The organism is Arenimonas sp. GDDSR-1, assembly GCF_025980345.1.
Lineage (GTDB): Bacteria > Pseudomonadota > Gammaproteobacteria > Xanthomonadales > Xanthomonadaceae > Arenimonas.
In genome coordinates this window covers 1-41,693 of the sequence record NZ_JAPDUI010000009.1, presented here as the reverse complement: position 1 = coordinate 41,693, position 41,693 = coordinate 1, and the positions used below count along the sequence as shown (strand labels likewise).

Annotated in this window: 40 protein-coding genes, 1 other RNA gene and 2 pseudogenes; 14 read left to right on the top strand and 29 right to left on the bottom strand. The window is 62.8% G+C overall.

Annotated features, from left to right (window positions below):
- Window positions 1-164: 164 nt before the first annotated feature.
- Both Q0W88_RS03080 and Q0W88_RS03075 read right to left on the bottom strand, forming a co-directional pair.
- A complete protein-coding gene (locus Q0W88_RS03080; protein WP_297799889.1) occupies window positions 165-1,304 on the bottom strand; it encodes a glycosyltransferase family 4 protein in 1,140 nt (379 codons plus the stop codon).
- Window positions 1,297-2,151, bottom strand: coding sequence for a glycosyltransferase family 2 protein (locus Q0W88_RS03075; RefSeq protein ID WP_297799887.1), 855 nt, complete (start codon window positions 2,149-2,151; stop codon window positions 1,297-1,299). The genes Q0W88_RS03080 and Q0W88_RS03075 overlap by 8 nt, the downstream gene beginning before the upstream one ends.
- A 210-nt stretch (window positions 2,152-2,361) precedes the next feature.
- On the opposite strand from Q0W88_RS03075, the gene pilB reads away from it, so the two are divergent.
- The 4 genes from pilB to coaE are packed head-to-tail and all read left to right on the top strand — an operon-like array spanning window position 2,362 to window position 6,829.
- Complete coding sequence (gene pilB / locus Q0W88_RS03070; RefSeq protein ID WP_297799884.1) at window positions 2,362-4,083, top strand: type IV-A pilus assembly ATPase PilB; 1,722 nt, start codon at window positions 2,362-2,364, stop codon at window positions 4,081-4,083.
- A gap of 3 nt (window positions 4,084-4,086) precedes the next feature.
- Complete coding sequence (locus Q0W88_RS03065) at window positions 4,087-5,349, top strand: type II secretion system F family protein (protein ID WP_297799882.1); 1,263 nt, start codon at window positions 4,087-4,089, stop codon at window positions 5,347-5,349.
- The gene (locus tag Q0W88_RS03060; protein WP_297799880.1) at window positions 5,349-6,215 is read left to right on the top strand and encodes an A24 family peptidase; all 867 of its coding nucleotides are present in this window, start codon (window positions 5,349-5,351) and stop codon (window positions 6,213-6,215) included. The genes Q0W88_RS03065 and Q0W88_RS03060 overlap by 1 nt, the downstream gene beginning before the upstream one ends.
- A complete protein-coding gene (gene coaE / locus Q0W88_RS03055) occupies window positions 6,215-6,829 on the top strand; it encodes a dephospho-CoA kinase (protein WP_297799877.1) in 615 nt (204 codons plus the stop codon). Before Q0W88_RS03060 ends, coaE begins: the two co-directional genes overlap by 1 nt.
- Window positions 6,830-6,871: 42 nt before the next feature.
- Here coaE and Q0W88_RS03050 read toward each other — a convergent pair whose 3' ends face one another.
- The 3 genes from Q0W88_RS03050 to Q0W88_RS03040 form a co-directional block, all read right to left on the bottom strand.
- The gene (locus Q0W88_RS03050; protein ID WP_297799875.1) at window positions 6,872-7,834 is read right to left on the bottom strand and encodes a Nudix family hydrolase; all 963 of its coding nucleotides are present in this window, start codon (window positions 7,832-7,834) and stop codon (window positions 6,872-6,874) included.
- Window positions 7,834-10,542, bottom strand: a complete 2,709-nt coding sequence (gene secA / locus Q0W88_RS03045; protein WP_297799872.1) for a preprotein translocase subunit SecA — start codon at window positions 10,540-10,542, stop codon at window positions 7,834-7,836. Before secA ends, Q0W88_RS03050 begins: the two co-directional genes overlap by 1 nt.
- Window positions 10,543-10,664: 122 nt before the next feature.
- Window positions 10,665-11,573, bottom strand: coding sequence for a M23 family metallopeptidase (locus Q0W88_RS03040; protein ID WP_297799870.1), 909 nt, complete (start codon window positions 11,571-11,573; stop codon window positions 10,665-10,667).
- Here Q0W88_RS03040 and Q0W88_RS03035 point away from each other — a divergent pair.
- Window positions 11,560-11,934, top strand: a complete 375-nt coding sequence (locus Q0W88_RS03035; RefSeq protein WP_297799868.1) for a DciA family protein — start codon at window positions 11,560-11,562, stop codon at window positions 11,932-11,934. The genes Q0W88_RS03040 and Q0W88_RS03035 overlap by 14 nt on opposite strands.
- A gap of 82 nt (window positions 11,935-12,016) precedes the next feature.
- Here the strand turns inward: Q0W88_RS03035 and lpxC are convergent, their stop codons facing one another.
- The 15 genes from lpxC to mraZ all read right to left on the bottom strand — a co-directional run bounded on the left by lpxC (window position 12,017) and on the right by mraZ (window position 28,445).
- Entirely contained in the window at window positions 12,017-12,928 is a 912-nt protein-coding gene (gene lpxC / locus Q0W88_RS03030; protein WP_297799866.1) for a UDP-3-O-acyl-N-acetylglucosamine deacetylase, read from the bottom strand.
- 209 nt (window positions 12,929-13,137) lie between these two features.
- Window positions 13,138-14,346, bottom strand: coding sequence for a cell division protein FtsZ (gene ftsZ / locus Q0W88_RS03025; protein ID WP_297799864.1), 1,209 nt, complete (start codon window positions 14,344-14,346; stop codon window positions 13,138-13,140).
- A 30-nt stretch (window positions 14,347-14,376) separates the two neighbouring features.
- Entirely contained in the window at window positions 14,377-15,618 is a 1,242-nt protein-coding gene (ftsA, locus tag Q0W88_RS03020) for a cell division protein FtsA (RefSeq protein WP_297799862.1), read from the bottom strand.
- Between the two features lies 1 nt (window position 15,619).
- Complete coding sequence (locus tag Q0W88_RS03015) at window positions 15,620-16,363, bottom strand: cell division protein FtsQ/DivIB (RefSeq protein WP_297799860.1); 744 nt, start codon at window positions 16,361-16,363, stop codon at window positions 15,620-15,622.
- On the bottom strand, window positions 16,363-17,301 hold the full coding sequence (locus Q0W88_RS03010; protein WP_297799858.1) for a D-alanine--D-alanine ligase: 939 nt from the start codon (window positions 17,299-17,301) through the stop codon (window positions 16,363-16,365). Before Q0W88_RS03010 ends, Q0W88_RS03015 begins: the two co-directional genes overlap by 1 nt.
- Window positions 17,298-18,731, bottom strand: coding sequence for a UDP-N-acetylmuramate--L-alanine ligase (gene murC / locus Q0W88_RS03005; protein WP_297799857.1), 1,434 nt, complete (start codon window positions 18,729-18,731; stop codon window positions 17,298-17,300). The genes Q0W88_RS03010 and murC overlap by 4 nt, the downstream gene beginning before the upstream one ends.
- Window positions 18,728-19,810, bottom strand: a complete 1,083-nt coding sequence (gene murG, locus Q0W88_RS03000) for an undecaprenyldiphospho-muramoylpentapeptide beta-N-acetylglucosaminyltransferase (protein ID WP_297799856.1) — start codon at window positions 19,808-19,810, stop codon at window positions 18,728-18,730. The genes murC and murG overlap by 4 nt, the downstream gene beginning before the upstream one ends.
- Window positions 19,807-21,090, bottom strand: coding sequence for a putative lipid II flippase FtsW (gene ftsW / locus Q0W88_RS02995; RefSeq protein WP_297799854.1), 1,284 nt, complete (start codon window positions 21,088-21,090; stop codon window positions 19,807-19,809). The genes murG and ftsW overlap by 4 nt, the downstream gene beginning before the upstream one ends.
- Window positions 21,090-22,172, bottom strand: coding sequence for a phospho-N-acetylmuramoyl-pentapeptide-transferase (mraY, locus tag Q0W88_RS02990; RefSeq protein WP_297799853.1), 1,083 nt, complete (start codon window positions 22,170-22,172; stop codon window positions 21,090-21,092). The genes ftsW and mraY overlap by 1 nt, the downstream gene beginning before the upstream one ends.
- Window positions 22,162-23,547 carry a UDP-N-acetylmuramoyl-tripeptide--D-alanyl-D-alanine ligase gene (murF, locus tag Q0W88_RS02985; protein ID WP_297799852.1) on the bottom strand — a complete coding sequence of 462 codons (1,386 nt, stop codon included), beginning with the start codon at window positions 23,545-23,547 and terminating at the stop codon, window positions 22,162-22,164. The genes mraY and murF overlap by 11 nt, the downstream gene beginning before the upstream one ends.
- On the bottom strand, window positions 23,544-25,019 hold the full coding sequence (locus Q0W88_RS02980) for a UDP-N-acetylmuramoyl-L-alanyl-D-glutamate--2,6-diaminopimelate ligase (protein WP_297799850.1): 1,476 nt from the start codon (window positions 25,017-25,019) through the stop codon (window positions 23,544-23,546). Before Q0W88_RS02980 ends, murF begins: the two co-directional genes overlap by 4 nt.
- Entirely contained in the window at window positions 25,016-26,782 is a 1,767-nt protein-coding gene (locus tag Q0W88_RS02975; RefSeq protein ID WP_297799848.1) for a penicillin-binding protein 2, read from the bottom strand. The genes Q0W88_RS02980 and Q0W88_RS02975 overlap by 4 nt, the downstream gene beginning before the upstream one ends.
- Window positions 26,779-27,033 (bottom strand): cell division protein FtsL, encoded by a 255-nt coding sequence (ftsL, locus tag Q0W88_RS02970; RefSeq protein ID WP_343212525.1) that lies wholly within the window; start codon window positions 27,031-27,033, stop codon window positions 26,779-26,781. Before ftsL ends, Q0W88_RS02975 begins: the two co-directional genes overlap by 4 nt.
- An 11-nt stretch (window positions 27,034-27,044) precedes the next feature.
- Window positions 27,045-27,995, bottom strand: coding sequence for a 16S rRNA (cytosine(1402)-N(4))-methyltransferase RsmH (gene rsmH, locus Q0W88_RS02965; RefSeq protein ID WP_297799843.1), 951 nt, complete (start codon window positions 27,993-27,995; stop codon window positions 27,045-27,047).
- A gap of 3 nt (window positions 27,996-27,998) precedes the next feature.
- Window positions 27,999-28,445 (bottom strand): division/cell wall cluster transcriptional repressor MraZ, encoded by a 447-nt coding sequence (mraZ, locus tag Q0W88_RS02960; RefSeq protein WP_297799841.1) that lies wholly within the window; start codon window positions 28,443-28,445, stop codon window positions 27,999-28,001.
- A 161-nt stretch (window positions 28,446-28,606) separates the two neighbouring features.
- Here mraZ and Q0W88_RS02955 point away from each other — a divergent pair, with 161 nt between their 5' ends.
- From Q0W88_RS02955 to Q0W88_RS02945, 3 genes and pseudogenes are all read left to right on the top strand, one after another.
- On the top strand, window positions 28,607-28,777 hold the full coding sequence (locus Q0W88_RS02955) for a hypothetical protein (RefSeq protein WP_297799838.1): 171 nt from the start codon (window positions 28,607-28,609) through the stop codon (window positions 28,775-28,777).
- A gap of 23 nt (window positions 28,778-28,800) precedes the next feature.
- Window positions 28,801-29,622 carry a DUF6159 family protein gene (locus tag Q0W88_RS02950; RefSeq protein WP_297799836.1) on the top strand — a complete coding sequence of 274 codons (822 nt, stop codon included), beginning with the start codon at window positions 28,801-28,803 and terminating at the stop codon, window positions 29,620-29,622.
- Window positions 29,619-29,945: pseudogene (locus tag Q0W88_RS02945) on the top strand (DUF5329 domain-containing protein); the annotation flags it as partial. The gene Q0W88_RS02950 and the pseudogene Q0W88_RS02945, both read left to right, overlap by 4 nt.
- Window positions 29,946-29,977: 32 nt before the next feature.
- Here the strand turns inward: Q0W88_RS02945 and rnpB are convergent.
- Window positions 29,978-30,326, bottom strand: an RNA gene (gene rnpB, locus Q0W88_RS02940) — RNase P RNA component class A.
- 92 nt (window positions 30,327-30,418) lie between these two features.
- On the opposite strand from rnpB, the gene Q0W88_RS02935 reads away from it, so the two are divergent.
- Window positions 30,419-30,892 (top strand): hypothetical protein, encoded by a 474-nt coding sequence (locus Q0W88_RS02935; RefSeq protein WP_297799834.1) that lies wholly within the window; start codon window positions 30,419-30,421, stop codon window positions 30,890-30,892.
- Here Q0W88_RS02935 and rsmI read toward each other — a convergent pair whose 3' ends face one another.
- A complete protein-coding gene (gene rsmI / locus Q0W88_RS02930; RefSeq protein ID WP_297799832.1) occupies window positions 30,893-31,723 on the bottom strand; it encodes a 16S rRNA (cytidine(1402)-2'-O)-methyltransferase in 831 nt (276 codons plus the stop codon).
- A 59-nt stretch (window positions 31,724-31,782) separates the two neighbouring features.
- Here rsmI and Q0W88_RS02925 point away from each other — a divergent pair, with 59 nt between their 5' ends.
- The 4 genes from Q0W88_RS02925 to yjjJ all read left to right on the top strand — a co-directional run bounded on the left by Q0W88_RS02925 (window position 31,783) and on the right by yjjJ (window position 36,139).
- The gene (locus Q0W88_RS02925; RefSeq protein WP_297799830.1) at window positions 31,783-32,973 is read left to right on the top strand and encodes a penicillin-binding protein activator; all 1,191 of its coding nucleotides are present in this window, start codon (window positions 31,783-31,785) and stop codon (window positions 32,971-32,973) included.
- The gene (locus Q0W88_RS02920; RefSeq protein ID WP_297799829.1) at window positions 32,963-33,349 is read left to right on the top strand and encodes a YraN family protein; all 387 of its coding nucleotides are present in this window, start codon (window positions 32,963-32,965) and stop codon (window positions 33,347-33,349) included. Before Q0W88_RS02925 ends, Q0W88_RS02920 begins: the two co-directional genes overlap by 11 nt.
- The gene (locus Q0W88_RS02915) at window positions 33,349-34,722 is read left to right on the top strand and encodes an FAD-linked oxidase C-terminal domain-containing protein (protein WP_297799827.1); all 1,374 of its coding nucleotides are present in this window, start codon (window positions 33,349-33,351) and stop codon (window positions 34,720-34,722) included. Before Q0W88_RS02920 ends, Q0W88_RS02915 begins: the two co-directional genes overlap by 1 nt.
- Window positions 34,723-34,819: 97 nt before the next feature.
- Window positions 34,820-36,139 carry a type II toxin-antitoxin system HipA family toxin YjjJ gene (gene yjjJ / locus Q0W88_RS02910; protein WP_297799824.1) on the top strand — a complete coding sequence of 440 codons (1,320 nt, stop codon included), beginning with the start codon at window positions 34,820-34,822 and terminating at the stop codon, window positions 36,137-36,139.
- Here the strand turns inward: yjjJ and Q0W88_RS02905 are convergent.
- The 7 genes and pseudogenes from Q0W88_RS02905 to glyA form a co-directional block, all read right to left on the bottom strand.
- Window positions 36,136-36,627: a phosphatidylglycerophosphatase A gene (locus tag Q0W88_RS02905; RefSeq protein WP_297799822.1), complete on the bottom strand. Its 492-nt coding sequence runs from the start codon at window positions 36,625-36,627 to the stop codon at window positions 36,136-36,138. The genes yjjJ and Q0W88_RS02905 overlap by 4 nt on opposite strands.
- On the bottom strand, window positions 36,617-37,594 hold the full coding sequence (thiL, locus tag Q0W88_RS02900; RefSeq protein ID WP_297799819.1) for a thiamine-phosphate kinase: 978 nt from the start codon (window positions 37,592-37,594) through the stop codon (window positions 36,617-36,619). Before thiL ends, Q0W88_RS02905 begins: the two co-directional genes overlap by 11 nt.
- Window positions 37,591-38,079 (bottom strand): transcription antitermination factor NusB, encoded by a 489-nt coding sequence (gene nusB / locus Q0W88_RS02895; protein ID WP_297799891.1) that lies wholly within the window; start codon window positions 38,077-38,079, stop codon window positions 37,591-37,593. Before nusB ends, thiL begins: the two co-directional genes overlap by 4 nt.
- Window positions 38,080-38,148: 69 nt before the next feature.
- Window positions 38,149-38,538: pseudogene (locus Q0W88_RS02890) on the bottom strand (GNAT family N-acetyltransferase); the annotation flags it as partial.
- A complete protein-coding gene (gene nrdR / locus Q0W88_RS02885) occupies window positions 38,535-39,041 on the bottom strand; it encodes a transcriptional regulator NrdR (protein WP_297799818.1) in 507 nt (168 codons plus the stop codon). The pseudogene Q0W88_RS02890 and the gene nrdR, both read right to left, overlap by 4 nt.
- Window positions 39,041-39,538, bottom strand: coding sequence for a hypothetical protein (locus Q0W88_RS02880; protein ID WP_297799815.1), 498 nt, complete (start codon window positions 39,536-39,538; stop codon window positions 39,041-39,043). Before Q0W88_RS02880 ends, nrdR begins: the two co-directional genes overlap by 1 nt.
- A 10-nt stretch (window positions 39,539-39,548) precedes the next feature.
- Entirely contained in the window at window positions 39,549-40,799 is a 1,251-nt protein-coding gene (gene glyA, locus Q0W88_RS02875) for a serine hydroxymethyltransferase (protein WP_297799813.1), read from the bottom strand.
- A 144-nt stretch (window positions 40,800-40,943) separates the two neighbouring features.
- On the opposite strand from glyA, the gene Q0W88_RS02870 reads away from it, so the two are divergent.
- A partial coding sequence (locus Q0W88_RS02870; protein WP_297799811.1) for an ATP-binding cassette domain-containing protein occupies window positions 40,944-41,693 on the top strand: 750 nt, incomplete at its 3' end.

Here is a 41,693-nt window from a genome sequence, read left to right as displayed (position 1 = left end):
GTCCGTTGGATGTTGGGAAACAGCAATCGTGCTTTGGTCCCCGTAGACGACCCCAGGGCATTTTCCGACAAGATACTGGAAGCTCTTGAGTCCACACATGAAAACATCACTACGCCACAGGACTGGCATCAGGGCGCTGAAAAACTGGACAGTCTGCTTCGAAATTAAAGCGGTAAAATTGCTCTCTCCAAGTCCCGACCAAACCTGATCCAGCCGAACTTTGCCATGATTCCATCTTGTTGCTGGATGTTTCGAGGCTGATTCAAAACACTAAGAACCGCTAACGAAAAGCCAGGATAATCACCCGGAGTCAGCAGTTGGCCTGTATGCCCTTGATCAACAGCATCCGCCACTCCGCCGGCATCGAAGGCCACCGTCGGCAGGCCGTTTGCCGCCGCCTCGATGGCCACCATGCCGAAGCCCTCGACATCATCCGTGCTATCCAGCACCGGGAACACATGCACATCCGCGGCCTGGTAGGCGGCCGTCAGCGTGGCATCGTCCACGCGCCCGAGAAATCGCACTGACTCTTCCAATCCGGATTTGGACAAATAGGCGTGGATATCCGCCAAGGCACTTCGTCTGTCCTTGCGCAGCGCCTGTTGCGGCTCGCTTCCGATCACCACAAGCTTGGCATCGGGATGCCGTGCAAGCACCGCGGGCCAGGCCTTCTGAAGAAACGGCAACAGCCCTTTGCGCGCGGTAATCCGGCCCACCGACAACAGCAAGGGGCAACTGCCGAAACCGAACTTGATTCGGAATGCCGCAGCCTTTTCCGGATCGGGCTCCGGAATATCGGTTCCGGGGTGCACCACCGATATCCGGTCCGCCGGCACGCCCACCGACTCTGCCAGGCGCTGCGTGTTTCCGCTATTGGAAATGACCGCATCGCAACGACGGATAAACGGCAGCCACAACCAGCGGTAAATCCGGCTGTCGGCAATCAGATCGAGGCCGTGCACGTACACCGCGGCGCGAGCGCCTGAAAGCCGCGCCGCAAGCCAGGCATACGGCGCGGTCAGGCCACTGCCGGCCAAACAGATCGCGGGCCTCCGGGTCAGTGCGAGATAGATTGCCATGCATTTGGCATAAATCAGAAACACGGGCATATTAGCGACCGGCGCTTCGTATACCCGCGTGCCCTCCGGCGCGAAACTGCGGCAGCCCTTCGGGCCGATCAACAGGGTCCGGTGGCTTTCGGCGAGGCCTTCCAGCATCCGCTGATTGAGCTTTTCCATGCCGCCGACCAATGGCGGGAAATTACGGGTAATGAGCAGAACGGTTTTCCGGCGCACTTCACTCATGTTTCTTGTACATCAACGCCGTAATCTGTTCGGAAACGAGACCGATCAGGAAGATGATGACCGCGGCACTGAACAGCAGAACGCTCATGTTGGTGAACCGGCCTTCGGTGAAAAAGGTATAGGCGTAATACGCCATGCCGGTCAGAAAGAACAGCAGGGCCGTGGGCGCGAACAGCTTCACCGGCGAGTACAGGGTGGCGATCTTGAAGATGATCAGCAGGAAACGGATGCCGTCCTTGAGCGGGCGGATGTGGCTGTTGGTGCCGATCCGCTGCAGCACCTGCACCGGCACGTAGGCCACCGGATAGGCGCTGCGGAAGAAGGCCATGGTACAGGTGGTCGGGTAGGAAAAGCCGTTGGGCAGCAGGTGCAGGAATTCGCGGAATTTATCGGCGCGCACGGCGCGGAAGCCGGAGGTCAGGTCAAGGATGCGGTGCCCGGTCATCCAGCTGGCCAAGCGGTTGTAAAACCCATTGGCCAGACCACGGCCAAGGCTGGCCTGGCCGCCCTTGACCCGGGCGCCTACGGCCATGTCATGGCCGGCGTGCAGCGCCGCCAGCAGATGCGCTACTTCCTCCGGCCGGTGCTGGCCATCGGCATCCATGAACACGATCACTTCGCCATGCGCGGCACGGGCGCCGCGTTTGATGCTGGCGCCGTTGCCGAGCGAATAGGGGTTGGACAGCACCTGAACACCGGCCGCCAGCGCCACGGCGGCGGTTTCATCGGTGGAACCGTCATCCACCACCAGAATTTCGGCCCCGGGGTGGGCCGCCCGCAGTGCCGGCAGGAACCGGCGCAGACCTTCGGCTTCGTTTTTGGCCGGCAGAACGATGGAAAGGTGCATGGATTCCCTGAATTCGGACTGGTTCTAGAGTACAACAAAGCTCTGCCGCGTTGGCACCCGGGGCCGGTGGCCTGCCCGGCGTTAAGCAACAGGGCACGGAACCGGGTCCGGGATCGGGTTATTTCCCAAAAATGCGCGCTAAATCCCTTTTGCCATAGGGTTTTTTGCGGTAAGCTTCGGGTGGGGAATCATAAAAACCAGATCTGAAATATGAATGCAGCCGCTGCTAATTTGGTAGGAATTACCGGAATCACCCGGCGCTTGGTGCAGGATGGCGCCTTGGGCGAAGCCGAAGCCCGCACGGCCCAAACCGAAGCCGCCAAAGACAAACGCCCCATCCAGAAGTATCTGGTCGAGAAGAAGCTGGTCAGCAGCATTCAGCTGGCCAGCGCGTTTTCCCTCGAATTCGGCCTACCCCTGTTCGATCTGGCGGCGATGGACCTGAGCCAGTCCCTGGCGTCCCTGATTCCCGAGGAACTGGCCAGCAAACAGCAGGTGCTGCCACTGCAACGGCACGGCGGCAAGCTATTCGTGGCCATTGCCGACCCGACCAACAGCGATGCCTTGGATGCGGTGAAATTTGCCAGCAACTCCATCGTGGAGCCGGTGGTGGTGGCCGAAGACGCCCTGCGCAAGGCGCTTGAACTGGCCTATAACAATCCGGCCGATACCCTCGATGACAGCGGTGATGACGAGCTGGTCAATCTCGAAGCCATTGGCGGCGACGAAGACCTCGGCGACGACAAAGCCGACAACCGCGCCGACGACACGCCGGTGGTCAAGTTCGTCAATAAACAGCTGACCGACGCCATCCGCCGCGGCGCCTCCGACATCCACTTCGAGCCCTACGAAACCGAATCCCGGGTCCGTTTCCGCACCGACGGCATCCTGCGCGTGGTCGCCAAGGCCCCGATCGGACTGCACCCGCGCATCGCCGCGCGCCTGAAAGTCATGGCCGCGCTCGACATCGCCGAACGGCGGGTCCCGCAGGACGGCCGGATCAAGCTCAATCTGTCCAAAACCAAGCAGATGGACTTCCGCGTCAGCACCCTGCCGACCCTGTTCGGCGAAAAGATCGTGCTGCGCCTGCTCGACAACTCGGCCGCCAAGCTCGGCATCGAAAAGCTCGGCTACGAGCCCGATCAGATGCAGATCTATCTGGAGGCCCTGGCCAAACCCTACGGCATGATCCTGGTCACCGGTCCGACCGGTTCCGGTAAGACGGTGTCCCTGTATACCGGCCTGAACATCCTGAACACGCCCGAAGTCAACATCTCGACGGCCGAAGATCCGGTCGAAATCCGCGTGCCCGGCATCAATCAGGTGCAGGTCAGCAATAAAAAGGGCATGACCTTCGCCGCGGCACTGCGCTCCTTCCTGCGTCAGGATCCGAACATCATCATGGTCGGCGAAATCCGCGATCTGGAAACCGCCGAAATCGCCATCAAGGCCGCGCAGACCGGACACCTGGTGCTGTCGACCCTGCACACCAATGACGCCCCGCAGACCATCTCGCGCCTGATGAACATGGGCATCGCGCCCTACAACATCACCTCGTCGGTGACCTTGGTCATCGCCCAGCGCTTGGCGCGGCGCCTGCACGACTGCAAAAAGCCGATGAAAACGCCGCTGCCGCCGGCCGCCCTGCTGAAAGAGGGCTTCACCCAGGAAGAAATCGATGAAGGCATCACCTTGTATGATCCGATCGGCTGCGATGAATGCACCGAAGGCTACAAAGGCCGAACCGGCATCTATCAGGTCATGCCGATGACCGAAAAAATCCAGGAAATCATCCTGGCCGGCGGCAACGCACTGGATATCGGCCGCGCCGCGCAGGAATCCGGCGTACGCGATCTGCGCCGTTCCGCCCTCATCAAAGCCAAAGCAGGCCTGACCAGCCTGGCCGAAATCAACCGAGTGAGCAAGGACTAACCCATGGCCGCCTCCCGTACCGCCGCCGCAAAAAGCGCGAAGACCAACGCCCGCAACGACGATATCCTGAAACAGTACAGCTGGTCAGGGGTCGATAAACGCGGCATCAAGATGAAAGGCGAGGAATCGGCCAAGTCCGAAACCGCGCTGAAACTCGATCTGCGCAAGCGCGGCATCAGCAATCCGGAGGTCAAGGCCAAGGCCAAGCCGCTGTTCGGCGCCGCCGGCAAGACCATCAGCCCGCAGGACATCGCCGTGTTCTCGCGCCAGCTGGCGACCATGATGCAATCCGGCATCCCGATGGTGCAGGCTTTCGGCATCGTGTCCGGCGGCCAGAAAAACATTCGCATGCAGAACCTGCTGGAAAACATCGGTTCCGACATCGCCAGCGGTACCGCGCTCTCGGAAGCCCTGTCCAAGCATCCGCTGTATTTCGACAAGCTGTACCAGAACCTGGTGTTCGCCGGCGAAAACGCCGGTGTGCTCGATACCGTGCTCGACACCATCGCCAATTACAAGGAAAGCATCGAAACCCTGAAAGGCAAGATCAAGAAGGCCCTGTTTTATCCTTCCGTGGTCATCGCGGTCGCGATTCTGGTGACCGCGATTCTGCTGATTTTCGTGGTGCCGACCTTCCAGAACCTGTTCAAAGGCTTCGGCGCCGATCTGCCCGCTTTCACCCAGCTGATCATCGCGGCCTCCGACTTCCTGATCAAATGGTGGTGGGTGATTCTGGGGGTGATTGTCGGCGGCGTATTCCTGACCATCAGCAGCCTGAAACGTTCACGCGCCTTCGCCGAATTCGTCGACCGTCTCCTGCTCAAGATCCCGGTCATCGGCCAGATCATGCACAACTCGGCCATCGCCCGTTTCTCGCGCACCCTGGCGGTGACCTTCAAGGCCGGCGTACCGCTGGTCGATGCGCTGGCCACGGTGGCCGGCGCCACCGGCAACATCGTCTATGAAAATGCGGTGATGCGCATCAAGGACGACGTCGCCACCGGCTACCCGCTGAACGTGGCGATGAAACAGGTCGGCGTGTTCCCGCACATGGTCATGCAGATGACCGCCATCGGCGAGGAAGCCGGTGCCCTCGATACCATGTTGTTCAAGGTCGCCGAGTTCTACGAGCAGGAAGTGAACAATGCCGTGGATGCGCTGTCCAGCCTGATCGAGCCGATGGTGATGATCGTCATCGGCGGCGTGGTCGGTTCGATGGTCATCGGCATGTATCTGCCGGTGTTCAAGCTGGCGGCGGCCATTTGATGCTGGCGGTGCTGCAGGCCAATCCGGTCCTGCTCATTGCCTTGACCTTCGGATTCGGCCTGCTGGTCGGCAGCTTCCTGAATGTGGCGATTCTGCGCTTTCCGGCCCGCCTGGAATGGGGCTGGCGTCAGGAAGCGCGTGAAATTCTCGCGCTGCCGGAAGTCTACGAACCCAAACCCCCGGGCCTGGTGTTCAGCCGTTCGGCCTGCCCGCAGTGCGGACACGCGCTGTCAGCCTGGGAAAACATTCCGCTGCTCAGCTTTCTGTTGCTGCGCGGCAAGTGCCGCTCCTGCCGCACCCCGATCTCCTGGCAGTATCCGGCCGTCGAGCTGATTACCGGCATTCTGTTCGCGCTGTGCGTCTGGCGCTTCGGCATTTCGCTGCAACTGCTGTTCGCCCTGCCGTTCACCGCCGCGCTGGTGGTGCTGTCCGGCATCGATCTGCGCACAACCCTGTTGCCCGACCAGATTACCCTGCCCCTGCTGTGGCTCGGGCTGATTGCCAGCCTGATTACCCTGTTCGTCGACCCGGTCTCGGCCATCCTCGGCGCGGCGGCCGGTTACCTCAGCCTGTGGTCGGTGACACGCCTGTTCAAACTGCTGACCGGCAAGGACGGCATGGGCGAAGGCGATTTCAAACTGCTGGCGGTCATCGGCGCCTGGTGCGGCATCAAGGCGGTGTTGCCGGTGCTGCTGCTGTCGTCCCTGGTCGGCGCGGTCATCGGCGGTCTCTGGCTGGCCACGGCCGGCAAGCACCGCGATACCCAGATTCCTTTCGGCCAGTATCTGGCCATCGCCGGCTGGATCCAGTTCATTTCCGGTGCCGATCTGCTCGGCCTTTACCTGAGCTGGGCCACGGGACGCTGATGCCGCTTCGGGTCGCCGTCAGTGGCGGCATCGCCGCCGGAAAATCGGCGGTCTGCCGGATTCTGCAGCAGGGCGGTGCCGGCATCATCGATGCCGACGACATCGCGCGCGAATTGGTCGCGCCGGGCAAGCCGGCCTTGGCGGAAATCGCGGCACAGCTCGGCTCGCAATTCATTCAACCCGATGGCATGCTCGACCGCGTGGCGCTTCGCGCTTGCGTGTTCGCCGATCCCGACGCCAAAGCGCGCCTGGAAGCCATCCTGCATCCGCGCATCCAACAGAGCCTGCAGCAGCGCAGCGAGGCCTCGGACAGCGCCATCGTTGCCGTGGCCATCCCCCTGCTCAGCCCGCAGAGCCGGGCGCGCGCTTACGGCTGGCTGGACCGGGTGCTGATCGTGGAAGCACCGCCGGTGCTTCAGATTGCGCGGATCCGTGCGCGCGACGGCTCATCGCAGGAACTGGCAGCGGCCATGGTCGCCGCGCAGCTCGACAGTGCCGGCCGCCTGCCGATGGCCGACGATGTCCTGATCAATGACAGCGATCTGAGCAGTCTGGAGCATTGGACGCAGCGCCTGCTGGCCCGCTATCGGCAGCTGGCGACGGCACGGAAATGAAAAAGGCGGCCGAGGCCGCCTTATATCTTCGCGATGCCGGCCTCAGGCCAGGCTCGGCCAGAACGCACGGATACCGGCCACGCCCTGCGCGCCATGCTGGCGGGCCGTAGCCACATCCTGCGGACCCAGACCGCCGATGGCGAAGATCGGCAAGGACACTTCAGCCCGCATCTCCTGCCAGGCTTTCCAACCCATCGGTGCCAACTCCGGATGGCTGGCGGTCTTGTTGACCGAGCCAAGCACCACGAAATCCAGACCCAGCGCCTGGGCATGCTTGAGCTGCTCGAGATTATGGCAGGAGGCCGCCACCGGCAGGCGCGCGGCCAGCGGACGCGACTGCAAAGCCATCAGCTGTTCGCTGGTCAGGTGCAGACCGACATCGAAATCGTGCGCCAGACCGAGTTGACCGTTGATCAGCAACTGGGCCTTGTGTTTCTTGCACAGGGCCACGGTCAGGGTCAGCAGCGCCTTCAGGGGTTTTTCCTGCCAGGTTTTGGCCCGCAGCTGCACCAGACGATGACCGGAAGCCAGAGCCGTATCCAGTTCACGCAGGAAACGCGTGGTGTCGGTGGTCGGTTCCGGGGTGATCAGGTAATGCGGCGGCTTCTGCAGCACGGCCACCACCGGCAGATCGGCCGGCGGCATCGGATAGGAGCGCAGTTTGCTGTTCGGCACCCAGGCCAGCGCCTGGTTTTCAAGACCGCGCGGCTGGCCGCTGTATTTGGTGACTTTGAACACGTCGAGCATGATGCTCTTGCTGCCGGTATGCTGCGGCACCGACATCAGCGGTTCGGTGGCCAGCACATCGATGCCGAGCTCTTCCTTGAGTTCGCGCTTGAGCGCTTCCTCCGGGGTTTCGTTGCGTTCGATTTTTCCGCCCGGAAATTCCCAGGCGCCCGCCAGATCACGTCCGCTGATGCGGCGCGCCAGCAGCACGCGGCCGCTGGCATCGGTCAGTACGCCGGCGGCGACCGGCACTACGCGGGGAGTTACGGCTCTTCGCATCATCCGATCTGCCCATGACATTGTTTGAATTTCTTGCCGCTGCCGCACGGACAGGGATCATTGCGGCCGACTTTCGGGCCGGCGGCCTTGATCACGCCCATATCGGCCAGTTCCTCATCGGCGCCGGACGAGCCGGCCGACGGATGCTGGAAGTTCATCTGGCTGGCCTGCTGCTCGTGGCGGCGGCGGTCGGCTTCTTCCATCGCGGTCACTTCGTCCTCGTCGCGCACGCGCACGCGCGCCAGCATCGAGGTCACATCGAATTTGACCTTGTCGAGCATTTCCGAGAACAGCTCGAAACTCTCGCGCTTGTATTCCTGCTTCGGCTGCTTCTGCGCGTAGCTGCGCAGATGGATGCCCTGGCGCAGGTAGTCCATGCGCGCCAGATGCTCTTTCCAGGTCTGGTCGAGCACGTTCAGCATCAGCAGCTTTTCGATCTGGCGCGCCATTTCCGGACCGACCTGGGCTTCCTTGTCGGTGAAATGCGCGTCAACCGCTTTTTGAACGGCTTCGGCGATGGCGGCATCATCGATTTCATCGGACGCCGCCAGCATGGCCTGCAGATCAACGCGGACCGAGAAATTCTCGAGCACGAACTGTTCCAGACCCGGCAGGTTCCACTGCTCGTGGATGGAATCGCGCGGCACGAATTTGCGGACCTGCTCTTCGACCACATCCTCGCGGATGGCCAGCACGGTTTCCGACACGTCATCGGCTTCCAGCAGTTCGTTGCGCTGCTGGTAGATGACCTTGCGCTGGTCGTTGGCGACGTCATCGTATTCCAGCAGGTTCTTGCGCATGTCGAAGTTGTGCGCCTCGACCTTGCGCTGGGCGTTCTGGATCTGGCGCGAAACCAGGCCGGACTCGATGACCTCGTCTTCCTTCATGCCCATCCTGCGCATGGCGGTCTGCACCCAGTCGGCGGCGAAGATGCGCATCAGGTTGTCTTCCAGCGACAGGTAGAAACGGGACGAACCCGGATCGCCCTGGCGGCCGGAACGGCCGCGCAGCTGGTTGTCGATGCGGCGCGATTCATGGCGTTCGGTACCGATGATGTGCAGGCCGCCGGAGGCGACCACCTGCTCGTGGCGGACCTGCCAGGCCGACTTCACGGCTTCACGTTCGGCATCGCCGGCATCACTGCCGAGCGCATGCAGTTCGGCTTCCAGGCTGCCGCCGAGCACGATGTCGGTACCGCGGCCGGCCATGTTGGTGGCGATGGTGACCGCCTTGGCGGCACCGGCATTGGCGACGATGTGCGCTTCGCGTTCATGCTGCTTGGCGTTCAGCACTTCGTGCGGCACGCCGGCTTTTTTCAGCTCGCCGGACAGCAGTTCGGAAGTTTCGATCGAGGTGGTGCCGACCAGAACCGGTTGGCCGGCCTCGTAACAGCGGCGGATATCTTCGACCACGGCCTTGAACTTGGCCTCGCGGGTCAGGTAGACCAGATCCGGATCGTCCTTGCGGATCATCGGACGGTGGGTCGGAATGACCACCACTTCCAGCCCGTAGATGTTCTGGAACTCGTAGGCTTCGGTATCGGCGGTGCCGGTCATGCCGGCCAGCTTGCCGTACATGCGGAAATAGTTCTGGAAGGTGATCGAGGCCAGGGTCTGGTTCTCGCGCTGGATCGGCACGCCCTCCTTGGCTTCGACCGCCTGGTGCAGGCCGTCGGACCAGCGGCGGCCCTGCAGGGTGCGGCCGGTGAATTCATCGACGATGATGACTTCGCCGTCGCGCACGATGTAATCGACGTCGCGCTGGTACAGGGCATGCGCGCGCAGTGCGGCATTCAGGTGATGGACCACGGCCAGGTTGTGGCCGGAGTACAGGCCGTCGTCTTCGGCGATGATGCCGGCTTCGCGCAGCAGTTCTTCGGCACGCTCCATGCCGGCTTCCGACAGATGGGTCTGCTTGGATTTCTCATCGACCCAGAAATCGCCTTCGCCGTCTTCCTTGTCCTGCTTGACGAACTTCGGCACGATGCGGTTGATTTTGACGTACAGCTCGGGCGATTCGTCGGCCGGGCCGGAGATGATCAGCGGCGTGCGGGCCTCGTCGATCAGGATCGAGTCGACTTCATCGACGATCGCGAAATTCAGGCCGCGCTGGAAACGCTCTTCCTTGCTGCTGGCCATGTTGTCGCGCAGGTAGTCGAAGCCGTATTCGTTGTTGGTGCCGTAGGTGATGTCGGCGGCATAGGCCTCTTTCTTCTCATGATGCGGCATGCCCGGAACCACCACGCCGACGCTCAGGCCGAGGAAATTGTAGAGTTTGCCCATGGTCGCGGCATCGCGGCGGGCCAGATAATCGTTGACCGTCACCACATGCACGCCCTTGCCGGACAGCGCATTCAGATAGACCGGCAGGGTGGCCACCAGGGTTTTGCCTTCGCCGGTGCGCATTTCGGCGATGCGGCCGGAGTGCAGCACCATACCGCCGATCAGCTGGACATCGTAATGACGCAGGCCGAGGGTGCGGATGGAGGCTTCACGGCAGACCGCGAAGGCCTCGGGCAGGAGCTGGTCGAGGGTTTCCCCGTTTGCGACACGCTGCTTGAATTCATCGGTTTTCGCCTTCAATGCCGCGTCATCGAGCGCTTTCAGACCGTCTTCCATCTGATTGATGCGGGCGATGTTCTTCTGGTACTGGCGCAGCACCCGCTCGTTGCGGCTGCCGAAAAGTTTGGTAAGCAATTGATTGAACATGGTTAAGCCGATGATGGTGGTTCCTGCTTGCGCAGGATTGAGCCCTGGAGGCGCCAAAAAAAGCGGCCACCCGGGGATAGCCGCATATTTTAACCTGTGGGCGGAATTTGGTATATCAAGTCTTAACCGCGGGATTTATCCAGGAATGCGCGCGGATTGACCGGACGGCCGTCCTTGTGCACTTCGAAATGCACGTGCGGTCCGGTCGAGCGACCGGTCGAACCGGCCTTGGCCACCACCTGGCCGGCGCGGACGACATCGCCTTCCTTCACCGTGAACGCCGAATTGTGGGCATAGACCGTGACATAGCCGTTCTGGTGGTCGATTTCGACGACATTGCCGAAACCGGTCTTCCAGCCGGCGAATTTGACCAGACCATTGCCGGCCGAGCGCACCGGATCGCCGATGTTGGCTTCGAAATCGATGCCGTTGTGATGGGCGCGGCCGCCGAGCACCGGATGCATGCGGTAACCGAAGTCGGAGGTCACGTAACTGTCGGTCGGGCGCGTGGTCGGCTGCGATTTCAGCTCCAGTTCCTGTTCGAACAGCATCGATTCCAGCACCGACAGCTGCTGGGCCGAGCTTTCGAATTCGGCCTGGACCTGCTTCAGATTACTTTTCAGATCGGCCGCGGACACATCCTCGGCGGCCTCATCACCGCCGGCGCCGGGGGTTTTTTCGAAATCGAATTCGCCGCCGGCCAGTTTGCTGTCGCGGGTCAGACGGATGCCCAGGGCATTCAACCGGTTGGCCTGGGCTTGCAGTTCGGCCAGACGCAGGGCCATGGCATTCATGTCGCGCTGGTTTTCCGCCTTGATTTCGGCGAGCTGGCGATCCTGCTCGGCCACGCGCTGCTGCAGATGGCTGAGCTGCAGACCGCCGACGGCTCGGCTGGCCGCCATGCCCATCGCAAACACCAGCGCCAGCGCCGCCAGCACGGCGCCGCCGAACGCGAAAGCGGTACGGCGGTCGTGCAGGTTGAATTTCTTGGGGGCTCGCAGGTGTTTTGAAACGAGTATGATGTTCAGCATTGCAGGACAATCTCTGGAATTCTTCATGGGCGCAGACAAGCCCGCAAAACCCGAGCAATCGGCGCTGACAGCGCTCAAAAGCTCCGGCCTCGAGGCCCTGATCGCGCGTGCCGGTGATTTGGCGGAGGCGGATCGGACGCTGCGTCGGAATCTACCGCCGGCCCTGGCCCGGCAGTGCCGGCTGGTGTCCTGGGACGACAATAGACTGGTTTTTCATGCCGCCGGTCCGGTTTGGAAAAACAAACTCCGCTTGCACAGCCAAGAGGTCTTGGCGGCGGCGCAGTTGCTTGGGCTTCATGCCCGGGAAATCCGGATCAAGGTTGCGCTCGATTTCACACCGAACACCGACCCGATGACATGAGCCATTGTCGGGGAAAAGCGGCAACAAAGGGTTAATAGACGGTTAAAATCAGGTTAAATGATTGAATTATTTCAGATTCAATTCAGCTAACCAGCACCGGATTGGCGTACGAAATAGGCGCAGCCTCTTCGTCGAACACCACTTCTTCCCAGGCGCTCGGATCGGCAATCAAAGCCCTAAGCAGTTGATTATTAAGGCCATGACCGGATTTATAGGCGTAATAAGCCCCGATCAGACTGTGCCCCATTAAATAGAGGTCGCCGATGGCGTCCAGAATCTTGTGTTTGACGAATTCGTCATCAAAACGCAGGCCATCCTCGTTCACCACCCGGTAATCATCGAGCACGATGGCGTTGTCGAGGCTGCCGCCCAGCGCCAGATTGCGGTCACGCATGTACTCGATGTCCTTCATGAAGCCGAAGGTGCGGGCCCGGCTGACCTCTTTTACGAACGAGGTGGTCGAGAAGTCGATTTCGGCGTTGGCCGCCGATTTCTTGAAGGCCGGGTGTTTGAAATCGATGGTAAACCCGACCTTGAAGCCCTCATAGGGTTCAAAGCGGGCCCATTTGTCGCCGTCGGTGACCTGCAGGGTCTTTTTGATGCGGATGAAGCGCTTGTGCGCGTTCTGCTCTTCGATGCCGGCGGACTGGATCAGGAACACGAACGGACCGGCCGAACCGTCCATGATCGGCACTTCCTCGGAGGACAGGTCGATGTAGGCGTTGTCGATGCCCAGCCCGGCCAGTGCGGCCAGCAGGTGTTCGGTGGTTTTGATCTTGACGTTGTTTTCATCGACCAGCACGGTACACAGCTGGGTCTGGCCGACCAGATGGGCCTGGGCCTTGACCTCGACCGGGGTCGGCAGATCGATGCGGCGGAACACGATGCCGGTATTGACCGCGGCCGGACGCAGGGTCATGAACACTTTTTCGCCACTGTGCAGACCCACGCCGGTGGCGCGGATGACGTTTTTCAAGGTGCGTTGTTTGATCATGAGGTGATTTTAAGGGGCGCTCGGTGTATGAAACATAAATAATGGCGCTTTTGACGGCAGCGGCCCGTTGAATTATCAGGAGTTTCCGTTTTTGATTGTAAGTCAAAAGCCGGCATTTGGGCAAAGAAAGGGCCCGGCGGATGGCCGCCGGGCCGAAAAGACCCGAAACCGCAAGGACAACGGTTCAGGGATGAACGCTGGGTTCCGCTTCAGTCGGCCTGGCGACGCAGGAATGAAGGGATATCCAGATAGCTTTGACCGCTGCTGCTGTTGGCCAGATCGTTCAGGGCCGTGGCCGGAGCGGCGGATGCCGTCGGCTCGGTCCGGCCGGAGCGGCGCAGCGTGCTGGAAATGCCGGGCGGATCGACCGGTTCGAACGGCGCCGGGCCGTGGGTTCCGGTGGCGGCCTGACGCCAATCGGGTTCGACCAGAACCGGGCGGGCGGCTTTGGCACGCGCTTGGTTGAGTCCGGTGGCGACCACGGTGACGCGCACTTCGTCGCCCATGTTCGGATCGAGAACGGTGCCGACGATGACGGTCGCGTCTTCGGAGGCGAAGCTTTCAATGGTCGTACCGACTTCATCGAATTCGCGCATGGTGAAGTTCGGACCTGCGGTGATGTTGACCAGCACGCCGTTGGCCCCGTGCAGATTGACCTCATCCAGCAGCGGATTGTTGACCGCGGCCTGGGCGGCGGCCTGGGCGCGGTCGTCGCCGCGGGCGGTGCCGGATCCCATCATGGCCAGACCCATTTCGCTCATCACCGTGCGCACATCGGCGAAGTCGACGTTGATGATGCCCGGCCGGGTGATCAGTTCTGAAATGCCCTGCACCGCGCCCATCAGCACTTCATTGGCGGCTTTGAAAGCGCTGATCATGGTGGCGTCGCGGCCGAGTACGGTGATCAGTTTTTCATTGGGTACGGTGATCAGCGAGTCGCAGTGTTTGGCCAGTTCCTCGATGCCCTGCAAGGCGGTCTGCATGCGGCGGCGGCCTTCGAACGGGAACGGTTTGGTGATGACCGCCACGGTCAGGATGCCGAGTTCCTTGGCAATCTGCGCGACCACCGGCGCGGCGCCGGTACCGGTACCGCCGCCCATGCCGGCGGTGATGAACACCATGTCGGCGCCTTCAAGCGCGCGCACGATGGCGTCGCGGTCTTCCAGTGCGGCCTGACGGCCGACTTCGGGATTGGCGCCGGCACCGAGGCCTTTGGTGACATTGGTGCCGAGCTGCAGATGGGTCTTGGCCCCGCATTGTTTGATGGCCTGGGAGTCGGTGTTGGCCATGATGAACTCGACGCCTTCCACGCCCGAGTTGACCATGTGCGCCACGGCATTGCCGCCGCCGCCGCCGACCCCGACCACTTTGATGACTGCATTGGGAGCAGCCTGTTCCACTAATTCGAAATACGCCATGATGATGTCCTCTTTGGTTTTATGTGTGTTTTACAACTCGCCTTTTACGAACTTGCTGATCTTTCCGAACCAACCGCCGACTGCACTTGGACTGCGGAAACCCGGACGGCGCGGGTTGTCGCTCAAACGTCCCCACTGCATCAGACCGACTGCCGTGGCAAAGGTGGGATTGCCGACCACTTCACCCAATCCCTGGATGTTCTGCGGAATGCCCTCGCGGACCGGCATGTGCAGCATTTCCTCGGCCAGCTCGACCACGCCTTCCATGCGCGCGGCACCGCCGGTCAGCACCATGCCGGCGCGCACGAACTCCTCGAATCCGGAGCGGCGCAGTTCGGCATGCACCATTTCAAAAATTTCCTCGTAACGGCTCTGTACCGCCTCGGCCAGCGACTGCCGGGCCATGCGCCGCGGCGCACGGCCGCCGACGCCGGGGACCTGGATCGATTCATCGGCGCGGGTCAGCTGCGCCAGCGCACAGGCATAGCGGACCTTGAGCTGTTCGGCATCGGGCGTGGAAGTACGCAGCAGATGCGCGATGTCGTTGGTGACCTGATCGCCGCCGATCGGCAGCGAAGCCGCATGCCGGATGTAGCCGCCGGCATACACGGCGATGTCGGTGGTACCGGCGCCCATGTCGACCAGCACCACGCCGGATTCCTTTTCATCCATGCTCAGCACGGCATGCGAAGACGCCAGCGAGGACAGCACCAGGCCGTCGACCTGCAGGCCGCAGCGGCTGATGCACTTTTCGATGTTGGAGGCGGCCGAGGTCGCGGCGGTGATCAGCAGCGCATGCAGCTCCAGGCGCACCGCCGACATGCCGACCGGATTGCGCACGCCTTCCTGGAAATTGTCGAGGATGTACTCCTGCGGGATGGCATGGATGATGCGCTGGTCGGAGGAAATCGCCACCACTTTGGCGGCCTGCAGCGCCTGCTCGAGGTCGTAATACTGCACTTCGCCGCCGGCCACCGGCGAGATGCCGGACGAGCGGCGGCATTCGGTGTGCGAGCCGGAAATGGCGGCATACACCGAACGGATCTCGCAGCCGGCCATCACTTCCGCCTCCTCGATGGCGCCCTTGATCGATTCCACGGTCGATTCGATATCGACCACCACGCCGCGGCGCATGCCGCGCGAATCGTGGGTGCCCAGCCCGATGACTTCGATCTCATCGGAATCGGGCGAGTATTCGCCGACCAGCGCGGTCACCTTGGAGGTGCCGATGTCCAGTCCGACAATCAGGGATTTATCGCTTTTGCGGCTCATGTCAGGCGGGTTCCTGTGGGTTCGTTATCGGTTCGGCCGGCGCCGGCGCGGGCACCGCCCGCCAGGTCAACGCGAATCCGTTGGTGTAGCGCAGGTCGGCATGCACCAGGCGGCGCGGCTCTTCCCGTTTGATTTTCGGCAGCAGCGCGACGAAGCGCGCAAGGCGGCCATCGGCATCATTGCGGCCGATATCGAGCACCAGTCCGTCGGACAGCACCACGCGCCAGGCGTTGCGCTCGCTGATGCTGAGTTCGGCGATGCCCAGGCCGACCGACTGGAACAGCGGCTGCGCCTTGGCATAGAACGCGACCATGTCCTGCGCCTGCAGCGGATGGCCGTTGAATGCCGGCAGTTTGGGCAGCCTGGTCTTCGGCATGGTGAATACCGAACCCTGTTCGGCCAGCATCTGTTTGCCGTTCCAGACCGCCAGCGGGCGGTATTCATGGATCTGCACGATCAGCGTATCCGGCCACTGTTTGCGGACTTCGACCCGCTCGACCCAATGCAGGGCCTGCAGTCGGGCATTGATGGCATTCAGGTCGACGGCGAAAAAGCCCTGCTTGAGATATGGCGCCGCCGCGATGCGGACCTGTTCCTGGCTGACGAACGCGAACGGCGCGCTGACCTGCAGACGCTTCATCGGCCAGTGTTGGCCGCCGACCCAGCCGTTGAGCACGGCCACCACCGGCGTGGCCAGAATGGCCAGCACCAGCAGTCCGAGCAGCAGGCGGCGGAAGGTCGGCATCAGCGCGCGTCTCCCAGACTGGATTCGAGAACCAGCCAGCACAGGGTTTCGAAATCGATGCCGATCTGCTGCGCCGCTTTCGGCACCAGCGAGTGCGAGGTCATGCCGGGCGCGGTGTTGACTTCCAGCAGATAGAAACGGCCATCGGCATCGCGCATGACATCGACGCGGCCCCAGCCGCTGCAGCCGGCAGCGCGGAATGCGGCCAGCGCCAGCGCACCGATGGCCAGTTCATCCGCGCCCTCGAGTCCGGGGCACAGATACTGGGTATCCTCGGCCACGTATTTCGCGTGATAGTCGTAGTACTCGCCGGCCGGCACGATGCGGATCGAAGGCAGGACGCGCTCGCCGAGTATGGCCACGGTATATTCCTGACCGACGATCATCTGCTCCATCAGCAGTTCGCCCGGATAGCGTTTGGCCAGATCGACCGCGGCGGCCAGATCGGCTTCGGCGAACACCCGGCTGACGCCGACGCTGGAGCCTTCGCAGGACGGCTTGACGATGACCGGCAACCCGAGATCGCGGGCCGCGGCGGCGACATCGGCGCCGGGCGCCAGACGCGCATAACGCGGAGTCGACAGACCCAGCGACAGCCAGATCTGTTTGGTACGGATTTTGTCCATGCTCAATGAGGAGCCGAGCACATCGGAGCCGGTAAACGGCACGCCGAAGGCCTCCAGCAGCCCCTGCAGGACGCCGTCTTCGCCGCCGCCCTTGTTGCCGTGCAGAATGTTGAATACCCGGTCGACTTTCCTGTCGACCAGCAGCGTGACCAGTGCCGGAATGCCGTCGACCGCGAAGGCATCGATGCCCTGGCCCTGCAGCGCGGCCAACACGTTACTGCCGGAATCCAGCGAAACCTCGCGCTCGGAACTGCTGCCGCCCATCAGTACGGCCACCCGGCCGAAACGTTTGGGGTCGTGTACGGTCTTCATGCTTTGTGCTCCAACTGCAGGCCGCTTGCGGCCAATTCATTCGCTACCGCGCCGATGTCGCCGGCGCCCATCACCAACAGCAGATCGCCGTCCTGCAACACGTCGCCCAGGATCTGCGGCAGCGCTTTGGCCGGACCGGCCACCACCGGATCGAGTCGGCCGCGGGCACGGATGGCGCGTGCCAGGGACTTGGCGTCGGCACCGAGGATCGGCGCTTCGCCGGCGGCATAGACCTCGGTCAGCACCACCGCATCGGCTTCGGAAAGCACGGCGGTGAATTCATCGAACAGATCGCGGGTGCGTGAATAGCGGTGCGGCTGGAAAGCCACCACCAGACGTTTGTCCGGCCAGCCGCCGCGGGCGGCCGCGAACACCGCCGCCAGCTCGCTCGGATGGTGGCCGTAATCATCGACCAGCAGGGCGCTGCCCTGTTTGAGGGCCAGCTCGCCTTTGATGTTGAAACGGCGGCCGACACCCTGGAATTCGCTCAAGGCTTTGGCAATGGCTTCCGGCGCCACACCGAGCTGCCAGGCGATGGCGGCGGCGGCCAGGGCATTGAGCACGTTGTGTTTGCCCGGCATGTTCAAGGCCACGGCCTGGTTCACGCCATCGGGCAGATGCAGCGTGAAGTGCATCTGGCCGCCGATCTGGCGGACCTCGGTGGCGCGCACTTCGGCCGCTTCGCGGAAGCCGTAGGTCAGGCAATGCCGCGGCATTTCATCGGCCAGGGCGCGCACTTCATCGTCCTCGATGCACAGCACGGCCAATCCATAGAATGGCAGCCGGTGCAGGAATTCCGAGAAGGCCTGCTTCACGCGGTTGAAATCGCCGCCGTAGTTTTCCAGATGGTCGGCTTCGATGTTGGTGACCACGGCCACCAGCGGATTGAGGCGCAGGAAACTGCCGTCGCTTTCATCGGCTTCGGCCACCAGCCATTGCCCGGAACCGAGCTGGGCATTGGCACCCGCAGAAAGCAGCTGGCCACCGATGACGAAGGTCGGATCCATGCCGCCTTCGCGCAGCACGCTGGCGGTCAGCGAAGTGGTGGTGGTCTTGCCGTGCGTGCCGGCGATGGCGATGCCGCGCTTGAAGCGCATCAATTCGGCCAGCATTTCGGCGCGCGGAACGATCGGAATGCGTTTCTCGCGGGCGGCGCGGTGCTCGGGGTTGTCGGACTTGATGGCGCTGGAAACCACCACCACATCGGCACCCTCGATCTGTTCGGCGGCGTGGCCTTTGTACACGGTCGCGCCCATGTCCTGCAGGCGTTTTGTCGCACGGCTCTCGCTTTGATCGGAACCGCTGACCTGATAGCCAAGCGTGACCATCACTTCGGCGATGCCGCTCATGCCCGAGCCGCCGATGCCGATGAAATGCACGCGCGGAAAGGCGCGGGCCAGATCACCGTCTTTCATTAAACGCCGCTTCATGCCGCCATCTCCCGAACAATCAAATCCGCAACATCGTTGGCCGCCTGCGGATAAGCCGCGGCACGCGCGGCTTCGGCCATGACCAGACGGCGCCGGGGATCGGCCGCCAGCATGGCCAGCGCATGCGTGATGTTTTTCGCCAGCAATTCATCCTGGCGGAACCACTGGCCGCCGCCCTGCTGCTGGAGGTATTCGGCATTGCGGGCCTGATGGTCATCCACCGCGGTCGGCAGCGGAATCAGGAGTCCGGCCACGCCGGCCGCGCAGATTTCGGCCACGGTCAATGCGCCGGCGCGGCCGATGACCACATCGGCCCAAGCGTAGGCCTGCGCCATGTCGGTGATGAAGGGCTCGATGTCGGCATCGACACCAGCTGCCGCATACGCGGCACGTGCCTGCTCCAGCATTTTTTCGCCGCACTGGTGACGGATGGCGAAGCGGTGCGCGGACTGCAAACCGGCGAATACGCCCGGCAGGGTTTCATTGATGGCACGGGCGCCTTGGCTGCCGCCGAGAATCAGCACGCGCAGTGCGCCTTCGCGGCCGGCGAAGCGCTCAGCCGGCGTTGGCAGTGCGCTGATTTCCGGACGGACCGGATTGCCGACCACCTGATTGGCAATGCCCGGAAAGCTGTCGGGAAAGCCGGTCATCACCTGATCGGCAATCCGTGCCAATAACCGGTTGGTCAGCCCCGGCGCACGGTTCTGTTCATGCACCAGCAAGGGCCGGCCCTGCAACCAGGCGGCCAGACCGCCCGGGCCGGCGGTATAACCGCCGAAGCTGACCACCGCCGCCGGTTTGTGCCGGCGAATCAAGGCCGCGGCCTTGCGCACGGCGGTGAACACGCGCCATGGCGCCGCCAACAGACTGCGCAGGTTTTTACCGCGCAGACCCTTGATCGCCAGGGTTTCAATGGCAATGCCGTGCGCAGGAACCAAACGGGTTTCCATGCCGCCCTCGGAACCGAGCCAGAGCACCGGGATGCCGCGCACGCGCAGCGCTTCGGCCACGGCCAGACCGGGGAAAATATGACCCCCGGTGCCTCCGGCCATGATCATCACGGGCGACTTCGCACTCATACCGAAGCTCCTGCCGTCGGTTCGATGCGGCTACGGCCGCCCAGTCGGGCTGCCTGCTGCGCGGCATTCATGCCCGCGGGCGCGACATGACTGAAGCCCGAAGCATCCACCCGAACCGGTTCGCTGCGTTCACCGCGCTGGCGACGGGCGCGATCGAGTTCATAACTGATGCGCAACAGCAGACCCATGGCGGCGCAGGTCATCATCAGACTGGAACCACCGGAGGAAATCAACGGCAGGGTCAGGCCTTTGGTCGGCAATACGCCGAGATTGACGCCGATCGACACCGTGGCCTGGATGCTGATCCACAGACCGAGCCCGAATGCGCAGTAGGCGGCGAAAGGACGGTTCAATTCCAGACAACCCAGGGCGGTGCGGAATGCGCGCCAGGTCAGAATGCCGAACAGAGCCACCAGCGCACAGATGCCGATGAAGCCGAATTCCTCGGCAAATACCGAGAAAATGAAGTCGGTATGGGCTTCCGGCAGATAATCGAGCTTCAGCACGCTGCCGCCCAGACCGACACCGGTCAGACCGCCGCGGCCGATGGCAATGAAGGCCTGCACCAGCTGGAATCCGGAGTCGAACTGATCGGCCCAGGGGTCGAGGAAGGTGGTCAAGCGCTTTACCCGGTAGGGCTCCAGCCAGGCGATGAACGCCATGGCGATGCCGATCAGAATGGCCGGCCCGATGATGTGTTTCTGGTTGGCACCGCCCAGCCAGACCATGCACAGGGTGATGGCCAGCAGCAGCGCCGAAGAACCGAAGTCCGGCTGGATCAGCAGCAGCGCCACCAGGATGCAGGCGATGCCGATCGGTTTCAGCAGGGCTTTCAGGCTGACCGGAATCTGGTCGCGGTAGCGCACCAGATAACTCGACAGCCAGACGATGAACATCAGTTTCACGGCTTCCACCGCCTGGAAACCGAGCGGCCCCAGATGCACCCAGCGCCGTGCGCCGTTGACCGACTTGCCGAGGCCCGGAATCCAGACACTGAGCAGGGCCAGAAAACACAGCAACAGGAACAGGTAACCGTATTTCTCGATCTGCTTGATTTCGGTACGCAGCGCCACGGCCGCCAGACCCAGACCGACGGCGAGGAACATCAGATGGCGGTTGAAATAATAGAACGCGCCCTGCCCGGTCATCACCGCATACGACATCGAGCTCGACGCCACCATCACGATGCCCAGGCCGATCAGCGCGGTGATCGCGCACAGCATCCAGACATCGACATGGCCGCCCAGTTCATTGTATTTGGTGGCCTGCGGAATCGCCATCAGCGCACCTTCAGGGTCGCCAGCGCGACCAGAACGAGAATGACCGAGATGATCCAGAAGCGCACGATCACGCGCGGTTCGGGCCAGCCTTTGAGTTCGAAATGATGGTGGATCGGCGCCATGCGGAACACGCGCTTGCCGGTCAGCTTGAAGGACGCGACCTGGATCATCACCGACAGCGTTTCGATCACGAAGATGCCGCCCATGATCACCAGAATCAGTTCCTGGCGCACGATCACGGCAATGGTGCCGAGCGCGGCGCCGAGCGCCAGCGCGCCGATGTCGCCCATGAACACCATGGCCGGAAAGGTGTTGAACCAGAGAAAGCCCAGGCCCGCGCCGGCGATGGCGGCGCACACGATGGCCAGCTCGCCGGCACCGGGAACGGCCGGAATCTGCAGGTAGCCCGAGAACACGGCGTTGCCGGAGGCATAAGCGAAGATGCCGAGCCCGCCGGCGACCAGCACGGTCGGCATGATGGCCAGACCGTCGAGACCGTCGGTCAGATTGACCGCATTGGAAAAACCGACGATCCAGAAATAAGCGACCACCATGAACAGGGCGCCGAGCGGGATGGCGACATCTTTCAACAGCGGCAGATACAAGGTGGTGTTCGAGGGCGCATCGGCGGTATAAAACAGCACCACGGCCGCAATCGCACCGAACAGCGACTGCAGCGCATATTTATGGCGCGATTTCAGGCCGTTCGGATCGCGGCGCACGATCTTGATCCAATCGTCCAGCCAGCCGATCAGGCCGAAACTCACCAGCACCGCGAGCACGATCCAGACATAACGGTTGCGCAGGTCGGCCCAGAGCAGGGTCGACAGGCTGATGGTCATCAGAATCAGGGCGCCGCCCATGGTCGGCGTGCCGGCCTTGGAGAAATGCGACTGGGGGCCGTCAGTGCGGATCGGCTGGCCGCCTTTCAGCCGCGACAGCCGCTCGATCACTGCCGGGCCGAGCCAGAGCGAGAGCGCCAGCGCGGTCAGGGCGCCGAGAATGGCGCGCATGGTGATGTAATCGAACAGGGCGAACAGCCGGGCGAATTCCTGCAGCCAACGTGCCAATTCAAGCAGCATCCGGTTTCTCCTGGGTTCCGTGGGTATGCAACAGCGCGCTCACGACCTCATCCATCCGGCTCGAGCGCGAACCTTTGACCAGCAGCCGCTGGTTGCCCTGCAGGCTGTCATTCAGCGCGGCGATCAGCGCCGGGCGGTCGGCGAAATGCCGGGCACCGGATCCGAAAGCATCGCTTGCGGCGGCACTGAGCACGCCGCAGGTCATCAATCGGGTAATGTTCTGGCTTTTCGCCGCAGCGCCGATCTGCGCATGCAGGTCCGCCGCGGTGCCGCCCAGTTCGGCCATATCTCCGAGCACCAGAACCGACTGTTTGCCGTCAAGCGCGCAGGCCGCCGCCAGTGAAGCGATGCCGGCAAGCACCGAACCGGGATTGGCGTTGTAGCTGTCATCGATGAGCACCGCACCGTTGCCCAGCAGCTTGCCGTCCTGACGTCCGGCGACCGGACGGGCTGATTGCAGTCCGGCGGCGATGGCCTCGAGCGGAGCGCCGGCGGCCAAGGCCATGGCGGTAGCGGCCAGGGCATTGAGAATATTGTGCCGGCCTGGCATCTGCAGATCGATACCGGCACGGCCGGCCGGAGTAATCAACTCGAAGCGCGAGCCCTCGGCGGTCAAGGCAATGCCTGACGCAGTGACATCGGCGTTGTTCTCCAGACCGAAGCGCAGTACGCCGCGCCCGGCAATGCGCTCGAGGAAATACGGGCAGAACGCGTCGTCGACATTGACCACGGCCAGACCGTCATCGGGCAGGGCCTCGTAAATCGCGCCTTTGGTTTCGGCGATGCCGAGCAGCGAGCCCATGCGCTCGATATGCGCCGGTGCGATGTTGTTGACCAGCGCGATGTTGGGCGTGACGATGCTGGTCAGGTAGGCGATGTCGCCCGGCTTGCCGGCACCCATTTCATAGATGGCGAACTGCGCGTCTTCCGGCGCATCGATGACCGCCAGCGGCAGTCCGATTTCGTTGTTGCGGTTGCCGGGATTGACGTAGGCTTTGCCGGCTTCCTGAAGGATGGCATGCAGCAGGGTCTTCACCGAGGTCTTGCCGTTGCTGCCGGTCAACGCCAGCACCACCGCAGGACGGCTGGTGGCGAAACCGCCGGCCATTTCGCCGAGCGCTTCTTCGGTATCGGCGCACAGGACGGTCGGCAGATCGGAATCCACCGGTCGGTGCGTCAGCAGCGCCGCAGCACCATTGGCTTTGGCCTGATTGACGAATTCATGGGCATCGAAACGTTCGCCCTTCAGGGCCACGAACAAGGCCCCGCGCAGATCATCGCGGCTATCGGTGCTGATGCGCGAGATCGACACATCGTCGCCGAGCAGGCGCCCTTCGCACCATAGCGCAAGCTGCGAGAGCATGACCGTTCTCATGCCGCCTCCTGCAGGAATTCGGCGGCGATGGCGCGGTCGTCGAACGGCGCCTTGACGCCGTCCACTTCCTGATAGGTTTCATGGCCTTTGCCGGCGATCAGCACGATATCCTGCGGACCTGCGGCGGCGATGGCTTCGGCAATGGCGGCACGACGGTCGCGCTGGATCCGGACGGCCTCGGCCTTGTCAAAGCCGGCGCGGATTTCGGCAACGATGGCGTCGCCGGATTCGCTGCGCGGATTGTCATCGGTGACCCAGACCGCATCGGCCCATTGCTCGGCGCTGGCGGCCATCAGCGGGCGCTTGCTGCGATCGCGGTCGCCGCCGCAGCCGAACACGCAGATCAAGCGGGCCTGGCTGTGCGCACGCAGGGTTTTCAGCGCCTGCTCAAGCGCATCAGGGGTATGGGCATAATCGACCACCACCAGCGGTTTGCCGTGCAAGCCGCCCAAGCGGCTCATGCGGCCGTCGACCGGACTCAGGCGTCCGAGCAGGGCGGCGACATCGCCCAGACCCATGCCGTCGGCGAGCAGAACGCCGGCAACGGCCAACAGGTTATCGGCATTGAAACGGCCCAGAAGCGGCGATGCCACGGTAGCCCGTTCGGCGCCGTGAACCAGCATGAAGTGCATGCCGTCCAAGCCGAGCACCAGCGCTTCGGCTCGCAGATCGGCCTCCCTGCCCTGCGAAGAGGTCCGGAGGCATTGCAGTCCGTGCGGCAGATTTTCCGCCAGCTGGCGGCCGTGCGCGTCATCGATGTTGATGACCGCATGACGCAGTCCGGGCCAGGCGAACAGCTTCGCCTTGGCTTCGAAGTAGGCCTGCATGCTGCCGTGGTAGTCCAGATGGTCCAGTGTCAGATTGCTGAATACGGCGGTATCGAAGGCGACCGCATCCACACGCCCCTGATCCAGGGCGTGCGAGGACACTTCCATCGCCACCGCCTGCGCGCCGTCATCGCGCATCGTCGCCAGGGCGCGGTGCACGGCGATGACATCGGGCGTGGTGCGTTCGCCGGACTGCAGCCGGCCGTAGAGCCCGGTGCCGAGCGTTCCGATGGTACCGGCTGTGCGGCCTTGCAGCGTGAAGGCCTGCGCGATCAATTGCACGGTCGAGGTCTTGCCATTGGTGCCGGTCACCCCGACCATGGTCATCGCCTGCGACGGGGCGCCGAAGAACCGGCTGGCAATCTGTGCCTGCAGGGTTTTCAGGGCCGGCACCGGCACGGCATTGTCCGGGATGAATGCGCTTCCCGGAACCGGTGTTTCATAAAGCACCACCGCCGCCTTGGCGGCCTGCTCGGCACGCAGATACGACAGGCCGTGCGTAGTCAGACCCTGCACCGCGATGAAAGCATCGCCCGGCTGCAGGGCGCGCGAATCGGCGGTCATGCCGGTCAGCACACGATCGTCCTGTCCGGAAACGTCAAAAAGGCCATCGGCCAATTCATGCAAGCGCATCTGCCGGCTCATTGCCGCAGCTCCGCGTCCGGTGGCGGGGCGGCCAGAGCCGTTACCGGCGTTGCGCTTGCCGGCGGCACTGTCGGTGCACGTTCGGCATACCACTGTTCGATATTGTCGGGCGGCACATCGAGCAGGCGCAGCGAACCTTCCATCACATTCTTGAACACCGGCGCCGAAACCACGCCGCCGGTATAGCCCAGACTCGGATCGGGATCCTGCAGCACCACCACCATCGAGAACCGGGGGTTATCGACCGGCACCATGCCGGCGAAAAACGCGTTGTAACGGCGGGAGTAACCGCCGCCATCGGCCATGCGCGCGGTTCCGGTTTTTCCGGCGACGTGATAGCCGCGCACTGCCGCCTGGGTCGCGGTTCCGCCGGGTTCGGTCACGGTCTGCATCATCTTCACGATTTCATGCGCGACTTTGGGATCGAGGACCTGCTTGCTTTCGCCTTTGCCGCCCTTGACGAAGGTCGGGGTGATGGCGCGGCCGTCATTGCCGAGCGCGGCATAGGCGTGCGCCAGCTGCAGCGGCGTCACGCTCAGACCGTAACCGTAAGACATGGTCTGCTTGGAGGTTCCGCTCCACAGCGGCGGCGGCGGCAGGAAGCCGGGGCTCTCGCCCGGGAAGCCGCTGCCGGTGGTGGCGCCGTAACCGAAGCGGCGCATGAAGTCGTAGAAATCCTGGCTAGTCAAGCGGTGCACGATCATCGCGGCACCGACATTGGAACTCTTGCGGATGACCCCAGTGGTATCGAGCACGCCGTAATTATGGGTATCGGTGGTGCGGTATTTGCCGTTCGGAATCCAGCCCGGATTGGTATTGAAGATCGTTTCCGGGGTGATCTTGCCGGCTTCCAGCGCGGCCGCCACGGTCAGCGGCTTCATGGTCGAGCCCGGCTCCAATACATCGGTCACCGCCTTGTTGCGGCGGGTTTCGGGGCGAACGCCGCTGCGGGCATTCGGGTTGTAGGATGGATAGCTGACCATGGCCAGCACTTCCCCGGTGCGCACGTCGAGCACCACTGCGGTACCGGCTTTGGCACGGGTATCGAGCACGCCCTTCTTCAATTCGCTGTAGGCCAGATACTGGATGCGGCGGTCGATCGACAGCACCAGGTCCTTGCCGTTCTCGGCCGGCCGGATCAGGTCCACGTTTTCGACCACGCGGCCGCGACGGTCGCGGATGATTTTCTGTTTGCCCGGGGTGCCGGTCAGCCACTCGTCGAAGACCTTCTCCAGACCTTCCACGCCGTGTTCATCGAGATTGGTGGTGCCGATCAGCTGCGCCATGACCTCGCGGTGCGGATAGAAGCGGCGGAATTCGCGGCTGCTGTAGACGCCGCTGATGCCGAGATCGACCACTGCTTTGGCATCATCCGGATTCATGTGCCGGCGCAGATACATGAACTGCTTGTCTTTCTTCTGCGCCAGCTTGCGGGTCAGCGTTTCCAGCGGAATCTCCAGCGCTTTGGCCAGTTCCGGCACGCGTTTGCCATCAGCCATCAATTCCTTGGGGTTGACCCAGACCGACTCGACCGGACTGGACACCGCCAGCGGTTCGCCGTTGCGGTCGGTGATCATGCCGCGCGTGGTGGCGATGGTCACTTCGCGCAGGAAGCGCTCGTTGCCGGCGGCCTGCAGTTTATCCTCGGCCCACAGCTGCATGTAGGCGGCGCGCGCCACCACCACACCGCCGCACAGCAACAGTACGCCGACGATCATCACCAGGCGGGCCCGTGGCTGGCTGGCGCGCGATGCCGGCCTCATGGCTGCACCACCGTGGTTTCATTGTCGAGCGGAAAATGCATGCCGAGTTTTTCGGTGGCGATGCCGACGATGCGGTTGGTTTCCGACACGGTGGCCTGTTCGGTCTGCAGCCGGCGGAACTGGACGTTGAATTCGTCGCGCTGTTTCTGCAGACGGCTCAGATCGATGTAGGACTGCCGGTGCGAATGCCGCGAATACACGACCGATATCGCACTGCACAGCACCGCAACGAGCAGGGCCATCAGGGTCATCAGGCGCGGACTCACGGCGCACCCGCCTTTTCGGCCACGCGCAGCACGGCGCTGCGCGCACGCGGATTGGCGGCGACTTCGGCCGCTTCGGCTTTGGCGGCGCCGCCGACATCCTTCAGGCTGGCCCGGAACGCCGGTGCTTCCGGCATGCGGCGGTTGCCGGCCGGCGCCTTGGCATGGCGGGCGATGAACTGCTTGACGATGCGGTCTTCGAGCGAATGGAAACTGATCACCGCCAGACGGCCGCCGGGCTTGAGCAGATCATGCGCGGCCTGCAGCCCGGTCTGCAGGTCATCCAGTTCGCGGTTGATGAAGATGCGGATGGCCTGGAAGCTGCGTGTGGCCGGATGGATCTTGGCATCGAAGCGGCCGACCACGCCGGCGATGCATTCGGCCAGCTGCGCGGTGCGGGTAAACGGGGTTTCGGCGCGCTTGGCAACCAGCACCCGGGCGATTTTCCGGCTGGCTTTTTCTTCGCCGTACAGCCAGAGCACTTCGGCGATGTCCTTTTCGGAGGCCTGCGCCAGCCAGTCGGCGGCGCTTTGGCCGCGCGTGGTGTCCATGCGCATGTCGAGCGGACCGTCCTGACGGAAACTGAAACCGCGTTCGGCCACATCCAGCTGCGGCGAAGACACGCCCAGATCGAACAGCACGCCGTCCAGACCGCATTGGGCTTCCGGCCAGCCGGCCATTTCGGCGAACGAACCGTGATACAGGGCAACGCGGGCGTCGCCGGCGAAATGTTCGCGGGCATGGGCAATGGCTTCCGGATCCTTGTCCATCAGCAGCAGGTGGCCGTCCGGACCGAGCGCTTCGAGCAGCCCGCGGGCATGGCCGCCACGGCCGAAGGTGCCGTCAAGGTAGCGTCCATCGGGTTTTACGTGCAGGCCGTCCATAACCTCTTTCCACATCACGGGAAGGTGGCGGGGAGTCTGCATCGGCACAGAGGTCCCGTTCGCCATGGCTTAAATCCTCAGATCCAGCATGGCGTCGCTGATGTCATCCTCGACGATGGTGTGGCGGATCTGCGCCAGGTGGGCCTGTTCGCTCCAGAGTTCGAGTTTGCTGCCCATGCCGAGCAGCACGGCGCGTTTTTCGATGCCGGCGGCATTGCGGTGGCTGCCGGGCAGCAGCACGCGGCCGCTGTTGTCGGGCTCGAGCACGGTGGCGGCGCCGACCAGCTTGAGCTGCAGATTGCGATGGACTTTCTTGGCATTGGGCAGGGCGTTGACCTGGTCACGCACGGTTTGCCAGACCGATTCCGGGTACAGCCACAGACAGCCGGCTTCGTAGGGGTTGTAGGTCAGCACCAGGCGGTTGCCGCAGGCGCCCGCAACCAGATCGCGGAAGGCCGTCGGGATGGCCAAACGCCCCTTGTCGTCGATGCTGATGGCGGTTTCACCTTGAAACATATCCACAAATTCCCACTAATTTCCAGAATTTCCCTCGTTCTCCCACATTAGTATTCCAAAAAGGCAAAGTCAAGCACTTTTCATGAAAATTTCACAAGCCGAATCAAAGGCTTGCGCCAACTTAATAAAACGCTTTAAGAATCAAAGAATGGGCTTTGTTTATGTTGAATTTTAATAAATCAGCATTCGGTGCTGTTCTTTTCCACGGACTTATCCACAGGATCGTCCCCGGCCTGATTTCCCGCCCGGCCTATCCGGCCCTGCGCAAAAATCCGGAAATTTTCATCGGTGACTTCCGGCAGATGCGGCTTTGGCAAAATCTGCGACACTGAATGCTCACCATCGGAGGAAGCGCATGGAGCGTTTTGAACGCAGTTGGGATTTACTGAAAGCCTGTTTCGCGGTACTTCGCGAGGACAAGGAACTGATGCTGTTCCCGATCCTCTCGGGCTTTTCCGCATTGCTGGTGCTGGCCACCTTCGCCCTGCCGCTGTTTTTCACCCAGGCGTTTTCACACGGCTTCGGCCTGTTCGGCATGCTGGTCGCCTTCGCGTTTTATTTCAGCCAATACCTGGTGATTTTCTATTTCAACGCCGCGCTGGTCGGCGCCGCGCTCAAGCGCCTGGAAGGCGGCGATCCGACCTTTGCCGAAGGCATCGCCATCGCCAACGCCAACATCAGCGCTATCCTCGGTTATGCCGCCATCGCCGCCACCGTCGGCATGCTGTTGCGCGGCGGTCGCCGCCGCCGCGGACTGGAAGCCTTGGTGCGTTCCTTGGCCGGCATGGCCTGGACCCTCGGCACCTTTCTGGTGGTGCCGGTATTGGTCACGCGCAGAATCGGTCCGATCGACGCCATCACCGAAAGCGCGCGCCTGCTGAAGAAAACCTGGGGCGAGAACCTGATCGGCAGCGCCGGCATCTGGCTCGGCTTCGGAATCGTGACCTTCCTGTACATGGCGCTATCCGCGGTACTGGTGGTGCTGGCCGCGAAAGCCGGCATGGCGTTTGCCATCGCGCTCGGAGCCGTGCTGCTGCTCGGTCTGCTGCTGATCGGCGTGGTGAAAAGCGCGATCAAAGCGATTTACACCGCCGTGCTGTACCGTTATGCCGCCGAAGGCGCGGCGCCGGAAGGATTCGATGCCCGTCAGCTGAGCCTGGCCTTCGGCGCCCGGTGAAAACCGGTCTGTTCTGGCTTTTGCTGGCGTGCGGCGTGAATGCGCACGCCGGCGGTCTGCCGGCGGAAACCGACCGTGAAATCCAGCACCTGTTCACCGTGCTTGAACATTCCGACTGCCGGTTCCAACGCAACGGCACGTGGTACACGCCGCAAGAAGCGAGCGCGCACCTGCATCGCAAATACGAATATCTGCGCAACAAACAGCGGATAACCGATGCCGAATCGTTCATCACCCTGGGAGCGAGCAGCAGCAGTATGAGCGGCAAGGCGTATCAGGTGCAGTGCGGTGATCGACCGGCCGTTTCGAGCCGGTCGTGGTTTCTTCAGATACTCGCGATTGACCGGCAGAAAAGGGGCGGAGCTGGCCGATAAGCCGGGTTCTGTCGTGGACAACCATTCCTCTAGGCCCTGCGTCGCCGCAGGGCTCAAGCAGCACACCCGGGTGCGGATCGAGCCGATCCATAGCACCCCTATTTGGCCTTGCTCCGAGTGGGGTTTACCGTGCCCTGCGGCGTTAGCCCCGCAGGCGGTGGGCTCTTACCCCGCCATTTCACCCTTACCACGCACCTTGCGGCCGTTCGGCGGTTTGTTTTCTGTTGCACTGGCCGTCGGCTTGCGCCGCCCAGGCGTTACCTGGCACTCTGCTCTGTGGAGCCCGGACTTTCCTCGGCGCTTGCGCGACGCGGTTGTCTGGCCAACTCCGCCGTGCGTATTGTCGCACAGTCCGGCTGAACGTTTGCAATTGCAGCCCGCAGGGTCATAATGGGCTCCTGACCCCCAACCAAGGAATGTCTATGCGCCGTATCGTCACCCTGCTCAGCTCTGGCCTGCTGCTGGCCTCTGGATTCGTTGCCGCACAGGAAGCCACTCCCGTGGCGCCTGCACCCGCACCGGCCGTTGAAGCGACTCCTGCCGTTGAAGCCGCTCCGCCGCTCGACCGCAGCACCCTGAAGTATTCCAACAAATGGCGGATCACCTTCAATCACGAAGCCAAAAACGACGGCACCCTGGTGTTCCGCATGGTGATGAAAAACAGCGATGCCGAACCGGTCGTCGTGTCGATTCCGATCAGCAAAGGCACCGGCGAAAACAGTGCGGCCCGCAAAGTAAAAGGCGCCCTGCAAAGCGCCTTTCCGCGCGACTTCAATGTGGAAACCGATGACAACGAAAGCGTTCTGGTGAAGCTGAACATCATCGAAGGCGATTCGAACGTGACCCTGGTCAGCTCGGATGTCGAAGGCCTGAAAATCAAAATCAAGAAAGAATGATCATTCGCCGCCGTACAGCGCCTTGCGCGGCGCGCCGCTGAGTTCGGCCGCCAGCTTGGCGGCCTGCGAAGGTTTCATCACTTCGCTGAGCTTCGCATACAGACGCCGTCCTTCCCGAAGGGCGGCGTCTTCATTTTCCGGCGCGCCGGAAACGATGATGACGAATTCGCCTTTGCGCTGGTTCGGATCAGCTGCGACTTTCTCCGCGATCGAGGCCAACGTGCCATCCAGAACCGTTTCGAAAAGTTTGGTGATTTCGCGCGCCAGCACCGCTTCACGGTCGTCACCGAACGCCGCGCGCAGGTCGGCCAGACAGTCTTCAATGCGGTGCGCGCTTTCATAGAACACCAGGGTGCGCGTTTCGCCGGCCAGGGCATTCAAGCGCTCGCGCCGCGCCGCGGCTTTGTGCGGCGGAAAACCTTCAAAACAGAAGCGGTCGGAAGCAAGGCCGGCCACCGACAGTGCCGCGATGGCGGCGCACGGTCCGGGAACGGGCGATACCGTAACACCGGCGGCCCGCAGTTCGCGCACCAGCCGGTAACCCGGATCCGAAATCAAGGGCGTGCCGGCATCGCTGACCAGCGCCAGCGACTTGCCCGATTGCAATTGCGCCAGCACCTGCGCCACCCGCTCGGATTCGTTGTGTTCATGCAGGGCCAGCAGGGGCCGGTCCAGGCCTAGGGCGTTCAGCATCTGGCGGGTATGCCGGGTATCCTCGGCACAGATCAGATCGGCGCCGGCCAGCACATCACGCGCACGGGCACTCAAATCGCCCAGATTGCCGATCGGCGTGGCGACCACATACAAAGCGCCCTTTTTCAGCTCGAACATTGCTAAAATCCAGTCTGGAACTGCCTCCATCATAGCGTTTCACTGAAGGGAATTGGATTATGCGTGCATTGACCGCCGCTGCCGTGTTGTGTGTATTGACCGCCTGCAGCAGCGGCCCGACCCGGCCGCCGACCGCCGACCACACTCCGTCGCCGACACCGGCCGAGGCGCTGGCCCAGGCGCGCGCGAAAAACCAGCACTGGTTGGATCCGACGCTGATTAAAACCTTTCCGGAGTCGGGCGTCGCCGAGTACCGCCCGCCATCAAAATTGGCCGTGCTGCTGCCGCAGTCGGGCAATCTGGCCGTGGCTGGCAACGCCATCCGTGATGGACTGCTGTCGGCCTACTACGCGGAAGCGCGCAGCAAGCCCGGCATCCGTTTCTACGACACGCAAGGCAGCGCCGCCGGCGCCAAGGCCGCATTCGAGCGCGCGATGAAAGACGGCGCGCAGATGATCATCGGGCCGATCGGCAAGGACGAAGTCGCTGCCATCCACGACATCGCCGGCACCATTCCGGTGCTGGTGCTGAACCGGCTCGAAACGCCGAACAATCGGCATGTGCTGAATTTCTCCCTGAGCCCCGAGCGCGAAGGCGAACTCATTGCCGAACGCCTGCTCTCCAAAGGCCTGCTGCAGACCGCCGTATTCAGCCAAAGCAGCGACAGCAACAGCCGCATGCTGGCCGCCTTCGAAAAACGCTACCAATCGGGCGGCGGCAGCGTGCTGCTGAAAGCTCCGGCACCGGTATTCGGCAAAGATGCCGACGGCGCCGCCATCAATCCGGTGTTGCCCGAGGCCACCGCACAGGCCAAAGCGGTGCTGCTGCTGATGAGCGGCGACGCCGCCAAACCCGCGCGCGCCGCATTGGCGCTGAACGGCGCCGCCGGCATTCCGGTGTTTGCCGGTACCGACATCACCGACAGCAGCGATGCGAAAACCAATACGCAACTCGATGGCATCGAGTTCCTGCAGATGCCCTGGCTGATCAACCGCGGCAACAGCATGAACATCAGTGCTTCACAATTGCTGAAACTGCCGAGCGCACGCGGCCCGGGCGCGAAACTCAACGCCTTCGGCGCCGATGCCTGGCTGATCGCCACGCGCCTGCCGGTCTGGCTGGCCAGTCCGAACAGCGAAATCGGCGGCGCCACCGGCAGCCTGCATCTGGAACCGGACGGCCGCATCGAACGCACGCTGCCGTGGTCGGTATTCCGTGCCGGCGTGCCGCAAGCCGCGAATGGCCCCTGATCTCAGCCCGATGCAGCATCAGGGCCGACTGGCGGAAGACGCCGCGCTGGCCTTTCTGGAGAACCACGGCCTGCAGCTGCTGGCCCGCAATGCCCGTTACCGCGTCGGCGAGATTGATCTGATCCTTCGGCATGGCGATACCGTGGTGTTCGCCGAAGTCCGGCAACGCCGATCCGAGGCCTTCGGCGGCGCGGCGCAATCCATCGACCGCCGCAAAATGCGCAAATGCGCGCTGGCCGCGCAATGCTGGCTCAAACAACATCCGCATCATGCGCAGGCGCCCTGCCGTTTCGACGCCGTGCTGTTGAGCGGCCGCGAAGCCGCGTGGAAAATCGACTGGCTGCAGGCCGCGTTCGTGTTCGAGGATGTGTTCTGATGGACCGCAGCATCATCACCGCCTTCGAAACCGCCCTCGGCCACGAGGCTGTGCTCACCGCCGCCGCCGATTGCCTGGCCTACGGCTACGACAACTCCAGCTACCGCGCCAATCCGGCCATGGTGCTGCTGCCGGTTTACATCGAACAGGTGCAAGCCGCGGTGCGCCTCGCACGCCAGTACCAACTACCGCTGACCGCCCGCGGCCGCGGCACCAACACCACCGGCGCCAGCATACCGGTGGAGCGCGGCATCGTGATCAGCTTCGAGCGCATGCAACGCATTCTGGCCATTGCGCCCGGCGACCGCACGGCGGTGGTGGAACCCGGCGTGCTCAATGGCGATCTGCAGCAGGCCTTGGCGCCGCACGGCCTGTTCTGGCCGCCGGATCCGACTTCGGCACCGTATTGCAGCATCGGCGGCAACATCGCCTGCAATGCCGGCGGACCGCGCGCGGTGAAATATGGCGCCACCCGCGACAATGTGCTGGCGCTGAAAGCGGTGACCGGCACCGGCGAGCTGGTGGAATTCGGGGCACGCACCAACAAGAACGCGTCCGGTTTCGATCTGTCGCGCTTGCTGATCGGTTCCGAAGGCGGCCTGGCGCTGGTGGTGGAAGCGACGCTGAAACTGCAGCCGAAGCCGGCGGCAAGCCGCATGCTGCGCGCGCTGTACCGCGATGTCGAATCGGCCGCCGAAGCCGTGGCGCGCCTGATGGCGCAGCCGGAAACGCCGTCGATGCTGGAATTCATGGACGCCACCGCCCTCCGGCTGGCACGCGATATCGGCGGTGCCGATCTGCCCGATGCCGGCGCCTTGTTGATGATCGAGGGCGACGGCGATCTGGCGCGGCTTGACGCGCTGATGCAGATTCTGGCCACGCATGCCGGCGGCGAGGGCTGCATCGACATCGCCATTCCCGGCAGCAGCGACGAGCAGGCCAAACTGATGGCGGCACGGCGCGCGCTGTCGCCGGCGCTGCGCAGCCTGGCCAGCGGCAAGATCAACGAGGATGTGGTGGTGCCGGTATCGCGCGTGCCGGAATTGGTGCGTTTCGTCGAAGCGCTCAGCCGCGACGCCGGCCTGCTGATTGTGTGCTTCGGTCACATCGGCAACGGCAATGTACACGTGAATGTGATGTACGACAAAGCCGAAGCCACGCAGACCGCGACGGCCGAAGCCTGCGCGGAAAAACTGTTCACGGAAGTCCTTCGCCTGGGCGGCATGCTCTCGGGCGAGCACGGCATCGGCTTGGCCAAACGCGGGTTCATGGCTCAGGCCTTCACTCCGGAAACCCTGGCGATGATGCGCGGCATCAAAACCCTGTTCGATCCGGACGGGATTCTGAATCCGGGAAAAACACTGCCAGATTAAATCTGTAAAAATATTTGTAATATATTTTACATATGTTATTGTATTTATTATACATTAATTGTATTTACATCTGTAAATAAATCTGTAAAATAATTGCATGGCATACACCTTTGACATCCGATCCGAATTGCGGAACCGCGCCCCGCAATCCATGGCAGAGTTGTTGGCACGACTGGATATCAGCAGGCCAACGCTGGCCCAGCGCCTGAATTCGGAGCCTTCAATCGTCCGTTTGGGCCGCGCCCAACGTACCCGCTACGCTTTGCGGATTGCGGAGCCTGTATCCATTTATCGTGTTGACGAGCATGGCAAACTCGCGATGGATGGAATTCTGACCGAACTTTCCACCGGTTGGTTTTTTGATGCCACCGACAAATCTCCATTCCTGCAGGGCGATTTTCGCGACGGTTACTTTCCTGACTTGCCGTGGTTTGTACAGGATGTGCGCCCGCAGGGATTTCTTGGCCGTTCGTTCGCAAAACGACATGCAAAAGACCTGGGTTTACAGGAAGATCCCGAGCGTTGGACAAGTGCGCAGCTGCTGCACGCGCTCAGCGTCCATGGCGATGATTTGCCCGGCAATATACTGATCAGCCAGACTGCCGCCGAGCGCTTCATTCAGCATCGCAATACGCCAATAACGCCTGTTTTATTGAATGAGCGGGAATCGGCGTATGCAGCGAGCGCTGACAATGCATTGCAGGCCGGCCATGCCGGATCTTCGGCTGCTGGCGAGCAACCCAAATTTACTGCGGCACTTCGCACACATGATGCCGAAGTCATTCATGTCATTGTCAAGTTCAGCCCAGCCACGGACAGCCCCGAAGCGCAACGCTGGCGCGACTTGTTACGTTGCGAGCACTGGGCCGCAGAAGCGCTTCGTGAATCCGGTTTAGGTGCAGCGAAATCAGAACTCATCGAAGCCGATAGCCGCGTCTTTTTGCAAAGCACCCGCCATGACCGCATTGGCGCGAATGGCCGACGCCGGCAATTCAGCCTGGGCGCCTTTGATGATGCCTATTTCGGACTTCGCGATAACTGGTTTGATGCCGCAACGCGATTACATGCCGGCCAGTGGTTGAGCAAATCGGACGCCCAGCGGCTGCAGTCCCTTTATGTCTTTGGCTTGGCCATTCGAAACAGCGATATGCACTTCGGCAATATTTCCCTGATTGAAGGCCAAAGCGCGCCGCTGGCTCTTGCCCCCACCTATGACATGCTGCCGATGCAATTTCGACCAAACGCATTGGGGGAAATCAGCACGGGAGCGCTCTCCCCGGCATTGATACTGCCGGAACATGAGGCCGCCTATTCCCTTGCAAGGCCTGCCATTCACGGATTCCGAGAGCGATTCATGGCCGACTCCCGAATTACAGCATCATTCAAGGAACAGTTGAATCGTTCCCTTGCAATTTAAAATGATGGAAGAGCTGCAATAAAATAAAATACCGTCTTGGCAGATGCCAGCGCCAACAGCCCGGCAATCACATCATCGATCATCACCCCGAAGCCGCCGGAAAAGCGCCGGTCGGCCCAGCCGACCGGACCGCGTTTGACGATATCGAACAGACGGAACAGGGCGAAGGCCAGCGCATAAGCCGGAAGCGATTTCGGCAACAACAACAACGCGATCCACTGCCCGATGAATTCATCCCAGACGATATAGCCCGGATCTTTCACCCCGGTTTTGGCGATCATCCAGTTGCTGGCGCGCACACCGAGTTCAAAGCCGACGGCAATCACCAGCAGCTGCAGCCACACCGGCTGCTCGGCCATCAGCCCCCACCACAGCAGCAGTGCCAGCAGCGAGCCCGCGGTACCCGGTGCTTTTTTCGACAGACCGCTGCCGAAACCGAGTGCAATCCAGGCATAGGGATGTTTGAACAAGCGCTGATCAGTGAACATGAGTGGCCTCCGCGAAATGCCGGTAGCCGGTCTGTTCCAGCGCCAAGTGTTCGCCGTCCGGCGTCAGGCAACGCAGTCCGGGTTCGGCGGTGATGTGCCCGATCACCGAGGCGGTGACCCCGGCGGCCGCCATGACCTGCTCGATGGCGAAGGCTTCGGCCGGCGGCGCGGTGAAACACAGTTCATAATCGTCGCCGCCGGACAGCTGCAGGGCCCAACGGGCGGCATCGTCTTTGTGGAAATCGAGCAGACTGGCCGACACCGGCAGACGGCCGAGTTCCAGTTCGGCACCGACGCTGCTGCTCGAAAGAATATGCCCCAGGTCCTGTGCCAAACCATCGCTGATGTCGATGGCGGCGCTGGCCAGACCGCGCAAGGCCAGACCGGCGGCGACGCGCGGCGTCGGCCGGTCGAGCCGATGACGCAGTTTCATCGACTGCATCGGACCGTGTTTGTATTGCTGCAAGGCGGCCGCGGCATCGCCGAGCGAACCGGTGACCCAGACATCGTCACCGACACGGGCGCCCGCGCGGCGCAGGGCCGAACCGGCCGGTACGAAGCCCTGCACGGTCACGGTCACCGACAACGGACCGCGGGTAGTGTCGCCGCCGATCAAGGCCACGCGGTATTCCCCCGCCAAGTCCAGCAGACCTTCGGAAAAGTTCTGCAGCCAGTCCCAGTCCATGTCCGGCACCGTCAGCGCCAGACTCATCCAGGCCGGTTCCGCACCCATCGCCGCCATGTCGCTGAGGTTGACCGCAAGCGCCTTGTAGCCGATGTCGGCAGCACGCGTGTCTTCGGGAAAATGCACGCCGGAAACCAGCGTGTCGGTGCAGGTAATCAACTGCATGCCGGCTGGCACGCTGCAAATCGCGGCATCATCCCCGATGCCGAGCACCACATCGTCGCGGGCGCCGGATTGCTGCGCTTTGTTTTTCAGCCAGGCAATCCAGTCGAACTCGCTCATCCGCGGCGGGCGTTGAGCTCGGGCTGGCGCCAGATGCCGGCGGCTTGGTCGAGCACACCATTGACATAGGTATGGCCGTGATCGGAACCGAAACGCTTGGCGATTTCGATGGCCTCGTTGAGGATGACCCGGTAGGGCACATCGATGCGGTCACGCAGCTCGAGGGCGGCGATGCGCAGCACCGCGCGCTCGATCGGATCGACCTGTTCCATGGGGCGGTCGAGGCAATCGGCCAGGGCGGCGTCGAGTTCGCGGTAGCCGCCGATGACGCCGCGGACCAGTGCCTCGAAGTAGGGCAGATCGGCCACTTCCATGTCCTGCTCGTGGCTGAACTGCTCCAGTACGGTCTCGACCGGGGTCTGCGACAGCTGCCAGGCGTACACGGCCTGCAGGGCGCGGCGCCGGGAACGCGAGCGGGCGGCGGGGTCGATGCCGTCGGTACGGGCAGGTTTCATTGGAGTCCAATCAGCGGGGCGGAGGCTCATTTTACCGCAGCAGGGCGGGAGGCGCATGAACAGGCCGGCTCGCTCATGCAACAGCCATCCGGCAGCGGCGTAATAATCTTCGTGGTTCTCGGTGAACAGAAACCAGCGCGTATAGCCCAGGGCCGCGACCGCTTGCGCGGCGGCAGTCATCAGGGCCTGGGCCACGCCCTTGCCGCGCGCTTCGGGCACGATGTAGAAACTGGCCAGCCACGGCCCGGGCACATCGGCCATGTCCGGGGAGTCTTCCAGCAGCGCGCTGATCGAACCGATCAACACCGCATCGTCATACGCCAGCCAGGTGGCCGGCAGGCCGGGGTGCGCCAACTGGGCGCTGAACTCCGCCCGGGCACCGGCCTCATTCCATCCGGGAAAGAGGTCGGCCCACTCGCGCACATGCCAGGCCGCCAGGGTTTCGGCCACTCCGGGTTGGCCGCTCCAGCGCGCGATGCCCAGATTCATGGCTTCTTCGGATCGTCGAGCAGCGGCAGCTGTTCCGCCGCAAGTCCGGGCATGTCGCGTTCCAGGCGGGCGATTTCCTCGCGAAATTCCTCGATATCCTGGAATTTCCGGTACACCGACGCGAAACGCACATAGGCCACGTGATCGATTTTCTTCAGCTCGTCCATCACCAGGATGCCGAGCTGGCGCGAGGCGATTTCGCGGTCGGTGTGTTTCAGCAGGCGGTGCATGATGGCATGCACGGCGGCGTCGATCTGCTCGCCGGTGACCGGCCGCTTCTGCACCGCACGCTCGAAGCTGGTGCGCAGCTTGCGTTCCTCGAAGGCTTCGCGCCGGCCGTTGCTCTTCACCAGAGTCGGCATTTTCAGATCGGCCGATTCGTAGGTGTTGAAACGCTCGCCGCATTCGGCACATTCGCGCCGGCGGCGGATGGCCATGCCCTCTTCCACCACGCGGGTGTCGATCACGCGGGTGTCATCGTGCTGGCAGAACGGGCAATGCATCAGGCGGTCTCGGCCAAGGGGAACTGCAGGACGAACTCGCCTTTGACCGGCACTTGCCGCCAATCTCCGTTCAGGCGCAGGGCAGTGTCGAACATGGCCTGCCCGTCGGCTTCGGAAATCGTTGGTACGGCCACGCCGCGCATGGCGCAGGCGCCCTCCACCCCGGCGATGAACGCGCTGAAATCGAACACGCCCTGCCAGAGCTGGGTCTGCAGGCCTTCCACCACCGATTCGGCCTGCGCCACTTCGAAATGACGGACCGGGTCGATGTAGTCCCGAAAGTTCTTTTCGGCGAAAGCGATGTCGGCGCCTTTGGCCACCAAGCCAAGAAACCCTTCCTTCAAATGCAGCCGGCTTTCCACCACGGCATGCACCAGATCATGCGGCAGCACGCCCTGGCGTGGCATCTCGCAGCCGGTTTCGCTGCCGTCATCGCGCACAACACTCAGGCGATCGTATTTACCGCCGGACTCGAGCTTGCGGGCGATGAGTTTCACGCAGAAGTGCTTAGCCGTAAACCGGGAACATCCGGCACTGTTTGGTCACATTCTCGCGCACGCCGTCCAGCACCGCCTCGTTGGTGTGGTCGTCGAGCACATCGCAGATCCAGTTGGCCAAGGCCACGCAATCCGGCTCTTTGTAGCCGCGGGTGGTCAGCGCCGGGGTGCCGATGCGCAGACCGGAGGTCACGAAGGGCGAGCGCGGATCGTTCGGCACCGAGTTCTTGTTCACGGTGATGTGCGCTTTGCCCAGCGCGGCTTCGGCGTCTTTGCCGGTGATGTCGCGGCCGATCATGTCAATCAGCATCAGGTGGTTTTCGGTGCCGCCGGACACGATCTTGTAGCCGCGCGCCATGATGGCTTTGGCCATGGCCTGGGCATTCTTCACCACTTGCACCTGGTAGTCCTTGAATTCCGGTTCCAGCGCTTCCTTGAACGCCACCGCCTTGCCGGCGATCACGTGCATCAGCGGGCCGCCCTGGGTGCCGGGGAACACCAGCGACTGCAGTTTCTTTTCGATCTCTTCGTTGGCGCGGGCCAAGATGATGCCGCCGCGCGGTCCGCGCAGGGTTTTGTGGGTGGTCGAGGTCACCACATCGGCATGCGGCACCGGATTCGGATACACACCGGCGGCGACCAGGCCGGCCACGTGCGCCATGTCCACGAAGAAGTAGGCGCCGACCGATTTGGCAATCTCCGCCAAACGCGCCCAATCGACGATCTGCGAATAGGCCGAGAAGCCGCCAATCAGCATTTTCGGTTGGTGTTCGGTGGCCAGACGCTGCACTTCGTCGTAATCGATCAGGCCGTTTTCATCCACGCCGTACTGCACGGCGTTGTAGATCTTGCCGGAGAAGTTCACTTTCGCGCCGTGGGTCAAATGGCCGCCGTGGGCCAGGCTCATGCCCAGCACGGTATCGCCCGGATTCAACAGGGCCATGTACACCGCGATGTTGGCCGAGGAGCCCGAGTGCGGCTGCACGTTGGCGTAGTCGGCACCGAACAGCTGCTTGGCGCGCTCGATGGCCAAAGCTTCGGCCACGTCGACGAATTCACAGCCGCCGTAGTAACGCTTGCCCGGATAGCCCTCGGCGTACTTGTTGGTCAGTACCGAGCCCTGGGCTTCCAGCACACGCGGGCTGGTGTAGTTCTCCGACGCGATCAGCTCGACGTGGTCTTCCTGGCGCTGGCGCTCGTCGGCGATGGCTTTGGAGAGTTCAGCGTCGTACTGGGCAATGGTCTGGCTGCGGGCGAACATGGGGGAAGCCTCGGGGTCGGGGGGAGGCTTAAATTGTAGCTTGCACGCGCCCCGAGGGCTAGCCGAAACTGGCGGAAAACCCCTGAATAAGGGATAATTGGCGGCAATTCACCGCAAGATATCGGGCTTGGCCCAGGAATCCCCATGCAATACATTTACACCATGATCGGCGTCTCCAAGACCGTGCCGCCGAAGCGCGAAATCATCAAAGACATCTCGCTCAGTTTCTTCCCGGGCGCCAAGATCGGCCTGCTCGGCCTGAACGGCGCCGGTAAATCCACCGTGCTGCGCATCATGGCCGGCGTGGACACCGATTTCACCGGCGAGGCCCGCCCGCAGCCCGGCATCAAGGTCGGCTACCTGGAGCAGGAACCGCGCCTGAACCCCGAACACACCGTGCGCCAGGCCGTGGAAGAAGGCGTGGGCGAACTGCTGCATGCCCAGGCCGAACTCGACGCCGTGTACGCCGCCTATGCCGAGGAAGACGCCGATTTCGACAAACTGGCCGCCAAACAGCAGCGCTTGGAAGCCATTCTGGCCAGCGGCGATGCCGACACCCTGGAACAGCAGCTGGAAATCGCCGCCGACGCCCTGCGCATTCCGGCCTGGGACGCCATCTGCGGCAAACTCTCCGGCGGTGAAAAACGCCGCGTGGCGCTGTGCCGCCTGCTGCTCTCCAAGCCCGACATGCTGCTGCTCGACGAACCGACCAACCACCTGGACGCCGAATCGGTGGAGTGGCTGGAGCAGTTCCTGGCGCGCTACACCGGCACCGTAGTGGCCGTGACCCACGACCGTTACTTCCTGGAAAACGTGGCCGAATGGATCCTGGAACTCGACCGCGGCAAGGGCATTCCCTGGAAAGGCAACTACACCGCCTGGCTGGAACAGAAA

Excerpts from the sequence above, each read along its gene's own strand:
- Q0W88_RS03080 (WP_297799889.1), bottom strand. The coding sequence starts at position 1,304 with ATGAGTGAAGTGCGCCGGAAAACCGTTCTGCTCATTACCCGTAATTTC.
- Q0W88_RS03075 (WP_297799887.1), bottom strand. The coding sequence starts at position 2,151 with ATGCACCTTTCCATCGTTCTGCCGGCCAAAAACGAAGCCGAAGGTCTG.
- pilB (WP_297799884.1), top strand. The coding sequence starts at position 2,362 with ATGAATGCAGCCGCTGCTAATTTGGTAGGAATTACCGGAATCACCCGG.
- Q0W88_RS03065 (WP_297799882.1), top strand. The coding sequence starts at position 4,087 with ATGGCCGCCTCCCGTACCGCCGCCGCAAAAAGCGCGAAGACCAACGCC.
- Q0W88_RS03060 (WP_297799880.1), top strand. The coding sequence starts at position 5,349 with ATGCTGGCGGTGCTGCAGGCCAATCCGGTCCTGCTCATTGCCTTGACC.
- coaE (WP_297799877.1), top strand. The coding sequence starts at position 6,215 with ATGCCGCTTCGGGTCGCCGTCAGTGGCGGCATCGCCGCCGGAAAATCG.
- Q0W88_RS03050 (WP_297799875.1), bottom strand. The coding sequence starts at position 7,834 with ATGCGAAGAGCCGTAACTCCCCGCGTAGTGCCGGTCGCCGCCGGCGTA.
- secA (WP_297799872.1), bottom strand. The coding sequence starts at position 10,542 with ATGTTCAATCAATTGCTTACCAAACTTTTCGGCAGCCGCAACGAGCGG.
- Q0W88_RS03035 (WP_297799868.1), top strand. The coding sequence starts at position 11,560 with ATGATGTTCAGCATTGCAGGACAATCTCTGGAATTCTTCATGGGCGCA.
- Q0W88_RS03040 (WP_297799870.1), bottom strand. The coding sequence starts at position 11,573 with ATGCTGAACATCATACTCGTTTCAAAACACCTGCGAGCCCCCAAGAAA.
- lpxC (WP_297799866.1), bottom strand. The coding sequence starts at position 12,928 with ATGATCAAACAACGCACCTTGAAAAACGTCATCCGCGCCACCGGCGTG.
- ftsZ (WP_297799864.1), bottom strand. The coding sequence starts at position 14,346 with ATGGCGTATTTCGAATTAGTGGAACAGGCTGCTCCCAATGCAGTCATC.
- ftsA (WP_297799862.1), bottom strand. The coding sequence starts at position 15,618 with ATGAGCCGCAAAAGCGATAAATCCCTGATTGTCGGACTGGACATCGGC.
- Q0W88_RS03015 (WP_297799860.1), bottom strand. The coding sequence starts at position 16,363 with ATGCCGACCTTCCGCCGCCTGCTGCTCGGACTGCTGGTGCTGGCCATT.
- Q0W88_RS03010 (WP_297799858.1), bottom strand. The coding sequence starts at position 17,301 with ATGAAGACCGTACACGACCCCAAACGTTTCGGCCGGGTGGCCGTACTG.
- murC (WP_297799857.1), bottom strand. The coding sequence starts at position 18,731 with ATGAAGCGGCGTTTAATGAAAGACGGTGATCTGGCCCGCGCCTTTCCG.
- murG (WP_297799856.1), bottom strand. The coding sequence starts at position 19,810 with ATGAGTGCGAAGTCGCCCGTGATGATCATGGCCGGAGGCACCGGGGGT.
- ftsW (WP_297799854.1), bottom strand. The coding sequence starts at position 21,090 with ATGGCGATTCCGCAGGCCACCAAATACAATGAACTGGGCGGCCATGTC.
- mraY (WP_297799853.1), bottom strand. The coding sequence starts at position 22,172 with ATGCTGCTTGAATTGGCACGTTGGCTGCAGGAATTCGCCCGGCTGTTC.
- murF (WP_297799852.1), bottom strand. The coding sequence starts at position 23,547 with ATGAGAACGGTCATGCTCTCGCAGCTTGCGCTATGGTGCGAAGGGCGC.
- Q0W88_RS02980 (WP_297799850.1), bottom strand. The coding sequence starts at position 25,019 with ATGAGCCGGCAGATGCGCTTGCATGAATTGGCCGATGGCCTTTTTGAC.
- Q0W88_RS02975 (WP_297799848.1), bottom strand. The coding sequence starts at position 26,782 with ATGAGGCCGGCATCGCGCGCCAGCCAGCCACGGGCCCGCCTGGTGATG.
- ftsL (WP_343212525.1), bottom strand. The coding sequence starts at position 27,033 with ATGACCCTGATGGCCCTGCTCGTTGCGGTGCTGTGCAGTGCGATATCG.
- rsmH (WP_297799843.1), bottom strand. The coding sequence starts at position 27,995 with ATGGCGAACGGGACCTCTGTGCCGATGCAGACTCCCCGCCACCTTCCC.
- mraZ (WP_297799841.1), bottom strand. The coding sequence starts at position 28,445 with ATGTTTCAAGGTGAAACCGCCATCAGCATCGACGACAAGGGGCGTTTG.
- Q0W88_RS02955 (WP_297799838.1), top strand. The coding sequence starts at position 28,607 with ATGTTGAATTTTAATAAATCAGCATTCGGTGCTGTTCTTTTCCACGGA.
- Q0W88_RS02950 (WP_297799836.1), top strand. The coding sequence starts at position 28,801 with ATGGAGCGTTTTGAACGCAGTTGGGATTTACTGAAAGCCTGTTTCGCG.
- Q0W88_RS02935 (WP_297799834.1), top strand. The coding sequence starts at position 30,419 with ATGCGCCGTATCGTCACCCTGCTCAGCTCTGGCCTGCTGCTGGCCTCT.
- rsmI (WP_297799832.1), bottom strand. The coding sequence starts at position 31,723 with ATGTTCGAGCTGAAAAAGGGCGCTTTGTATGTGGTCGCCACGCCGATC.
- Q0W88_RS02925 (WP_297799830.1), top strand. The coding sequence starts at position 31,783 with ATGCGTGCATTGACCGCCGCTGCCGTGTTGTGTGTATTGACCGCCTGC.
- Q0W88_RS02920 (WP_297799829.1), top strand. The coding sequence starts at position 32,963 with ATGGCCCCTGATCTCAGCCCGATGCAGCATCAGGGCCGACTGGCGGAA.
- Q0W88_RS02915 (WP_297799827.1), top strand. The coding sequence starts at position 33,349 with ATGGACCGCAGCATCATCACCGCCTTCGAAACCGCCCTCGGCCACGAG.
- yjjJ (WP_297799824.1), top strand. The coding sequence starts at position 34,820 with ATGGCATACACCTTTGACATCCGATCCGAATTGCGGAACCGCGCCCCG.
- Q0W88_RS02905 (WP_297799822.1), bottom strand. The coding sequence starts at position 36,627 with ATGTTCACTGATCAGCGCTTGTTCAAACATCCCTATGCCTGGATTGCA.
- thiL (WP_297799819.1), bottom strand. The coding sequence starts at position 37,594 with ATGAGCGAGTTCGACTGGATTGCCTGGCTGAAAAACAAAGCGCAGCAA.
- nusB (WP_297799891.1), bottom strand. The coding sequence starts at position 38,079 with ATGAGCCTCCGCCCCGCTGATTGGACTCCAATGAAACCTGCCCGTACC.
- nrdR (WP_297799818.1), bottom strand. The coding sequence starts at position 39,041 with ATGCATTGCCCGTTCTGCCAGCACGATGACACCCGCGTGATCGACACC.
- glyA (WP_297799813.1), bottom strand. The coding sequence starts at position 40,799 with ATGTTCGCCCGCAGCCAGACCATTGCCCAGTACGACGCTGAACTCTCC.